Source organism: Microbacterium sp. 18062, assembly GCF_902706225.1.
Lineage (GTDB): Bacteria > Actinomycetota > Actinomycetes > Actinomycetales > Microbacteriaceae > Microbacterium.
This window is the reverse complement of record NZ_CACSKB010000002.1, coordinates 57,672-115,342: the sequence shown is the minus strand read 5'-3', so window position 1 is coordinate 115,342 and position 57,671 is coordinate 57,672. Positions and strand designations below refer to the sequence as shown.

At 70.1% G+C, this 57,671-nt stretch carries 53 protein-coding genes and 1 tRNA gene (2 of these 54 cut by a window edge); 17 read left to right on the top strand and 37 right to left on the bottom strand.

Annotation, left to right across the window (positions count from 1 at the left end):
- From GVL03_RS01630 to lnt, 5 genes are all read left to right on the top strand, one after another.
- On the top strand, positions 1-650 hold the 3' portion of the coding sequence (locus tag GVL03_RS01630) for a YafY family protein (protein WP_159498828.1). It extends 322 nt beyond the left edge of the window; 650 of the gene's 972 nt are visible here — the last part of the coding sequence; the start codon falls outside the window, past its left edge; its stop codon occupies positions 648-650.
- A gap of 66 nt (positions 651-716) precedes the next feature.
- Positions 717-980 carry a Sec-independent protein translocase subunit TatA gene (gene tatA / locus GVL03_RS01625; protein ID WP_159498825.1) on the top strand — a complete coding sequence of 88 codons (264 nt, stop codon included), beginning with the start codon at positions 717-719 and terminating at the stop codon, positions 978-980.
- Between the two features lie 69 nt (positions 981-1,049).
- On the top strand, positions 1,050-1,805 hold the full coding sequence (gene tatC / locus GVL03_RS01620) for a twin-arginine translocase subunit TatC (RefSeq protein ID WP_159498823.1): 756 nt from the start codon (positions 1,050-1,052) through the stop codon (positions 1,803-1,805).
- Entirely contained in the window at positions 1,802-4,270 is a 2,469-nt protein-coding gene (locus tag GVL03_RS01615) for an RNA helicase (protein ID WP_159498821.1), read from the top strand. Before tatC ends, GVL03_RS01615 begins: the two co-directional genes overlap by 4 nt.
- Before the next feature lie 45 nt (positions 4,271-4,315).
- Positions 4,316-5,875 (top strand): apolipoprotein N-acyltransferase, encoded by a 1,560-nt coding sequence (gene lnt / locus GVL03_RS01610; RefSeq protein WP_159498819.1) that lies wholly within the window; start codon positions 4,316-4,318, stop codon positions 5,873-5,875.
- Between the two features lie 6 nt (positions 5,876-5,881).
- Here the strand turns inward: lnt and GVL03_RS01605 are convergent, their stop codons facing one another.
- A complete protein-coding gene (locus GVL03_RS01605) occupies positions 5,882-6,259 on the bottom strand; it encodes an RNA polymerase-binding protein RbpA (protein WP_159498817.1) in 378 nt (125 codons plus the stop codon).
- Between the two features lie 98 nt (positions 6,260-6,357).
- Positions 6,358-7,140 (bottom strand): glycerophosphodiester phosphodiesterase family protein, encoded by a 783-nt coding sequence (locus GVL03_RS01600; RefSeq protein ID WP_159498815.1) that lies wholly within the window; start codon positions 7,138-7,140, stop codon positions 6,358-6,360.
- Between the two features lie 125 nt (positions 7,141-7,265).
- Between GVL03_RS01600 and GVL03_RS01595 the strand changes: the two genes are divergently transcribed.
- Positions 7,266-8,039 carry an SDR family oxidoreductase gene (locus tag GVL03_RS01595; RefSeq protein WP_159498813.1) on the top strand — a complete coding sequence of 258 codons (774 nt, stop codon included), beginning with the start codon at positions 7,266-7,268 and terminating at the stop codon, positions 8,037-8,039.
- Between the two features lie 65 nt (positions 8,040-8,104).
- On the opposite strand, the gene GVL03_RS01590 is transcribed toward GVL03_RS01595, so the two are convergent.
- The 3 genes from GVL03_RS01590 to GVL03_RS01580 form a co-directional block, all read right to left on the bottom strand.
- Positions 8,105-8,656 carry an HdeD family acid-resistance protein gene (locus tag GVL03_RS01590; RefSeq protein ID WP_159498811.1) on the bottom strand — a complete coding sequence of 184 codons (552 nt, stop codon included), beginning with the start codon at positions 8,654-8,656 and terminating at the stop codon, positions 8,105-8,107.
- A gap of 80 nt (positions 8,657-8,736) precedes the next feature.
- Complete coding sequence (locus GVL03_RS01585) at positions 8,737-9,654, bottom strand: AEC family transporter (protein ID WP_159498809.1); 918 nt, start codon at positions 9,652-9,654, stop codon at positions 8,737-8,739.
- A 66-nt stretch (positions 9,655-9,720) separates the two neighbouring features.
- Entirely contained in the window at positions 9,721-10,302 is a 582-nt protein-coding gene (locus GVL03_RS01580) for a Dps family protein (RefSeq protein WP_159498807.1), read from the bottom strand.
- 175 nt (positions 10,303-10,477) lie between these two features.
- On the opposite strand from GVL03_RS01580, the gene GVL03_RS01575 reads away from it, so the two are divergent.
- The 4 genes from GVL03_RS01575 (at position 10,478) to GVL03_RS01560 (ending at position 16,031) form a co-directional block, all read left to right on the top strand.
- Positions 10,478-12,289 carry a glycoside hydrolase family 15 protein gene (locus GVL03_RS01575; RefSeq protein ID WP_159498919.1) on the top strand — a complete coding sequence of 604 codons (1,812 nt, stop codon included), beginning with the start codon at positions 10,478-10,480 and terminating at the stop codon, positions 12,287-12,289.
- A 57-nt stretch (positions 12,290-12,346) separates the two neighbouring features.
- The gene (locus tag GVL03_RS01570; RefSeq protein WP_159498805.1) at positions 12,347-13,147 is read left to right on the top strand and encodes an SDR family NAD(P)-dependent oxidoreductase; all 801 of its coding nucleotides are present in this window, start codon (positions 12,347-12,349) and stop codon (positions 13,145-13,147) included.
- A 107-nt stretch (positions 13,148-13,254) separates the two neighbouring features.
- The gene (locus GVL03_RS01565) at positions 13,255-15,624 is read left to right on the top strand and encodes an excinuclease ABC subunit UvrA (RefSeq protein ID WP_159498803.1); all 2,370 of its coding nucleotides are present in this window, start codon (positions 13,255-13,257) and stop codon (positions 15,622-15,624) included.
- A 104-nt stretch (positions 15,625-15,728) separates the two neighbouring features.
- Positions 15,729-16,031, top strand: coding sequence for a nuclease (locus GVL03_RS01560; RefSeq protein ID WP_159498801.1), 303 nt, complete (start codon positions 15,729-15,731; stop codon positions 16,029-16,031).
- Positions 16,032-16,101: 70 nt separating this feature from the next.
- Here GVL03_RS01560 and GVL03_RS01555 read toward each other — a convergent pair whose 3' ends face one another.
- Entirely contained in the window at positions 16,102-16,503 is a 402-nt protein-coding gene (locus GVL03_RS01555) for an aldehyde dehydrogenase (protein WP_159498799.1), read from the bottom strand.
- Between the two features lie 636 nt (positions 16,504-17,139).
- Between GVL03_RS01555 and GVL03_RS01550 the strand changes: the two genes are divergently transcribed.
- Positions 17,140-17,631 (top strand): NfeD family protein, encoded by a 492-nt coding sequence (locus GVL03_RS01550; protein WP_159498797.1) that lies wholly within the window; start codon positions 17,140-17,142, stop codon positions 17,629-17,631.
- A gap of 1 nt (position 17,632) precedes the next feature.
- Positions 17,633-18,694 carry an SPFH domain-containing protein gene (locus GVL03_RS01545; RefSeq protein ID WP_159498795.1) on the top strand — a complete coding sequence of 354 codons (1,062 nt, stop codon included), beginning with the start codon at positions 17,633-17,635 and terminating at the stop codon, positions 18,692-18,694.
- A 40-nt stretch (positions 18,695-18,734) separates the two neighbouring features.
- Here the strand turns inward: GVL03_RS01545 and GVL03_RS01540 are convergent, their stop codons facing one another.
- Both GVL03_RS01540 and GVL03_RS01535 read right to left on the bottom strand, forming a co-directional pair.
- Entirely contained in the window at positions 18,735-18,896 is a 162-nt protein-coding gene (locus tag GVL03_RS01540) for a hypothetical protein (RefSeq protein WP_159498793.1), read from the bottom strand.
- 31 nt (positions 18,897-18,927) lie between these two features.
- The gene (locus GVL03_RS01535) at positions 18,928-20,145 is read right to left on the bottom strand and encodes an MFS transporter (protein ID WP_159498791.1); all 1,218 of its coding nucleotides are present in this window, start codon (positions 20,143-20,145) and stop codon (positions 18,928-18,930) included.
- Positions 20,146-20,247: 102 nt separating this feature from the next.
- Between GVL03_RS01535 and GVL03_RS01530 the strand changes: the two genes are divergently transcribed.
- Positions 20,248-20,970, top strand: a complete 723-nt coding sequence (locus GVL03_RS01530; RefSeq protein WP_159498789.1) for a carbon-nitrogen hydrolase family protein — start codon at positions 20,248-20,250, stop codon at positions 20,968-20,970.
- Positions 20,971-21,425: 455 nt separating this feature from the next.
- Here GVL03_RS01530 and GVL03_RS01525 read toward each other — a convergent pair whose 3' ends face one another.
- From GVL03_RS01525 to polA, 5 genes are all read right to left on the bottom strand, one after another.
- Positions 21,426-21,680, bottom strand: coding sequence for a DUF6458 family protein (locus GVL03_RS01525; protein ID WP_159498787.1), 255 nt, complete (start codon positions 21,678-21,680; stop codon positions 21,426-21,428).
- Between the two features lie 113 nt (positions 21,681-21,793).
- Positions 21,794-22,561, bottom strand: coding sequence for an SGNH/GDSL hydrolase family protein (locus GVL03_RS01520; RefSeq protein ID WP_200847016.1), 768 nt, complete (start codon positions 22,559-22,561; stop codon positions 21,794-21,796).
- Between the two features lie 41 nt (positions 22,562-22,602).
- Positions 22,603-23,640: an LLM class flavin-dependent oxidoreductase gene (locus tag GVL03_RS01515; protein ID WP_159498785.1), complete on the bottom strand. Its 1,038-nt coding sequence runs from the start codon at positions 23,638-23,640 to the stop codon at positions 22,603-22,605.
- A gap of 131 nt (positions 23,641-23,771) precedes the next feature.
- Positions 23,772-25,469: a DUF885 domain-containing protein gene (locus GVL03_RS01510; RefSeq protein WP_159498783.1), complete on the bottom strand. Its 1,698-nt coding sequence runs from the start codon at positions 25,467-25,469 to the stop codon at positions 23,772-23,774.
- A 104-nt stretch (positions 25,470-25,573) separates the two neighbouring features.
- Positions 25,574-28,213 (bottom strand): DNA polymerase I, encoded by a 2,640-nt coding sequence (gene polA / locus GVL03_RS01505; RefSeq protein WP_159498781.1) that lies wholly within the window; start codon positions 28,211-28,213, stop codon positions 25,574-25,576.
- Positions 28,214-28,276: 63 nt separating this feature from the next.
- On the opposite strand from polA, the gene GVL03_RS01500 reads away from it, so the two are divergent.
- Positions 28,277-28,705, top strand: a complete 429-nt coding sequence (locus GVL03_RS01500; RefSeq protein WP_159498779.1) for a hotdog fold thioesterase — start codon at positions 28,277-28,279, stop codon at positions 28,703-28,705.
- Positions 28,706-28,736: 31 nt separating this feature from the next.
- On the opposite strand, the gene GVL03_RS01495 is transcribed toward GVL03_RS01500, so the two are convergent.
- Positions 28,737-29,354, bottom strand: a complete 618-nt coding sequence (locus GVL03_RS01495) for an ANTAR domain-containing response regulator (protein ID WP_159498777.1) — start codon at positions 29,352-29,354, stop codon at positions 28,737-28,739.
- Positions 29,355-29,499: 145 nt separating this feature from the next.
- On the opposite strand from GVL03_RS01495, the gene GVL03_RS01490 reads away from it, so the two are divergent.
- A tRNA-Leu gene (locus GVL03_RS01490) sits at positions 29,500-29,585 on the top strand.
- Positions 29,586-29,619: 34 nt separating this feature from the next.
- On the opposite strand, the gene GVL03_RS01485 is transcribed toward GVL03_RS01490, so the two are convergent.
- On the bottom strand, positions 29,620-30,075 hold the full coding sequence (locus GVL03_RS01485; protein WP_159498775.1) for a hypothetical protein: 456 nt from the start codon (positions 30,073-30,075) through the stop codon (positions 29,620-29,622).
- A gap of 112 nt (positions 30,076-30,187) precedes the next feature.
- Between GVL03_RS01485 and GVL03_RS01480 the strand changes: the two genes are divergently transcribed.
- Positions 30,188-30,763 (top strand): hypothetical protein, encoded by a 576-nt coding sequence (locus tag GVL03_RS01480; RefSeq protein WP_159498773.1) that lies wholly within the window; start codon positions 30,188-30,190, stop codon positions 30,761-30,763.
- Positions 30,764-30,829: 66 nt separating this feature from the next.
- Here the strand turns inward: GVL03_RS01480 and pyk are convergent, their stop codons facing one another.
- The 14 genes from pyk to rpe all read right to left on the bottom strand — a co-directional run bounded on the left by pyk (position 30,830) and on the right by rpe (position 46,404).
- A complete protein-coding gene (gene pyk / locus GVL03_RS01475; protein ID WP_159498771.1) occupies positions 30,830-32,278 on the bottom strand; it encodes a pyruvate kinase in 1,449 nt (482 codons plus the stop codon).
- 46 nt (positions 32,279-32,324) lie between these two features.
- The gene (locus GVL03_RS01470) at positions 32,325-33,791 is read right to left on the bottom strand and encodes a glutamate synthase subunit beta (protein WP_159498769.1); all 1,467 of its coding nucleotides are present in this window, start codon (positions 33,789-33,791) and stop codon (positions 32,325-32,327) included.
- Entirely contained in the window at positions 33,784-38,373 is a 4,590-nt protein-coding gene (gene gltB, locus GVL03_RS01465; protein ID WP_159498767.1) for a glutamate synthase large subunit, read from the bottom strand. Before gltB ends, GVL03_RS01470 begins: the two co-directional genes overlap by 8 nt.
- A gap of 52 nt (positions 38,374-38,425) precedes the next feature.
- On the bottom strand, positions 38,426-39,412 hold the full coding sequence (lgt, locus tag GVL03_RS01460; RefSeq protein ID WP_159498765.1) for a prolipoprotein diacylglyceryl transferase: 987 nt from the start codon (positions 39,410-39,412) through the stop codon (positions 38,426-38,428).
- 69 nt (positions 39,413-39,481) lie between these two features.
- Complete coding sequence (gene trpA, locus GVL03_RS01455; protein ID WP_159498763.1) at positions 39,482-40,270, bottom strand: tryptophan synthase subunit alpha; 789 nt, start codon at positions 40,268-40,270, stop codon at positions 39,482-39,484.
- Positions 40,267-41,538, bottom strand: a complete 1,272-nt coding sequence (gene trpB, locus GVL03_RS01450) for a tryptophan synthase subunit beta (protein WP_159498761.1) — start codon at positions 41,536-41,538, stop codon at positions 40,267-40,269. The genes trpA and trpB overlap by 4 nt, the downstream gene beginning before the upstream one ends.
- Positions 41,538-42,311, bottom strand: a complete 774-nt coding sequence (trpC, locus tag GVL03_RS01445; protein WP_159498914.1) for an indole-3-glycerol phosphate synthase TrpC — start codon at positions 42,309-42,311, stop codon at positions 41,538-41,540. Before trpC ends, trpB begins: the two co-directional genes overlap by 1 nt.
- A 35-nt stretch (positions 42,312-42,346) precedes the next feature.
- Positions 42,347-42,580, bottom strand: coding sequence for a DUF6704 family protein (locus GVL03_RS01440; RefSeq protein WP_159498759.1), 234 nt, complete (start codon positions 42,578-42,580; stop codon positions 42,347-42,349).
- 48 nt (positions 42,581-42,628) lie between these two features.
- On the bottom strand, positions 42,629-43,237 hold the full coding sequence (locus GVL03_RS01435; RefSeq protein ID WP_235037971.1) for a Trp biosynthesis-associated membrane protein: 609 nt from the start codon (positions 43,235-43,237) through the stop codon (positions 42,629-42,631).
- Positions 43,234-43,590: a phosphoribosyl-AMP cyclohydrolase gene (hisI, locus tag GVL03_RS01430; protein ID WP_159498757.1), complete on the bottom strand. Its 357-nt coding sequence runs from the start codon at positions 43,588-43,590 to the stop codon at positions 43,234-43,236. Before hisI ends, GVL03_RS01435 begins: the two co-directional genes overlap by 4 nt.
- The gene (hisF, locus tag GVL03_RS01425) at positions 43,587-44,384 is read right to left on the bottom strand and encodes an imidazole glycerol phosphate synthase subunit HisF (protein WP_159498755.1); all 798 of its coding nucleotides are present in this window, start codon (positions 44,382-44,384) and stop codon (positions 43,587-43,589) included. Before hisF ends, hisI begins: the two co-directional genes overlap by 4 nt.
- On the bottom strand, positions 44,384-45,226 hold the full coding sequence (gene hisG, locus GVL03_RS01420) for an ATP phosphoribosyltransferase (RefSeq protein ID WP_159498753.1): 843 nt from the start codon (positions 45,224-45,226) through the stop codon (positions 44,384-44,386). Before hisG ends, hisF begins: the two co-directional genes overlap by 1 nt.
- Before the next feature lie 46 nt (positions 45,227-45,272).
- Complete coding sequence (locus GVL03_RS01415) at positions 45,273-45,536, bottom strand: phosphoribosyl-ATP diphosphatase (RefSeq protein ID WP_159498751.1); 264 nt, start codon at positions 45,534-45,536, stop codon at positions 45,273-45,275.
- Between the two features lie 205 nt (positions 45,537-45,741).
- The gene (gene rpe / locus GVL03_RS01410) at positions 45,742-46,404 is read right to left on the bottom strand and encodes a ribulose-phosphate 3-epimerase (RefSeq protein ID WP_306770302.1); all 663 of its coding nucleotides are present in this window, start codon (positions 46,402-46,404) and stop codon (positions 45,742-45,744) included.
- A 32-nt stretch (positions 46,405-46,436) separates the two neighbouring features.
- Between rpe and glsA the strand changes: the two genes are divergently transcribed.
- Positions 46,437-47,612: a glutaminase A gene (glsA, locus tag GVL03_RS01405; RefSeq protein ID WP_159498749.1), complete on the top strand. Its 1,176-nt coding sequence runs from the start codon at positions 46,437-46,439 to the stop codon at positions 47,610-47,612.
- 19 nt (positions 47,613-47,631) lie between these two features.
- Here glsA and GVL03_RS01400 read toward each other — a convergent pair whose 3' ends face one another.
- The 8 genes from GVL03_RS01400 to carB form a co-directional block, all read right to left on the bottom strand.
- Complete coding sequence (locus GVL03_RS01400) at positions 47,632-49,002, bottom strand: RsmB/NOP family class I SAM-dependent RNA methyltransferase (RefSeq protein ID WP_159498747.1); 1,371 nt, start codon at positions 49,000-49,002, stop codon at positions 47,632-47,634.
- Positions 48,999-49,919: a methionyl-tRNA formyltransferase gene (gene fmt, locus GVL03_RS01395; RefSeq protein WP_159498745.1), complete on the bottom strand. Its 921-nt coding sequence runs from the start codon at positions 49,917-49,919 to the stop codon at positions 48,999-49,001. Before fmt ends, GVL03_RS01400 begins: the two co-directional genes overlap by 4 nt.
- An 8-nt stretch (positions 49,920-49,927) precedes the next feature.
- A complete protein-coding gene (locus GVL03_RS01390) occupies positions 49,928-51,931 on the bottom strand; it encodes a primosomal protein N' (RefSeq protein ID WP_200847015.1) in 2,004 nt (667 codons plus the stop codon).
- A 1-nt stretch (position 51,932) separates the two neighbouring features.
- Complete coding sequence (metK, locus tag GVL03_RS01385; protein WP_159498743.1) at positions 51,933-53,126, bottom strand: methionine adenosyltransferase; 1,194 nt, start codon at positions 53,124-53,126, stop codon at positions 51,933-51,935.
- 86 nt (positions 53,127-53,212) lie between these two features.
- Positions 53,213-53,467 (bottom strand): DNA-directed RNA polymerase subunit omega, encoded by a 255-nt coding sequence (gene rpoZ, locus GVL03_RS01380; RefSeq protein WP_159498741.1) that lies wholly within the window; start codon positions 53,465-53,467, stop codon positions 53,213-53,215.
- 264 nt (positions 53,468-53,731) lie between these two features.
- Complete coding sequence (gmk, locus tag GVL03_RS01375) at positions 53,732-54,628, bottom strand: guanylate kinase (protein ID WP_159498739.1); 897 nt, start codon at positions 54,626-54,628, stop codon at positions 53,732-53,734.
- The gene (pyrF, locus tag GVL03_RS01370; protein WP_159498737.1) at positions 54,621-55,475 is read right to left on the bottom strand and encodes an orotidine-5'-phosphate decarboxylase; all 855 of its coding nucleotides are present in this window, start codon (positions 55,473-55,475) and stop codon (positions 54,621-54,623) included. The genes gmk and pyrF overlap by 8 nt, the downstream gene beginning before the upstream one ends.
- Positions 55,472-57,671, bottom strand: the 3' portion of a protein-coding gene (gene carB, locus GVL03_RS01365) for a carbamoyl-phosphate synthase large subunit (RefSeq protein WP_159498735.1). Its footprint extends 1,100 nt past the window's final position; the window shows 2,200 of its 3,300 coding nt (coding positions 1,101-3,300); its start codon lies beyond the right edge, outside the window; it ends in the stop codon at positions 55,472-55,474. Before carB ends, pyrF begins: the two co-directional genes overlap by 4 nt.

The window sequence follows — 57,671 nt, the reverse complement described above, 5'->3', positions numbered from 1 at the left end:
TCGCGGGACTCCAGCTGACCGGCTCGCTCCCCGGCCTCGCGGAGAGCGACATCGTCGCGGGCCTGCTCGCGAAGCTCGCGCGCGGCGCCGGTGCCGTGCCGGCGGACGTGATCGTCGCGCCGGCGCCGGTCGACACGGTGCGCGACACCGTCGATCAGGCCCTTCGATCCGGCGTCGCGGTGTCGTTCACCTACAAGGCTCCGGATGCGGCGGCCACGACCCGTACGGTCGACCCGGTGAAGGTGCACATCGCCGACGCGCAGTGGTACCTGCAGGGCTGGTGCCACCTGCGCGAGGGGATGCGCACGTTCCACCTCGACCGGGTGAGCGATCTGGTGCTCACCGACATCCCGATCGAGCACGCCGGGGAGCCGCTGCCCGATCTGTTCGAGTCGGGTGCGTTCGACGTGGTGGCCCGCATCCGCTTCCCGGCCGCCGTCGCGCCCCTGCTCGGCGACTACCTCGATCACGCCGACATCGAGGTCGCCGACGGCTGGTGCGTGGCGACGATGCGGATCGCCGACGAGCAGAGCCTGCGACGGCTCGCCGCCCGTCGTGGGGGAGAGGTCGAGATCCTCGAACCGGCGGCGGCCCGGCGCGCCGCCGCCGAGTGGGCCGACGCCGGGCTCGCGCAGTACCGCGGCGACTGAGCGTCGCAAGGCCCGCGCGGAGGTCGAGGGGTTACACTGGATCCACGCCCGCGGAAGGAAAGCGACATGCTCCAAGGACTCACCGGATGGCACTTCCTGATCATCCTCCTGGTCATCCTGCTCCTGTTCGGCGCCGCGAAGCTCCCCGCCCTGGCGCGCAGCCTCGGGCAGTCCGCCCGGGTCTTCAAGGGTGAGATGAAGGAGATGAAGAAGGAGGACGAGGCGCAGAACCCGCCCGCCCAGGCCTCTTCTCCCGCAGACCCGCAGTTCGGTTCGACGGTCTCGAGCGACTCGTCGCGGCCGAACGGAACCGATTCTCCGCAGCGCTGACCGTCCGTGGTGGCGGAAAGACCTCCTCGCGTCGATCGTCGGGGGTCGTCGCGGCGCGGCGACGGGAGGATGACGCTCGGGCAGCACCTGATCGAGTTGCGCAAGCGGCTCATGATCGCCGCGCTAGCGCTGGTGGTGGGGATGATCATCGCCTTCGTCGTCACCGAGCAGGTCATCGCGCTGTTGTCCATCCCGATCGAGATCATCGCCCAGTCGCGGGGGACCGAGTTCGCCAAGCTGAACTTCACGTCGATCACGGCGGGCTTCGATCTCCGGCTGCGGATCTCGTTCGCGATCGGCATCATCATCTCCGCGCCGGTGTGGATGTGGCAGATCTGGGCGTTCCTGATGCCAGGGCTCACCCGCAAGGAGACGCGCTACACGATCGGGTTCATGGCCGCCGCCATCCCGCTCTTCTTCGGCGGCGCGGTCGTCGGGTGGCTGATCATGCCGCACATCATCGAGCTGATGGCGCAGTTCGTCCCCGAGCAGGGGGCGCTGTTCTTCGACTCGCAGTATTACTACGACTTCATCTTCAAGCTTCTGCTGGTCGTGGGCATCTCGTTCGTGCTCCCCGTCTTCCTCGTGGCCCTCAACTTCGCCGGGGTCGTCTCCGGGATGGCGATCCTGAAGGGGTGGCGGGTGGCCGTGCTGGTCGCGGTCATCTTCGCGGCGCTGGCGACGCCCGCCGCCGACATCTTCTCGATGCTCATGCTCGCGGGCATCCTCATCGTGCTGTATCTCGCCGCGGCGGGGATATCCCTGCTCGTCGACCGGCGCCGACGCCGGCGCGAGGACGCGTTGCTCGCGGAGTCCGGCGCGTGAACGACCCTAGCCCCGCCGAACGCTACGCGCGGGCGTCCAGGGCGCAGCACCATCCGCAGGCGCAGGCGTTCGCCGCCCTGCAGCGCTTCTCGCTGGATCCGTTCCAGACCGAGGGCTGCGAGGCGCTCGAGGAGGGCCGGAGCGTGCTCGTGGCCGCGCCCACGGGTGCGGGCAAGACGATCGTGGGCGAGTTCGCCATCCATCTGGCGATGAGCACCGCGCGCGACAAGGCGTTCTACACGACGCCGATGAAGGCGCTGTCGAACCAGAAGTTCCGTGAGCTCGTCGACGTCTACGGCGCCGAGAACGTGGGGCTGCTCACGGGCGACACCAACATCAACGGCTCCGCGCGCATCGTGGTCATGACCACCGAGGTGCTGCGCAACATGCTGTACGCGTCGTCGCCCGCGCTGCGCGACCTGCGGTTCGTCGTGATGGACGAGGTGCACTACCTCGCCGACCGCTTCCGCGGGGCGGTGTGGGAGGAGGTCATCATCCACCTGCCACCGGCGGTGCGGCTGGTGTCGCTGTCGGCGACCGTCTCCAACGCGGAGGAGTTCGGCGACTGGCTCGACACGGTGCGCGGCGACACCGACATCATCGTGTCCGAGACGCGACCGGTGCCGCTCGAGCAGCACGTGCTCGTGCGCGGTGACCTCCTGCCCCTGTTCGACGACAGGGCGGGGGTGGCGACCGCGCAGGTCAACCAGGAGCTCATGCGGATCCGTTCCGCGACCGGCACGACGTATGCGCAGAACCGGCAGTCGATGCAGCACCGTCGTGCCGACGGTCAGCATCGCCATCCGCACAAGGGCGGCGCCCGCCTCGTGCGCTCGTCGAACGCCCGTCGCATCGAGCGGATCGACCGTCCCGAGGTCGTCGAGCTGCTCGCCCGGGCGACGCTCCTGCCGGCGATCTTCTTCATCTTCAGCCGCGTCGGGTGCGACTCGGCCGTGCAGCAGGTGCGCCGCTCCGGTGTGCGGCTGACGACGACCGAGGAACGGCGGGAGATCCGAGAGCTCGTCGAGGAGCGCACCCGCGCCCTCGCCGAGGAGGACCTCGCCGTGCTGGGCTTCTGGGAGTGGCGCGAGAACCTCGAGCGAGGAGTCGCAGCGCATCATGCGGGCCTCCTCCCGGCGTTCAAGGAGATCGTCGAGGAGCTCTTCCAGCGCAAGCTCGTGAAGGTCGTGTTCGCGACCGAGACCCTCGCGCTCGGCATCAACATGCCCGCGCGCACCGTGGTGCTCGAGAAGCTCGAGAAGTTCAACGGCGAGGCCAGGGTGGCCATCACCTCGGGGGAGTACACGCAGATCACCGGGCGCGCCGGGCGCCGCGGCATCGACGTCGAGGGCCACGCCGTCGTGCAGTGGACCGAGGGAATGGACCCGCAGGCGGTCGCCGCCCTCGCCTCCCGGCGCACCTATCCGCTGAACTCGAGCTTCCGGCCGACCTACAACATGGCGGTCAACCTGATCGACCAGTTCGGGCGCGCCCGGGCGCGCGAGATCCTGGAGTCGTCCTTCGCCCAGTTCCAGGCCGACCGCGCGGTCGTGGGCCTCGCCCGCGAGGTGCGCGCCGCCGAGGAGTCCCTCGCCGGCTATGCGGACGCGGAGAGGTGCGACCGCGGAGATTTCGCCGAGTATGCGGACACCCGTGCCGCGCTCGGCGACCTCGAGCGGCTGAACCGCAAGGACGCGACCGCGTCCCGGGCGACCCGGGACGCCCGCCAGCGCGAGCTCCAGTCGCTGCGACGGCGGATGCAGCGCCACCCCTGCCACTCCTGCCCGGAGCGCGAGCAGCACGCGCGATGGGCGGAGCGTCGCCGCAAGCTGCAGCGCCAGGTCGATCGGATGCGATCGCAGATCGATGCGCGGACGGGAACCGTGGCGCGCGTGTTCGATCGCGTCGTGGAGGTGCTCGCGGCGCTCGACTACGTGCGGCAGGACAACGGAGCGACGGTGCTCACGGATGCCGGACGCACGATGCGGCGGATCTACGGCGAACGGGATCTGCTCGTCGCCGAGTCGGTGCGCGCTGGGATCTGGGACCGCCTCGACGCCCCGTCGCTCGCGGCCCTCGTCTGCGCCCTCGTCTACGAACCCCGACGTGACGAGGCGGGAACGGGCGAGCGAGGGCTCCCGCGGGGCGCGTTCCGGACGGCCCTGAGCGAGACCGAGACGCTCTGGCAGCGCCTGGACGATCTGGAACGCGATCACCGGCTGCCGGGCTCGGAGCCCCCGGCCAGCGGTCTGTCGCAGGCGATGCACTCGTGGGCGCGGGGCGCGCTGCTGGACCGGGTCCTGAACGAGGCGGACATGGCGGCGGGCGATTTCGTGCGGTGGGCCAAGCAGACGATCGACCTGCTCGATCAGCTCTCCCTCGTCGCGGGCTCGCCTCTCGCCTCGACGGCGCGGACCGCGCTCGACTCGGTGCGCCGGGGGATCGTCGCCTACACGGCGGTCTGAGCCGAGTGGCGTCCGGCCGGCGTACCCCGTCCTAGGCTTGATCCCGTGACCCGCCCGCGCCCGCTGCTGCCTCTGTGGGCCGCCGCTCCCACCGCCGTGGCCGCGGGACTTCTGCTGACCCTCGCCTTTCCCGCCGTCAGCTGGTGGCCGATGGTCTTCGTCGCGGTGCCGCTGACGCTCCTGACACTCATCGGACGGCGCGCGGGCGGCGCGCTCCTGGTCGGAACACTGTTCGGCGCGGCCTTCTTCCTTGTGAACGTCTCCTTCACGGCTCGGTATCTCGGCCCTGTGCCCTGGCTCGCGCTCTCGATGCTGGAGGCGGCGCTGACCGGTGTCGGCGCCATCCTCATCACCTGGGCGTACCGGTGGCTGCCGCGCGTCGCGGCGGGGACGTGGGCGCGGCTCATCCTGCTGCCGGTCCTGGTCGCCGGACTCTGGACCCTTCGAGAGCAGTTCCTCGGCTCCTGGCCCTACGGCGGCTTCCCCTGGGCGCGCATCGGGGTCACCCAGGCGGCCGGTCCGCTCGCGCCGGTGGCCTCGTGGGTGGGGATGTCCGGGCTGTCGTTCCTCGTCGTGCTGCTGTGCGCCCTGGCGATCGAGTACGTGCGGAGCCGCCGGTTCCATGATCTGCGCACGGCGCTTCCGATGGCGATCGTCGCGGCGGTGCTCCTCGTGACCCCGCAGTTCCCCACCGACGAGGCGGGCAGCATCCGCGTCGGATCCGTGCAGGGGAACGGGCCCGCCGGATACTTCGACCAGCGGCAGCGCGGAGATGTGCTCCAGGCTCAGATCGAGGCGTCCGCGTCACTGCTCGACGAGGATCTGGACGTGCTGCTGTGGCCCGAGGGCAGTGTGGACGCGGACCCGGCGACGGACGCCGCGACGGCGGCCGTGCTGGATGCGGTCGCCCTGCGCTTCGACGCGCCGTTGCTGGCGAACGTTCCCGGCTCCGCGCGCGGCGACGAGTATTTCAACATGTCGATGCTCTGGCGCGCCGGGGAGGGCGCCGTTCAGACCTACGACAAGCTCCATCCCGTTCCCTTCGGCGAGTACGTGCCCGACCGTTGGTTCTACGAGTCGCTGGCGCCCGACCTGATCGGGCTCATCCAGCGCGAGTACACACCGGGGTCATCGGCGCCGGTCTTCGACGTCGACGGCGTTGCGGTGGGCCTCGCGATCTGTTTCGACGTCATCTACGACGACGTGATCTGGGCGGCCTCCGACGGCGGCGCGGAGGTCTTCATGTTCCAGACCAACAACGCCGACTTCCGGGGCACCGACGAGAACCTGCAACAGCTCGCCTTCGCCCGGATGCGCGCCATCGAGACCGGGCGCGCGGTGGTGAACATCTCGACCGTGGGCACGAGCCAGGTCATCGCCCCCGACGGTGCGGTCATCGAGGGGCTCTCCGCCGACGAGGCGGGGGCCATGCTGACCGACGTCCCGCTGCGGACCGGACTCACCGCCGCCGTCGTGCTGGGGCCTTGGGTGCACGGCGTCCTCGGCTGGGGGAGCCTGCTCGGGCTCGCGCTCACCGGAGCGCTGGCCCTCCTCCGCCGACGCGAAACAGCGCCGCCCCACGAGGGGAACGACGCCGCGCGGTGACCGGGCTCAGGCGGTCTTCTTGGTGATGTCCTCCCCGGCGCCGCGGCGCGAGCGGATGAAGGCGAGCCGTTCCTCCAGAAGCTCTTCGAGCTCCGGGATGGTGCGACGCTCGAGCAGCATGTCCCACGGGGTGCGGGCGGCCTTCTGATCACCGTGGTCGACCGTGACGATCGAGTCGCCGATGCGGAGAACGGCCTCGCCGCCGCATGCTCGGCACTCCCAGGTCTGGGGCGCCTCGGCGTCGGCCGCGAACGTCAGCGTGCTCTCTTTGCCGCAGACGCTGCAGACGTAGATGTGCTGTGTGCGCTCATGGAAAACGACGCCCTCTTCGCTCTGTAGGCTCTGGGCGCCGAGTCGGATGCCGCGGAGACTGCGGTCTGCCATTGTGTGGTCCTCTCGTCGCGTGTGCTTCCCGGTATAACGCCTCGAGTTGGGAGGATCATCCGAAGCGGGGGAGCGCACTCGCAACTCACAGCCTATGCTCAGGACGGCCCCTGTCCGAACGTGCTCAGCGCGAGGTCCGCACGGTCGGTCACGATCCCGTCGACACCCGCTGCGACGAGGCGACGCATGTCGGCAGGGTCGTTGACGGTCCAGACGTGCACCTCGACACCGGCACGGTGCGCAGCCTCGATCAGCCGTGGCGACACGACGCGCAGAGCACCCCGGCGCTCGGGCACCTGCAGGGCGTCGAGCCCCGCCAATGCCCGCCCGGCCGCCTTCTGCGATCGGGTCGTGACGGCGGCGAGGACGCGGACGATCCGGCTGCTGCCAGCGGACGTCGCCGGCAGCAGATCCGGCCGCACCGCCGCGGCGGCGCCGAGCGCCGCGGCGCGACGCGCGTCGGAGAAGCTCGTGATCAGCACGCGTTCGGCGTGCGCGGCAACGACCGCCCCCGCGGGCGCCGCGGCCTCGTCGGCTTTGACGTCGATGTTGAACCGGACGTGCGGGAAGGCGTCGAGCGCCTGCTCGAGCGTGATGAGCCCGCCGCGCGCGGCCATGAGCTCCTCGAGCTCCTGCGCCCGCACCTCGCTGAGGCGCCGCGGGTCGCCGATCACCCGGGAGAGGTCGGCGTCGTGGAAGAGCACGACGATCCCGTCCTGGGTCAGATGGCAGTCGGACTCCACGTAGACCGCGCCGGCGGCATGAGCGGCGGCCACGGCGGCGAACGAGTTCTCGACGACGTCCGTCGTGTCGGGCGGGACGAACCCGCGGTGCGCGAGCACGAGGGGACGGTCGGTGCCGGCGAAGTAGGGGTGGGTCACGGCTTCCTCCTCGCGACACCGTACCGGGCGGGAGCGGGCACGCCCGGTTGGTAGGGTCGAAGGCGCCGGCGTGTTCTTCCGAGCCGGCGCGCGCCCGTAGCGCTCGTTCGAATCCTGGAGTCTCCGTGCCCGATCACCTCACCCCCCTCGCCCCCGGCTCACTGGCAGGGAAGACCGCGCTGGTCACCGGATCGTCCCGCGGCATCGGCGCCGACACGGTGCGCTACTTCGCGCAGGCCGGCGCGAACGTCGTGATCAACTTCCGCAACAAGGCCCCGCGGGCCGAGAAGCTCGCCGCCGAGCTGCGCGAACTCGGCGTGCAGACGCTCGTCGTCGGAGCGGACCTCACTGATCCCGACTCCGTCCGCGCGCTGTTCGCGGAGGTAGAACGGGTCTTCGGCTCGCTCGACGTGCTCGTGCTCAACGCCTCGGGCGGCATGGAGAGCGGGATGGCCGAGGACTACGCGCTCCGCCTCAACCGCGATGCGCAGGTGAACGTGCTCGAGAGCGCGCTCCCGCTCCTCGGCGACGACGCCCGGGTCGTCTTCGTCACGAGCCATCAGGCCCACTTCATCCGCACGACTCCGACCATGCCCGAGTACGAGCCCGTGGCCCGTTCCAAGCGCGCGGGCGAGGACGCGCTGCGCGAGCGCATCCCCGCGCTCTCCGAGCGCGGGGTCGAGTTGGTCGTGGTCTCGGGCGACATGATCGAGGGGACGATCACGGCGACTCTCCTCGAGCGGGCGAACCCGGGTGCGATCGCGTCGCGTCGCGAGGACGCCGGCAAGCTCTACAACGTCGCGGAGTTCGCGGCCGAGGTGGCGCGGGCCGCGGTCGATCCCCTCCCGGTCGACAACACGCGACTGGTCGGCGACACCGCATCGTTCGCCGCCGAGTAGGGCGCCCGCGCCGCACGTACGAACGCCCGGAGCCGAACGGATCCGGGCGTTCGTGTCGCGGTCGGTCAGACGCCCTTGCCGAAGGTGAAGGCGCGGACGATCTGGATGATGCCGAGCACGACGAGCGAGGCGCCGACGAAGATCCAGAGGATGGCCACGTACAGCGGCGAGAACAGCAGCACGACGCCGGCGATGAGGCTGATGATCGCGAAGAAGATCGTCCATCCCTTGGAGCCGGCTCCGCTCAGGGTCGTCAGCGCGACGACACCTTCGACGATCCAGGTGATTCCGATGAAGACGCCGACGAAGATCGCGAGGAACACCGTCGTGTCGCCGAGGTTGGCGAGGGCGATCACGCCCGCGGCGACGAAGACGAGCCCGAGCACGATGTGACCGATGCGGGCCCACCCGCCGAGGGTCTTGGAGAAGACCCCGAGACCTGCGTACACGAGACCCGAGGCGATCGCATAGACGGCGATGATCGCGGTTCCCGCTGCGGCGGTCTTCGCCGGCCACACCAGGATGAGGATGCCGACGATGAGCGCGATGGCCCCGCCGATGCCGAGAGCGGTGCGGATACCGGTGACGGCACCCTTTTCGATGGAGACGTCGGACATGCGTCGTCCTCTCTGTGAGAAGCCTGGGAGCTTTTCAGGTCACTTTAGCGCGGGGGGCTCGTCGAGGCCGACAGCACGCGTCATCCGGCGAGAAGGACGATGCCGAGCAGGATGGGCACGCACCCCACCGTGGTGAGGAGGATCGTGTCGCGGCTGACCGTCTCGCCCATGCCGTACCGTTGGGCGTAGTTGAAGACGTTCTGTGCGGTCGGCAGCGCGGCGAGCACCACGACGACGACCGTCTCGGCGGGCGACATGCCGAACAGGGTGGCGACGCCCCACGCGATCGCGGGCATCGCCAGGAGCTTCAAGAGGGTCGCGCTCACGACCTCGCCCCGATGCCCCGCCGCGCCGAGGACCCGTTGCCCGTGCAGCGAGATGCCGTAGGAGATGAGGAGCACCGGCACGCAGGCGTTCGCGATGAGGAGCGCCGGCTCGAGGACGATGGCGGGCAGCTCGACCCCGCTGACCGACACGAGCGTTCCCAGCACGGAGCCGATCACGATCGGGTTCGTCGTCGTCCGGGCGAGGATCCGTCCGAAGGATCGGTCGCCCGTGGTCGTCGAGTCGAGGATGGCGAGGGTGACCGGGGTGAAGACGAGCAGCTGGAGCAGGATGACCGGCGCGGGGAAGGCGGCACTGCCCAGCAGATAGAGCGACAGCGGGATGCCGATGTTGTTGGAGTTGACCTGACCGGCGGAGAGCGCGCTGATGACGGTGTCGGGCAGAGACCGCCGCCACACGAACCGGGCGAGGACGGCCTGGACCGTCATCACGAGGACCGCGGCGATCGCCGACACCGGCAGCAGCGCCGAGAACAGCGACGTCACGTCCGCCTCCGCGAGCACGACGAACAGCAGGAAGGGGGAGAGGACGTAGAACGTCAGGCGGCTCAGCACGTGGCGGGAGTGAGGACCGAGCAGGTCGATGCGGCCGAGGACGTAGCCGACCACGATCGCGAGACCCACCACGACGAACCCGGTCAGCACATCCAGCACGCGACCAGCGTACGGCGTGACGAGGCGCCGTCCCCGCGCGGGCACGGCGCCTCGTCACGCGGAGGGTCAGCGTTTACGCGGCACGCGGTTCTCCGCGCTGACCATCCAGGACAGCTGCTCGAGGCGCTCGAGCACGGCGTGCAGGATGTCGGCGCTCGTGGGGTCCTCCTCGTCCACGGCGTCGTGCACATCGCGGCACGTCGACGTCACGGCATCGAGACGCTCGGTCATGAGGTCCACGACCTCGGTCGTCGCGATCTCGCCCTGCGGGAACTCCGGCAGCGTCGTCGTCTCCGCGACGGTGTCGCTCCGGCCGTCCGGAAGCGCGTGCAGCGCCCGCATCCGCTCGGCGATCGTGTCGCCGAACTCGCGCGCCGCTTCGATGATCTCGTCGAGCTGCAGATGGGTGTCGCGGAAGTTCGTTCCGACGACGTTCCAGTGCGCCTGCTTGCCCTGGAGGGAGAGCTCGATGAGGTCGACGAGGACCTTCTGCAGGTTCTCACCCAGCTCCTTGGAGGCGGTGAAGCCGCGCTCCGCGTTCTGCTCGCCCGTCAGCTCGGCGCCGCTGCCGCCGCGCGCGGGACGGCGTCGGTTCCGCGTGGTCGCGGGGGCGGACTTGGACGCGGCGGGTGTGGTCTTCGTAGCCATCCAGATACTCCTTCATTCGGGGCGTGATCCACGGTAGGCACCGGGCAGGCGGCGCGGGCACCGCTTGCCGCGACGGGTGCGAGGTGCTAGCCGGGACGGATCTTCTACACGCCGATGCCGAGCTGCACAAGGGGCCGGGGGAGAGGACGGTCCGGTGCCTAGCGTTGTGGACGTGATGGCCGACCCTAACTCCGCCCCCGAGATGCCGGGCGAGCCGCTCGAGTCCTACGCGGCCATCGGCGACGGGCGCACGATCGCCCTGGTGGGCCTTCGTGGCCAGATCGATTGGATGCCGGTTCCGGACATCGGGGCGGAGCCGGTGTTCGCGCGACTGCTGGACGACGCCCGCGGCGGCTGCATCGAGCTCGAGCCGACGTCCCCGTACTCGGTGCGTCGACGCTACCTGCCCGGGACGAACGTGCTCGAGACGACGTTCACCACAGAGGCCGGTGGTGTCGCGAAGGTGACCGATGCGCTCGTGGTCGGGATCGCCGGGCGCCTGCCCTGGTGCGAGCTCGCTCGGCGGATCGAGGGAGTCCACGGGACGGTCGACTTCGCGTGGGGCGTGCGCCCGGGAACCATGCTCGGGACGGCGTCCCCGTGGATGGAGGCTACCGAGCGCGGCGCCATCATCCGCTGCGGCGCGGCGACGGTCGCCGTCGTGGGGGAGGGGCACGCCCCCGAGGAGCCCGACGGGACTGCGGAGATCGTGCAGTTGCGCGGACGGGTCTCGACGCGCGAGGGATCGCGCAGTCTTCTCGTCGTCGTGGCGACGCACGACGAGCCGCTGAGGCTTCCGGACCCCGCCAACGTCGACGTCGGAATCGATCGGACGATCGAGAACTGGCGGATCTGGTCGCGCGAGTTCTCTTACGAAGGGCCGTGGGCGGATGCGGTGCAACGGAGCGCGCTGGCGCTGAAACTCCTCGTCTACGCGCCGTCCGGCGCGATCGTCGCCGCCGGCACCACGTCGCTGCCGGAAACGGGCCGCGGAGGGAAGAACTGGGACTACCGCTTCGCCTGGGTGCGCGACCTCGCCTACACGGTGCACAGCTTGGTGCGGTTCGGGCTGCGGGAGGAGACGCACGCCGCGCTGTCGTGGCTGAGCCGGGCGATCCGTGCGAACGGTCCCGACCCTCATGTCTTCTACGGTCTCGACGGGACTCCCACCGATCGTGTCGAGGAGCGCGAGGCACCCGGCTGGCGGGGGATCGGCCCCGTGGTGGTCGGCAACCCCGCGCAGGGGCAGCTGCAACTCGGCGTCTATGGCGACGTCTTCGCCGTGTGCCGGAGCTACGTCGAGGCGGGCAACATCCTCGATCAGGGAACGGCGCGCCTCCTCGCGCAGCTCGCGGACCGCGTGTGCGACCTCTGGCGGCGCCCGGACGCCGGCATGTGGGAGCTCCCGGAGCAACGGCACTATGTCTCGTCGAAGATGGGATGCTGGCAGGCGCTGGAGGACGCCGTGTACCTGTGCGAGCGCGGACAGATCCCCGGAGGGGGCGAACGCTGGGCGACCGAGCGCGAGCGCGTCCGGGCCTGGGTCGATGCGCACGGATGGAACGACGACATCGGCGCATACGTCATGGCGCCCGGCAGCCCGGACCTCGATGCCTCGGTCCTGCTCCACGCCATGAGCGGCTTCGATCGCGGCGACCGCATGTCCCGCACGATCGACGCGCTCGGCGAGCGGTTCGGGGCCGGTGACCTGCTCTACCGGTATTCCGGCGCCGCGCAGGAGGAGCACACGTTCCTCGCCTGCGCGTTCTGGCGTGCCTCGGCCCTCGCGTGCGTCGGGCGGCACGGCGAGGCCGTCGCGACGATGGACAGATTGATGGGGACCGCGAACGACGTGGGGATCCTGCCCGAGATGATCGACGCGTCCGACGGGGCGTTCTGGGGGAACCTGCCCCAGGCGCTCAGCCACCTCGCCCTCGTGGGCGCCGCGCTCACGATAGCGGAGCTGGCACCGGAGGTCCGGTCATGACGGCCGAGGGCTTCCGCGTCGGCCGGACCGTCGAAGGATGAGAGAGAAGGAGCAGAGATGGACCTGGGCATCACCGGGAAGACCGCGCTGATCACCGGGGGAGACTCCGGCATCGGATGGCACACCGCGAGGCTGCTGCTGGCGGAGGGCGCGACCGTCGTGCTGTCCGACCGCGATCAGAAGGAGCTCGACCGCGCGGCGGCGAAGCTCGAGGCGCCGAGCGGATCGCTCCACGCCTTCGCCGCCGACATCACGAGCCAGGATTCACTCGCTGCCCTTCACGATCAGGTGCAGGACGCCGTCGGCGACATCGACATCCTGGTGCAGGCCGCGGGCGTCACCGGCACCCAGGGGCTCTTCCACGAGATCTCCGACGAGGGATGGGTGAAGACGCTCGAGACGGACCTCATCGGGCCGGTGCGTCTGGTGCGGCAGTTCCTGCCGTCGCTGCGGAAGGGCGGCTGGGGCCGCCTGGTGTTCCTCGCGTCCGAGGACGCCGTGCAGCCCTATGACGACGAGTTGCCGTACTGCGCCGCGAAGGCAGGGATCCTGGCGCTCTCCAAGGGCCTGTCGCGCTCCTACGCGCGCGAGGGGCTGCTGGTGAACGCGGTCTCGCCGGCGTTCATCCACACGCCCATGACGGACGCCATGATGAGCAAGCGCGCCGAGGAGCTCGGCGTCACGACCACGCAGGCGATCGCCTCGTTCCTCGATGAGGAGCGTCCCTACATGGAGCTGAAGCGCCGGGGCGAGCCTGACGAGGTGGCGGCCGTGGTGGCCTTCCTCTGCTCGGACCTCGCGTCGTTCGTCAACGGCTCGAACTATCGCGTCGACTCCGGATCCGTGGCGGCGATCTGACCGGCCCGCCGAGGAACGACGGACGTACGGCCGATGTCGCCGGTCTGCCGTACGATCTCCCCGACGTTCCGGTCCGGGGCAGTGGCACGGCGTCGGGAGAGGACCCCATGTTGAGCCCATCCGCCGAATCACACGCCGCCGACGCACACGACGTCATCCGGGTGCGCGGAGCCCGCGAGAACAACCTGCGCGACGTCAGCGTCGAGATCCCGAAGCGCCGGCTCACCGTCTTCACCGGCGTGTCCGGGTCGGGCAAGAGCTCGTTGGTCTTCGGCACGATCGCGGCGGAGTCGCAGCGCATGATCAACGAGACATACAGCGCCTTCGTGCAGGGCTTCATGCCGAGCCTCGGCCGTCCCGACGTCGACGTGCTCGAGGGCCTGACGACCGCGATCATCGTCGACCAGGAGCGCATGGGTGCCAACGCCCGCTCGACGGTCGGCACGGCGACCGACGTCAATGCGATGCTCCGTATCCTCTTCAGCCGGCTCGGCGAGCCGCACCTCGGATCACCCCAGGCGTTCTCATTCAACGTCGCCTCGGCGCAGGGAGCCGGAGCGATCACGGTGGACCGCGGCGAGAGCAAGAAGGTGAAAGCGTCGTTCAGCGTGATCGGCGGCATGTGTCCGCGGTGCGAGGGCATGGGGAGCGTGACCGACATCGATCTCGCACAGCTGTACGACGCCGGCAAGTCCCTCACGGGCGGGGCGATCACGGTTCCCGGGTACACGGCGGACGGCTGGGCCGTACGGATCTACTCCGAGTCGGGGTACGTCGACCCCGAGAAGGCGATCCGCGACTACACCGAGACCGAGCTGCAGGACTTCCTGTACCGCGAACCGACGAAGCTGAAGCTCGCCGGCATGAACATGACGTACGAAGGCCTGGTGCCGCGCGTGCAGAAGTCGTTCCTCTCCAAGGATCGCGAGGCGATGCAGCCGCATATCCGTGCGTTCGTCGACAGGGCGGTGACGTATACGACCTGCCCCGACTGCGCCGGCACGCGCCTCAACGAGGGTGCGCGCTCGTCACGGATCCGCGGCGTCAGCATCGCGGATGCCTGCGCCCTGCAGATCAGTGATCTCGCGGCGTGGGTACGTGACCTCGACGAGCCGTCCGCCGCGCCGCTTCTGGAGAAGCTGCAAGAGACACTCGATTCCTTCGTCCAGATCGGCCTCGGCTACCTCTCGCTCGATCGCCCCGCCGGAACGCTCTCTGGGGGAGAGGCACAGCGCACGAAGATGATCCGACATCTCGGGTCGTCACTGACCGACGTCACCTACGTCTTCGACGAACCCACCGTAGGCCTTCATCCGCACGACATCGAGCGCATGAACGCGCTGCTCCTGCAACTGCGCGACAAGGGCAACACGGTGCTGGTCGTGGAGCACAAGCCGGAGACGATCGCTATCGCCGACCACATCGTGGACCTCGGCCCGGGCGCAGGGACCAACGGCGGCTCGATCTGCTTCGAAGGAACGCTCGACGGGCTTCGGGCCAGCGGCACACTGACCGGCCGTCATCTCGGCGACCGCACGGCGCTGAAGCCTCGGGTACGCGCGCTCAAGGGGGTTCTGGAGGTGCGCGGAGCGACCGCGAACAACCTGCGGGACGTCGACGTCGACATTCCGCTCGGCGTGCTGACGGTGATCACGGGGGTCGCCGGTTCGGGCAAGAGCTCGTTGGTGCACGGCTCGATACCCGCCGACGCCGAGGTCGTGTCGGTCGATCAGACCGCCATCCGCGGGTCACGACGAAGCAACCCGGCGACCTACACGGGGCTGCTCGAGCCCATCCGCAGGGCGTTCGCCAAGGCGAATGGCGTGAAACCGGCGTTGTTCAGCGCGAACTCCGAGGGGGCCTGCCCCGCGTGCAATGGCGCGGGTGTCATCTACACCGATCTCGGCATCATCGCGGGCGTCGCCGCGACGTGCGAGGTGTGCGAGGGGCGGCGTTTCGATGCATCGGTGCTCGAGTACCGCTTGGCGGGCCGCGACATCAGCGAGGTGCTCGCGATGCCCGTCTCGGATGCCGCGGAGTTCTTCGCCGCGGGCGAGGCCGCGCTCCCCACGGCGCACGCCATCCTGGCCCGGCTGGTGGACGTCGGTCTCGGATACCTGACGATCGGTCAGCCGTTGACGACGCTGTCCGGGGGAGAGCGTCAGAGGCTCAAGCTGGCGACGCACATGGGGGACAGGGGCGGGATCTACGTGCTCGACGAGCCGACGACGGGACTGCATCTCGCGGATGTCGAGCAGCTGCTCGTACTGCTGGACCGCCTCGTCGACTCCGGCAAGTCGGTGATCGTGATCGAGCACCATCAGGCGGTGATGGCGCACGCCGACTGGATCATCGACGTCGGCCCGGGAGCCGGCCATGACGGCGGCCGGATCGTGTTCCAGGGCACCCCGGCCGAACTCGTCGCGAGCGGAAGCACGCTGACCGCTCGCCATCTGGCCCGCTATACCGCGGGCTGAGACCTCCTGTTGCAGAGTGTGACGCCGTCCTGTGGCATCCGTCTCCAACGACCTAGCCTGGACCGGATGCCGCAGACGCGGCCTGACCCGAGGCGAGGTGACCCATGGACGACGCACGTGTTCCCCTGAAGGTCGGGTTCGCCATGTGCGCCGAGACGTGCTCGGGTGCCGGGCACGGGCTGCACCCTATCCAGACGGCCGTGGCATCGAGCGCGCCCGGCAGCTGGATCGACGGGTTGGCGCAAGCCGACGGCCATTCGGTGACGTTCCAGGATCTGGACGGCACGGCGCGCACATTCTGGCACCACGGCGAGATCGACCTCGTCGCGGGGGAGCCGGTCGCCTTCCACCCCGTGGCAGGTGTGCTCTCGGTTCGCGGCGCACTGCTCAACATCCGCGAACTCTGAGACGTCGCGCGGGGCGCGAAGACGACCGCGTCGGCGGGGTTCGGCTCTGCGGAGCTGGCGCGGGCTTCGATCAGGCCATGCGGCTCATCATGGACGTGCAGGCGGCCATCATGTTCTCACATGCCATCATGCAGACGCGGCAGCACTCGTGCATGTCTGCGTGCTCGGCACACGCGTCCATGCAGCCCTGGCACATGGCGACGCTCGCCTCGAGCATCGCCTTCATGACCATCGCATCGTGACCCATCGGCCGCATCATCATGCGCATCATGGTGGTCGCCACATCCGCCATGTTCATGCACGTCGACGAGCAGCGGGCCATGTCGGCGCCCGTGTCGGCGTCTGCGCACATCGTCGCTGCCGTCGCCGCAGCGTTGCACGCCTCGACGCACTCCTGCATGGACATCATGTCCATGCCCATCGTCGACTCGGGCATGGCGCCCATCATGGTGCTCATCGTCATCGTCTCCATGAGATTTCTCCTTCGGTCGGCGCCTCGGTCCGAGGCGTGCGTCACGGCCAGGCTAGCGATTGTTACGCCGTGTGACGAGAGCGACCTTCCGTGTCATCGGTAATCGACAGCTCACACCTATGTCACGTCTGAGTCGATCGAGTCGGGCGTATCGCTGTCGGAGCCGCGCGAGCGCTCGAGAGCCTGACCACCGGAACACGCGGTCCATCTCCGAAGCGGTCCGCGCCGTGAGCATGTGCTCTCAGTGCCTCTCAAGAGAGGCCGATAATGCGCATTATGTCACCTTGGACCCACGCTGCCCCGACCCCGACGCCGATAGTCTGAAACGCGACAGGGATCTACGCCTCCGAGTCGGATTGGTGGCAGCATCCCGCCGCCGCTGCGACAAACATCCGCGCGCTTGCTGAGGCAGGGGTGCTCATCGGAATCGTCAGTGATAGTCGTTTCGTCATCCGTCCGGCTTTCCCAGCGCTCGGCGTGTGCGACGTGATCACGGCATAGTCGCTCTCCTTCGATCGACCTCTCTCCGGGTGCAGCATGCCGCACCAAGGCGAGCTCCCGGAGTCGTGCTGTCAATCCGGCTGCGCGCGGGAGGCCCGGTGTTAGGGTTCGGTAAAGCCGGATGGAGGCGAGACGATGTTCCCCGATCTCGCGCAGTACCTGTGGATCGCGTGGCTCGTGATCGCGCTCGTCTTCTTCATCATCGAGCTGCTGACCCTCGAGTTCACCTTCCTCATGCTGGCGGCGGGCGCTCTCGTCGGCGGACTCGGCGTCAATCTGCTCGGCGGTCCCTGGTGGCTGCAGGTGGGCATCGCGGCGGTCCTCTCCGGACTCCTGCTGTTCACCATCCGCCCCCTTCTTCTCCGGCTCCTGCACCGACGTGACAAACCCGTCGCGACCAACGTCGATGCGCTCTACGGCATGGGCGGCCGCGTGGTCGCGCCGTTCGTGCAGGGCCAGGGATCGGTGCGGATCGACAACGGCGAGACCTGGACCGCCAGACTCGCCGAGGGAGCCGAGGACGCGTCGATCGCCGTCGGCGCGCGGGTCGCCGTGGTCGCGGTGCACGGAGCCACCATCGAGGTCTCCCCCGCCCACACGTCAGAGAGGACACCGGACGATGGTTGACATGGGACAGTTCGTCGGACAGATATTCATCATCGTCCTGCTGGTGGTGCTGGCCGCGTTCGTGGTGATCGTGATCGCCAGATCGGTCCGCATCATCCCGCAGGCATACTCCGGCATCGTGGAACGGCTCGGTCGCTACCAGCGCACGCTGAGCCCCGGTCTCAACCTGCTCGTTCCGTTCGTCGACCGGCTGCGACCCCTGGTCGACATGCGCGAGCAGGTCGTGTCGTTCCCCCCGCAGCCCGTCATCACGGAGGATAACCTGGTCGTCTCGATCGACACGGTCGTGTACTTCCAGGTGAACGACGCGCGCGCGGCGACGTACGAGATCGCCAACTACCTCAGCGCGGTCGAGCAGCTGACGACGACCACGCTCCGCAACGTCGTCGGCGGTCTGAACCTCGAAGAGGCGCTGACGAGCCGTGACGAGATCAACGGTCAGCTGCGCGTCGTGCTCGACGAGGCCACGGGAAAGTGGGGCCTGCGCGTCTCCCGGGTCGAGCTCAAGGCCATCGACCCGCCCCACTCCATCCAGGACTCGATGGAGAAGCAGATGCGCGCGGAACGTGACCGACGCGCCGCGATCCTGACGGCCGAAGGTTCGAAGCAGTCGCAGATCCTGGAGGCGGAAGGCCGCCGCCAGGCGGAGATCCTGCGTGCCGAGGGCGACAAGCAGGCGGCCGTCCTGCGTGCGCAGGGCGAGTCCGAGGCGATTCAGATGGTCTTCCACGCCATCCACGCCGGCGAACCCGACGACAAGCTCCTCGCCTACCAGTACCTGCAGACTCTGCCGAAGATCGCCGAGAGCTCGTCGAGCAAGCTCTGGATCATCCCGAGCGAACTCACCGAGGCGCTGCACGGTATCGGCGCCGCCTTCGGTGGCCGCGCAGAGAGAACGGATGCCGCTTCGAAGGCGGGGCGCCGTGGAACACCGCTCACCGGTTCTGTCAGCGAGGCGGCGAGTGCCGCCGTCGCGGCCGCGCGCGAGGCCGCTTCGACGGCCGACGACATCGCGGCCGAGGCCAGCTCGCGCGCATCGGATGCAGGCAGCGCAGGCGCATAGAGGTGCGTGGCGCGAGGAGACGGCACGCAAACCCGCAGGGTCATGCGAGCGTGCCTGGCGAACGCAGCATCGGCGCCAGGGCCTCGATGATCTGTCGAGCGGCCGCGCGGGTTCGAGCGGGCGTTGTTCCCGCCTCGAACTCGCCGATCTCCACGCCGACGAGACCTGCTCCCGCGAGTCGCGCCAGCTCTCCGCTACGCACCGTCGATCACCGCCGTCTCGCCCCCGCCCGCTTACGCCGGCCCGGACTCCAGGTTACGCAGCGATCGTGCGAACAGGCCGAGCGCGAGCGCGACGATCCACAGTCCCACCAGCGCGATGGCCGCCACGCGTACACCGGCGTACTCGGTGAGCACTGCGGCGGTCATGATGCCGGCGGCCGGAGCGACGGTCATGATCGCGTTCTGCGTGCCCATGATCTGTCCGCGCATCTGCTCGGGAATACGCTCGATCATCAGCACGCCGATCAAACTGCTGAACAGACCGCTGGACAGGCCCACGACGAACCCGCCGGCGAAGACCATCCACACGGACGACAGCGCGGCGATGAGACCGAAGCCGAGCGTGCTGCCGATGAGCCCGGCGAGGAGCCAGATGCGTCGCCGGACCCGAGCGCCGGCGACCGCGTAGGCCGTGCCGCCGACGAGCATGCCGGCAGCGAGCGCTGTGAGGACGAAGCCGAGCATTCCGGGCTGCTCGACGAGCGTGAAGTAGACGGGAAGGATGAGCCCTTGCAGCGAGGCGAGCACGAGCACCGATACGACGCTCAGTGCCGTCGTCACGAGGAGGAACCTGCTGCGGAACAGCACCCGCCATCCGTCGCGGAGCAGCGCCCACCCGCTCCCGGTCGCCGTCGCCGTCGCGCCGGCCGAGGTCACGAGGGCACCCACGCGATGCGGAATGAGCAGCGTCAGCAGAGCGGCGGCCAGTGAGGTCGCCGCCGTGATCCACAGCACGGTCGAGCCATCGAAGAGCACCATGAGCGTCCCGGCCGCGGCGGGGCCGAGTAGCAGCGCGACTGCGCCCAGGGCCTCGCGGATTCCCATCAGGCGCTCCGAGGAGACCCCGCTGTGGCGCACGATGGCAGGAAGGAGGGCGTCCCTCGCGGTCATGCCCGGCACGTCGCCCAGCGAGCCGATGATGCCGAACAGGATGAACCAGCCCAGGCTCAGGCCCGAGAGCATGTCGATCAACGGCAGCGCCGCGACCGCTCCCGCCGATACGAGATCGGTCACGACCGACGACGTGCGGCGATTGATCCGATCAATGACGACCCCCATCAGCAGTCCCGCCAGTACAGCGGGGATCGCGGTCGCCGAGGCGACCGTTCCGGCGCCGAGCACACTGCCGGTGACCTGCAGCACGATCAGAGGCAGCGCCACTCCCGCGATCGAGTTGCCGAGCAGGGACAACAGGTAGGACGCCAGATACCAGACGGGGATGAACCTCATACGTCCAGTCAGAACTATGACGCAGGGGCGGGGTCAAGCGCGTCACTCGTCGACGGTGCGTGATCACTGGCTGCTGCGCTCGAACTCGGGCAGACTGAGGTCGTGGGGGACGAGACGTTCACGGTAGCCGCCGCACAGCCACAAGTCGACGCCGGCGCGCTGCACCTCAATGCCGAGCGACATGCGCGCGCGATCCGGGAGGCGAACGCCCGACTGGTGGTGTTCCCCGAGCTATCCCTTACCGGATACGAACTCGGCGCACCGGCCGTCGCGCTCGATGACCCGCGCCTGGCGCTGATCCTGACCGCGTGTCGTGAGACGCAGAGCGTCGCTCTCGTCGGAGCGCCGGTCGATGAAGACGGTCGTCTGCACATCGCCATGCTGCGCTTCGACACCGCGGGCGTACGCGTCGTGTACCGGAAGACATGGCTGCACGCAGACGAAAGCGATCGATTCACTCCGGGCCCGGGTGCCGAGACCACGACCGTTGACGGCTGGACGATCGGCCTCGCGATCTGCCGCGACACGGGAGCCAGCCAGCACACGGCGCAGCTGGCACTGCTGGGCGTCGACCTGTATGCGGCGGGCGTCGTCGATCTCGCCACTGATCTCGTCGAGTGCCAGTCCCGCGCGTTCGTCATCAGCCGCGCACTTCGCGCGCCGGTGGTCATCGCGAGCTTCGCGGGGCCGACTGCTCCCTCGTTCACCCGCACCGCGGGTCACTCGGCGGTCTACGATGCCTCGGGCACCCCGCTCGTCGAGGCGGATGACGTGCCGGGTCGCATCGTGGCCGCCCGCCTCAGCAGGGTCACGCAGGTGCCGTGACCCGAGAGTCTTCACCATCCGATCCCCGAGCGAGGCGCGAAGCGACGAGGCGAAGGGGCGGGCGTTTCGTCTCGCTACGCTCGCTCGGCGGCCGGGCTTTCGCCACCCCACGGAGCGCCCTCCCCGGCGTAGTGAGCAGCAGGCCCGTTCATAAGTCATGACACCCGTAGCGGATGCTGTGACCAGGTCCCGGATTCCCGCGGTCGCGGCCGGACAGCCCTGCCGGACGTCATGAGTGGTGAACAGGTTCCGGACGGGACGAGCCCGCGGACGGACTTGCCCCACCCCACGGAACACCCACCGAGACGCAGAGAAGCTGAAGCGAAACTCTCCCCGGAGTGGGGAGATTTTGCTTCCTTCGTTGGTCGTCAGCGACCCCGGCCGCTGACCCGAGAGTCCTCACGCTTCGTCTCGCTGCGCTCGCTCAGCGACCGGGCTGTCCGGCGGGATGCGGCTCAGACGGCGTCGTCGGACCGTGTCGTGCGGCGGGTGACCTGCTCGCCCGCGGCGGGGTCGACGGCCGTCCGCGTGACAGTGTCGGTCTGGCGACGGCGGATCAGCAGGACGATCCCGAGCAGGAAGATGAGAAAACCCGCTCCCATCAGGATGTAGCCGACCATGTCGAGGTTCACCCAGTCGAGCTGGATGTCGAGGGCGAAGGCGAGGATGGCGCCGATGACGAAGAGGGCGATGCCCGCGCCGATGCTCACAATGGTCTCCCGGCAGTTGGTGGACGGTGTCCCGACAGCCTGCCCGACCCGCGACCGCATCCCGAGGGGGTTGACACCCGGCACACGGCCGTGGATCACGGACCCCGCCGCGCTCACGCCGTGGGTGCGACTGCCACCCAATCCCCGAACTTCGGGAGACGTCCGTCGCCCGACGACGTTCCGGTGAGCCGGCGTCGCACCCACGGACCGACGTGCGTCCGGTAATAGGCGACGCCCCGTAGACGCGTGGTGACGTCCCTCTCCGGCAGCGACCACCACTCCCCCGGCGGAGTGTGCCCCAGAGCGGTCAGCACGCGCGCCGCGACCCGATGGTGCCCCCGCTCGTTCATGTGAAGACGGTCCTCGGACCAATAGGGCGCCCGGGACAGCTCGGCATCGGGCCAGTTGAGGGCTCGCACCACATCGTCGCGCGCCTCGACGCGCCCGACCACGGCCGCGGACAGTTCGTCGCCGCGGCGCTGGATGAGCCGGCTCATCGGCAGGTGCGCGGACGGATTCGCGCCCGACAGCAGGATCAGCCGGACGCCCTCCTCGTCGCAGCGCCGCAGCACTCGAGAGAAGGCATCGGCGACGTGCACGATCGTCGTACGCGGACGCAGCATGTCGTTGCCGCCGCCGTTGAACGAGAGGTGCGTGGGGCGCAGCGCCAGCGCAGGTTCGAGCTGTTGCTCCACGATCGGCCAGATGAGCTTTCCGCGGACGGCGAGGTTGGCATACTCGATCGGTTGCCCGGCCGCATCCGCCCACCCCTGAGCGACGAGATCGGCCCAGCCGCGAACCGTGCCGTCGGGCAGCTCGTCGCCGACGCCCTCGGTGAAGGAGTCACCGATCGCGACGTATCGGATGGAGGATGCGGGCATCTCCCCAGCCTATGACCGCCGCGCCGGATGCGTCGCCGCGGTCAGTCGGACGCGAGCATGTCGCGCACGAGCGGCACGACCTTCGTACCGTAGAGCTCGATGGAGTGCAGCATCCGCTCGTGCGAAAGCGGGCCGTTCGAGAACTTGAGGTCGAAGCGGTCGAGGCGCAGCATCCGTACGGTGTCCGCGATCTTGCGTGCGACGGTCTCTGGCGAACCCGCGTACATCGCGCCGCCGGGTCCCACGTCGTGCTGGAACTGCAGGCGGCTGTAGGGCGGCCAGCCCCGCTCGCGACCGATCACGTTCCGGTTGATCTCGACGGCGGGATACGCCTCGTCCCAGGCCTGCTGATCCGTGTCCGCGATGTGGCCGGGCGAGTGCACGCCGACCGGCCGCCGCTCGTGCCCCGCGGCATCCAGCGAACGCTCGAAGAGGTCCACATAGGGACGGAAACCCGACGCGGGTCCCCCGATGATGGCAAGCATCAAGCCGTATCCGTACCGAGCGGTGCGCACCACGGACTCGGGCGAGCCGCCCACGCCGACCCAGGCGCGGAGCCCCTGCTGCGTCTTCGGGAAGACGTCGGCATTGCTGAGCGAGGCTCGGGTCGTGCCCGACCACGTCACGGGCTTCTCGGCCATCAACCGGCTGAACAGATCGAGCCGCTCCTCGAACAGCACCTCGTAGTCCTTGAGCTCGAAACCGAACAGCGGGAACGACTCGGTGAACGAGCCGCGGCCGAGGATGACCTCGGCGCGTCCGTTCGAGACCGCGTCCAGCGTGGCGAAGCGCTCGTACACGCGCACCGGGTCGTCGGAGGAGAGCACCGTGACGGCAGTTCCGAGATGGATGCGGCTCGTCCTGGCCGCGGCGGCAGCGAGCACGATCTCCGGGCTCGACACCGCGAACTCGCGGCGGTGATGCTCCCCTACGCCGAAGAACGCGAGGCCCACCTCGTCCGCGAGCACCGCCTGATCGACGACGTTCCGGATGGTCTGGGCGTCGCTCAGCAGCTCGGCGTCAGCATCCGCCGTGACATCCCCGAATGTATCGAGCCCGAATTCCACCGCAGCGCTCACGTCCGCCTCACTTTCGATTCAGGTGAATGGAACTGGAAGGCGCGGCGCAGTATTCCCGGTCGGGCGACGCCAGCGCCGCGACCCTTCGTCTCGTCGCGGCGCTCCTCGCTCGGGGACCGACGAGGCGGGCATCAGGGCCGCAGTGAGGCACGGAGGGTGTCGAGCCCGACCCCGCCGATGCCGAGAGCGCGCTTGTGGAAGTCCTTGATCGAGAAGTCGCTCCCCTGGACCGCTCTGTCGTCCTCGCGGATCTGCTCCCAGATGCGCTGCCCCACCTTGTACGACGGCGCCTGTCCCGGCCAGCCGAGGTAGCGGTTGACCTCGAACTGGATGAACGCGTCGGGCATGTTGACGTTGCGTCGCATGAACGCCAGCGCGTAGTCATGGTCCCACGGCACCTCGCCGCTCGCACCGAGCGCGGACGAGGCGCCGAGCCGGGGCTTCTGCAGGTGGACGCCGATGTCGAGCACGACGCGAGCGGCTCGCATCCGCTGGCCGTCGAGCATGCCCAGCCGGTCGGCCGGGTCGTCGAGGTAGCCGAGCTGCTCCATCAGCCGCTCGGCGTACAACGCCCATCCCTCAGCGTGGCCCGACGTCCCGGCGAGCAGGCGTCGCCAGGAGTTGAGCTGGGCCCGGTTGTACACGGCCTGCGCGATCTGCAGATGGTGGCCGGGCACGCCCTCGTGGTAGACGGTCGTCAGTTCGCGCCACGTGTCGAAGGAGTCCACGCCCTCGGGCACCGACCACCACATGCGGCCTGGACGGGAGAAGTCGTCGGTCGGGCCCGTGTAGTAGATGCCCCCCTCCTGGGTGGGCGCGATCATGCACTCGAGACGGCGGATCGGCTCGGGGATGTCGAAGTGGGTGCGGCCGAGCTCGGCGACGGCACGGTCGCTCGTGACCTGCATCCACTCCTGCAGGGCCTCGGCGCCGTGGAGCTTGCGCGTGTCGTCCGCTTCGAGGAACGCGACGGCCTCTTCGACTCCGGCGCCGGGGAGGATCTCGTTCGCGATGGACTCCTGCTCGGCCACCATCCGCGCCAACTCCTCGACGCCCCACTCATACGTCTCGTCGAGGTCGATGGTGGCCCCGAGGAACCGTCGCGAATGCAGGGCGTAGAGCTCGCGGCCGACCGCGTCGGCCTCGGTCGCGACGGGGGCGAGCTCCGCCGTGAGGAAGCGGGCGAGCTCATCGTAGGCGACGCGCGCCGCCCCCGACTGGTCAGCGAGCTCGCGGGCGAGCGACGCGGGCAGCTGTCCCTCGGCAGGCGTCGCCTCCGCCGCGAACGTCGCGAAGAAGCCGTTCTCGGACGTGTACCGGTCGATCTGCGAGACGACCTCGACCACCTGGCGCCGCGCGGGGGTCACACCCTTGTCGACACCTGCGCGGAGCGTCTCGATGTACCCGCCGATGGCGGCGGGCACCGCTCCCAGACGGGCGGCGATAACCGACCAGTCCTCGACGGAGTCGGCGGGCATCAGATCGAACACCGAGCGGATGTCCTGGGCCGGCGAGGCGATGACATTCAGATCGCGCAGCGAGGCATCCGCCTCGTGCAGCTCGAGGTCGAGCCGCAGCTCGCGGGCGAGATCCGCCTTCGTCACCTCGTCGACGACGTCGACGGGGATCGCCCCCTCCAGCCGGCCGAGCGCCGTGCGCGCCGCCTCCGCGTAGCGCTCGGACCCCTCCGGCGAGTAGTCGCCGAAGCGGGAGTTGTGCTCGAATCGGCCGATGTACGTCGCCAACGTGGGGGCGAGCTCGGACACGGTGTCGACCCAGTCGTCCGCGATCTCGTCGATCGGGGTGGGCGTGCGTTCGGCATGTGTCATGCGTTCGAGCCTACGCACGCCCCTGGACGCCACCAACCCGACTCAGCGGCCCGCACCGCTGACCATCCCGGACGATGCGGACGTCCCATCCAGGGGCTCGCGCATCAGTGACCGGCCGCGTTCCACTCGTCGCCGTGACCGATCTGCACGTCGAGCGGCACGGTGAGCTCCGCCGCGTCGCCCATCCGCTCGCGCACGATGCGTTCCGCCGCATCCCACTCCCCCGGCGCCACCTCGACGACGAGCTCGTCGTGGATCTGCAGCAGTACGCGCGAGGCGAGCTCCTGCGCGCGGAACTGCTCGTGGATGCGGAACAGCGCGATCTTCATGATGTCGGCGGCGCTTCCCTGGATCGGCGCGTTGAGCGCGGCGCGCTCGGCGTTCTCGCGCAGCACCCGGTTCGGGCTCGCGAGGTCGGGGAAGGGACGGCGACGTCCGAAGATCGTCTCGGTGAACCCGTCGATCCGCGCCTGCTCCACCGAGGAGCGCAGGTAGTCGCGGACCGCGCCGAAGCGGGCGAAGTACTCGCCCATCAGCTGCTTCGCCTCGGACTGGTCGATGCGCAGCTGCTTCGAGAGCCCGAAGGCGGACAGCCCGTAGACCAGGCCGTACGACATCGCCTTGACCTTGGTGCGCATCGCGGGCGTGACGTCGTCGGGCTCGACGCCGAAGACCCGCGCGCCGACGAACCGATGGAGGTCCTCCCCCGATCTGAATGCCTCGACCAGACCCGGATCCTCGGACAGATGCGCCATGATCCGCATCTCGATCTGCGAGTAGTCGGCGGTGAGCAGCGTCTCGTATCCCTCGCCCACCTCGAACGCCGACCGGATGCGGCGGCTCTCCTCGGTGCGGATCGGGATGTTCTGCAGGTTCGGGTCGGTGCTCGACAGACGTCCGGTCTGTGATCCGGTCTGCAGGTAGGTCGTGTGGATGCGCCCGTCGTCGCCGATTGCCGCATCGAGCGACTCGATGATCTGGCGCAGCTTCGTCGCCTCTCGGTGCTGCAGCAGCAGATCGAGGAACGGATGCGGGTTGGACTCCTGGAGGTCGGCGAGCACCGCCGCATCCGTCGAATAGCCCGTCTTCGTCTTTCGCGTCTTCGGAAGCAGGAGGTCCTCGAACAGGACCTCCTGCAGCTGCTTCGGGGAGCCGAGGTTGACCTCGCGTCCGATCGCGGCGAAGGCCTCCTGCGCGATGCGGTCGGCACGTTCAGCGAGCTCGGCGGAGAACCCGGAGAGCTTCGCGTGCGAGACGGCGATCCCCGCGAGCTCCATATCGGCCAGCGCCTGCAGGGTGGGCAGCTCGATGTCGGAGAGCACCTCCGCGACGCGTCCCGTGACCTCGTCGCGCAGCGCCGCGCCCACCCGAAGGGTGAACCAGGCGAGCTGGCCGGGCGTCGCCCCCTCGGTCTCGGGCACCAGCTGGGCGGGATCGGCCTCGGGGAGCTTCTCCCCCAGATACCGGTCGACCAGATCGGCGAGCGTCTTGTCGGGGAAGCTGGGGCGGATCAGCCAGCCTGCCAGCAAGGTGTCGAACGCGAGACCCTCGAGGCGGACCCCCGCGCGGCGGAGCGCCTTCAGCTGCCCCTTCGCGTCGTGCAGCACCTTCGGCGCGTCGGAGGTCAGCCAGGGGGTGAGCGCGGCCGCAGCGGCCTCGGACCAGGACGCCTCGACCGCCGCGGTGCGAGACGCGATTCCGACCCGTCCGGGGAGGCCGCTCTCGATCGTGAGGGTGAGAGCCAGATCGCCCTCGGCATCGGCCACCCAGGCGGCGAGGGCAGCAGGGTCTGCCTCGACCGGCGTCGGGGCCGTGGTCGTGGGCAGGTCGACGCTCGTGCCCTCGGAGGCATCCGTTCCCGTCGCCTCGAACACGCGTGGCAGGAGGGTGCGGAACTCGAGCCGCGCGAAGATGTCGCGGACCGCCTGGGTGTCGATCGGCTGCCGAATGAGATCGGCGGGCGTCACCGGAAGCTCGACGTCGCGCAGTAGACGGTTCAGCGCCCGGTTGCGCCGAACGTCGTCGATGTGGTCGCGCAGGTTGCCTCCGACGACGCCCTTTATCTCGTCGGCGCGCGCCAGCAGCTCGTCGAGGGAGCCGTACTGGGTCAGCCATTTGACCGCGGTCTTCTCCCCCACCTTCGGCACCCCGGGGAGGTTGTCGCTCGTCTCGCCCACGAGCGCGGCGATCTCGGGGTACTGCGCCGGGGGCACGCCGTAGCGCTCCTGCACGGACTCCGGGGTGTAGCGCTTGAGCTGCGAGACGCCCTGAACACTCGGGTACAGCAGGGTGACCTCGTCGGTCACGAGCTGGATGGAGTCGCGGTCGCCCGAGCAGACCAGCACGTCGAAGCCCGACTCGACACCCTGCGCGGCGAGGGTCGCGAGGATGTCGTCGGCCTCGATGTCCTCCTTCGTGAGCACGGCGATCCGCATCGCGCGCAGGCAGTCCTGGAGGAGCGGGATCTGGCCGGAGAACTCGGGCGGGGTCTCGCTGCGCGTCGCCTTGTACTCCGGGTACTCACGGGTTCGGAAGGACACCCTCGAGGTGTCGAACGCGACGGCCACGTGCGTCGGGCGCTCGGCCTTCAGCAGGTTCACGAACATCGACAGGAACCCGTAGATGCCGTTGGTGTGCTGGCCGTCCTTGGTCGTGAAGTTGTCGACCGGGAGCGCGTAGAAGGCGCGGAAGGCGAGCGAATGGCCGTCGACGACCAGGAGGGTAGGCTTTGCGGAGTCCGTCACCCTGTCAGCCTAATCAGCCCCGCGGACATGAAAACCCAGGCGATGAAGCGAGGACCTGCCGCGATGACCGACACGACCCCTCCCCTCGACGGGATCGCCTGGGCGATGCAGCGCGGGAACGGCGCACTGGCCGACAAGATGGGATTCCGGTGGGTGGAGCTCACGATCGAGCGGGCCGTCGCGACGATGCCGGTCGAGGGCAACACGCAGCCGGTCGGTCTCTTCCACGGCGGCGGGTACGTGGTGCTCGGCGAGTCGCTCGGGTCGATGTCGGCGAACCTCTACGCCGGGCCCGGCCGGCTCGCCGTCGGCGTCGACATCAACGCTACGCACACCCGATCGGCCACGTCGGGACTCGTCACCGGCGTGTGCACCCCGATCCACCTCGGACGCAGCATGACGGTGCACGAGATCGTCCTGTCGGACGACCAGGGCCGTCGTTGCTCGACCGTCCGCATCACGAACATGATCAAGAACCTCCCCGCACGCTGAGACGCGTGCAAGGAAGCGCGTGGCTCAGCCGCTACTTCTTGGCGGAGAGCTGCTCGATGATGGCCTTCGCGACGTCCTGCATCGTGAGACGGCGATCCATCGACGCCTTCTGGATCCAGCGGAACGCCTCGGGCTCGCTGAGGCCCATCTTCTCGTTCAGCAGGCCCTTCGCGCGGTCGACGAGCTTGCGCGTCTCGAAGCGCTCCACCATATCAGCGACCTCTGCCTCGAGCGTGATGATCTGCTCGTAGCGGGCGAGTGCGATCTCGATGGCCGGCAGCAGGTCGTTCGGGGTGAAGGGCTTCACGACGTAGGCGAGAGCGCCCGCCTCGCTGGCGCGCTCGACGAGCTCCTTCTGGCTGAACGCCGTCAGCAGCACGACGGGGGCGATGTGGTTCTTGCTGAGCTTCTCGGCGGCGCTGATGCCGTCGAGCTGCGGCATCTTGACGTCCATGATCACCAGGTCCGGACGCAGGTCGGTCGCGAGCTGCACAGCGGTCTCGCCGTCGCCCGCCTCGCCGACGACGTCGAATCCGTTGTCGCGGAGGATCTCGACGATGTCGAGACGGATGAGCGACTCGTCCTCGGCCACCACCACGCGGCGGGGAGCGGTGGACGACGTATTGGCGGATGCTTCTTGCTCGGTCACCTTTGAATCTTACGGTACGCGCGATCCTCTCCTGTATTGATGCCGCCTCGGATTACTGCCGGGGTGGGAGGCAAGAGGGATCGGCGCGGAGCCCATCGGATGGTGCGCCTGGTGCGGTAGTGTCGTCCGGTGTGAGCCGGCGATTGCCGGTGTGGCGGAATGGCAGACGCGACCGACTCAAACTCGGTTGCCCGAAAGGGCGTGTGGGTTCGACTCCCACCACCGGCACCAGCTGTAGGCGCTCGGATCGGGATCGGCATCGGCGCTACTCGAAGACCGTGGTCAGCACGAGCACGCCGGCATCCTGGTCTATCGCGACAGTCGACCGGTACTCGCCCGTCGAGAACGTGCTGTCGAGCTTCGAAGAACGTAGATAGGGACCCGCAGGAAGGTCTTCCGCGATGAGCTCATGAACCTCGGGCGCGTCTCCCGGCTCGAGATCTGATCCGGCCACGAGGCGTTCCAGATGGTCGTCGTCCAAGGTCACCACAGCATCGATCCAGTACAGCGACGGGCCCGGCGCCTCCCTGATCCCGAGAGTGCCCGCCACCCAATCGATGCTCGACGCGCCCGCCAGGACCGGGAAGCGCGACACCACCGTCTCGAGATCGGTGCGCAGGTCGCCGCTCACGTTCTTGGTGCTCGAGGTCTCTGCCGAGCACCCCGCGGCGCAGAGCACGGCGAGCAGCGCCACCACGACACCCGTCAGTGCGCGCCTCATTCTCCCTCTTCCGCTCGTTGACCCACGCTATCAACAGCATCGGAGATCAACAGATGATTCGCGGCCGTTCCCGTAGGCTGGTGGTCTTTACGCTTCATCCCCAGGAGTGACCGTGCATATCCGTTCAGCTGCCATCCTGCTCGTCCTTCCCGTGCTCGCCCTCGTCGGCTGCACCGCTTCTGCGAACCTCACCGTCGACGCCGGAAAGATCTCCGAGCAGGCCACCGAGGCGCTTCACCAGTCCAACCCGGAGCTCGAGATCGTCGAGATCGACTGCGGTGACGGGAACGTCGACCTCGTAGAGGGAGAGATCGTCGATTGCGTCGCCACTGACACGACCAGCGGTGCGGAACTGGGAGCGAAGGTCACGCTCTCGGACGTCGAGGGGACCTCTTACCACCTGAGCGTCAAGATCGACGATGCACCCACGAACTCGCCGACGGCGACCTCGGCCCCCGAGGGCCTCACGGTGCCGAGCACGACCCTGGCGGAGCTCGCAGCCGGCGCCCTGGCCGAGCAGCTAGGCTTCACCCCGACGATCACCTGCTCTCCCGCGGACGTGCCTCTCGTGGTGGACGAGCAGATCCGCTGCATGACGACGGCCGAGGACGGCGCTGCGGCGACGACCCTCATCACCATCACCGAAGTGAACGGGACCGACTACAAGATCAACGCCGAGATCCAGTAGCCGGCGCCACCGGCACGAAAGAGGGGCTCCCGGTGGGAGCCCCTCTTCACGTTCGTTCTCCGGGGATTACTCCCCCGACCGGTAGATCGGCGCGAGGCCGTTGACGGCGTCGCCGATCTTGTGGATGCGGATGTCGTTGGTCGAGCCGATGATGCCGGGAGGGGACCCGGAGATCACGACGACCTTGTCGCCTTCTTTCGCGAGTCCCTTCGAGAGGAAGAACTCGTCGACCTGGATGAACATGCGGTCCGTGTGCGGGACATGCTCGACGAGCGCCGATCGCACACCCCAGGTGAGCGCCATCCGCCGCCGGATCGCCGGCTCGGGCGTGAACGCCATCATGGGAATGTTCGGGCGCAGGCGCGACATCCGGCGCGCCGTGTCGCCGGACTCGGTGAAGATGCACAGCCACTTCGCCTCGACGAACTCGGCGACCTCGTTCGCGGCGAGCGTGATGGCGCCGCCCTGCGTGCGGGGCTTGGTGGTCAGCGGCGCGATGCGCTCGAGACCGTGCTCCTCCGTCGAGGCGACGATCCGTGCCATCGTCTCCACGACGATCACCGGATAGTCGCCCACGCTGGTCTCGCCGGACAGCATGACCGCGTCGGCGCCGTCGAGCACGGCGTTGGCGACATCGCTCGTCTCGGCGCGCGTGGGCACCGGGTTCGAGATCATGGACTCGAGCATCTGCGTCGCCACGATGACGGGCTTCGCCATCCGTCGGCAGAGCTCGACCGCGCGCTTCTGCACGATCGGCACCGCCTCCAGCGGAAGCTCGACGCCGAGGTCGCCGCGGGCGACCATGATGCCGTCGAACGCGTCGATGATCCCCTCGAGGTTGTCGACCGCCTGCGGCTTCTCGATCTTGGCGATGACGGGGATTCGGCGCCCCTCCTCGGCCATGATCTCGTGGACGCGCGTCACGTCGCTCGCGTCGCGCACGAACGACAGCGCGATCACGTCGGCGCCGGCACGCAGACCCCAGCGGAGGTCGGACTCGTCCTTCTCCGACAGGGCGGGCACGTTGACCGCGACGCCCGGCAGGTTGATGCCCTTGTTGTTCGAGACGGGGCCTGCGACGATCACCTTCGTCGTGACGACGGTGCCGTCGGTCTCCACGACCTCGACGCGCACCTTGCCGTCGTCGATCAGGAGGAAGTCACCGGGACCCACATCCTGCGGAAGCCCCTTGAAGGTCGTGGAGACGATCTCCTTCGTGCCGACGATGTCCTCCACGGTGATCTTGAAGATGTCGCCCACCGCGAGGTCGTGCGGTCCGTCGGCGAACTTGCCGAGTCGGATCTTCGGGCCCTGAAGGTCGACGAGGACGGCGACAGCGCGTCCCGCGTCATCGGCGGCCCGACGCACGTTCGCGAAGTTCGCGTCGTGCACCGAGTAGTCCCCGTGGGACAGGTTGAGGCGGGCGACGTCCACACCTGCGTCGATGATCGCGCGGACCATCTCGTAGGAGGAAGTTGCCGGGCCGAGGGTGGCGACGATCTTCGCGCGTCTCATCCGTGTATCGTGCTCCGATGTGTAGTGGTGGGGTGCCTTCGCCAGCCTACGCGGGCTGGAGACCGATGGCGACATCGCTGGGCTGAACCGGTGACGGCAGCGCCGTGTCGCCCATGAGGTAGCGGTCGACGGATGCGGCCGCGGCACGTCCCTCGGCGATGGCCCAGACGATCAGGGACTGGCCGCGACCGGCGTCGCCGGCGACGAACACGCCGGGAGCGGTGCTCTGGTAGTCGTCGTCGCGCTCGACGCTTCCCCGGCCGGTGAACTGCGCGCCCAGCTGCGACTCGAGCTCCGTGCGCTCCGGGCCCGTGAAGCCCATGGCGATCAGCACGAGGTCCGCGGGGATCTCACGCTCGGACCCGCTCTTGGGGACGCGGCGACCGTCGACGTACTCGGTCTCCGCCACGCGCAGCGCGCGCACCTCGCCGACCTCGTTCGCGAGGAACTCGACGGTCGAGGCGAGGAAGACCCGTTCGCCCCCCTCTTCGTGCGCGGAGGAGACCTCGAAGAGGGTGGGCGTGGTCGGCCATGGCTGCGCATCGGTACGGGCGGCCGGCGGCTGTTTGCCGATCGCGAGGTTCGTGACGCTGAGCGCGCCCTGGCGGTGCGCGGTGCCGATGCAGTCGGCGCCGGTGTCGCCGCCGCCGATCACGACGACGTGCTTGCCCTCGGCGCTGATCTGGTTGTGCACCTGGTCGCCGGCCACGGCGTGGTTCGACTCGACCAGGTACTCCATCGCGAAGTGCACGCCCGCGTGGTCGCGGCCGGGGATGGCGAGGTCGCGCGGCACCGTCGAGCCGGTGGCGACCACGATCGCGTCGTAGCGCGTGCGCAGCTCCGACCACGTGATGTCGCGACCGATCTCGACGCCGGCGCGGAAACGCGTGCCCTCGTCCTGCATCTGCCGCAGACGCGTCTCGAGGTGCTTCTTCTCCATCTTGAAGTCCGGGATGCCGTACCGGAGCAGACCGCCGATGCGGTCGTCGCGCTCGAACACCGCGACCGTGTGGCCGGCACGGGTGAGCTGCTGCGCGGCGGCGAGGCCCGCGGGGCCGGAGCCCACGACGGCCACCGTCTTGCCGGTCAGACGCTCCGGCGGCTCGGGCTCGACCCAGCCGTGCGCGAACGCCTCGTCGATGATCGAGACCTCGACCTGCTTGATGGTGACGGCGGGCTGGTTGATCCCCAGCACGCACGCGCTCTCGCAGGGCGCCGGGCAGAGACGCCCGGTGAACTCCGGGAAGTTGTTCGTCGCGTGCAGGCGCTCGATCGCCGCGCGGCCCTCACCGCGCCAGGTGAGGTCGTTCCACTCCGGGATCAGGTTGCCGAGCGGGCATCCCTTGTGACAGAACGGCACGCCGCAGTCCATGCAGCGACCGGCCTGGCGGCGGAGCACGGCGGAGTCGCCCGGCTCGTAGACCTCTTTCCAGTCCAGGATGCGTACCGGCACCGGGCGGCGAGGCGGAAGCTCGCGCTCGGTGACCTTCAGAAAGCCCTTCGGGTCAGCCACCCGTCACCTCCATGATGCGGCCCCACACGACGTCGCCATCCGGGTCCAGGCCCTCGGCCAACGCCTCCTCGCGGGTCTGCAGAACCGCCGCGTAGTCGCGCGGGACGACCCGCACGAAGTTCGTCACTTCCTCCTCGAAGTCCTCGAGGAGCGTCGCCGCCAGCGTCGAGTCCGTCTCTGCGAGGTGACGCTGCAGCAGGTCGCGGAGGATCTCCGCATCCCCCGACCCGAGCGGGCCGAGTTCGAGCTCTCCGCTGGAGAGCGAGTCCCGGTTCATGAGGTTCTCGTCGAGGCGGTAGATGTAGGCGGTGCCTCCCGACATCCCGGCGCCCAGGTTGCGCCCGGTCGGCCCCAGGATCACGGCGAGTCCGCCGGTCATGTACTCGAGCGCGTGGTCGCCCACGCCCTCGACGACCGCCGTCGCACCGGAGTTGCGCACGAGGAAGCGCTCGCCCACCGTACCGCGGAGGAACATCGTCCCCTGGGTCGCGCCGTAGCCGATGACGTTGCCCGCGATCACGTTCTGAGAGGCGTCGAAGGCGGCGTCTCGCGACGGGCGGACGACGATCTGACCACCGGACAGGCCCTTGCCGACGTAGTCGTTCGAGTCGCCCTCGAGTCGCAGGGTGATGCCGGCCGGCATGAACGCACCGAACGACTGGCCTGCGGATCCGGTGAGCTCGACCACGATCGAGTCCGACGGCAGGCCGTTCTGACCGTGCGCCTTGGTGACGTGATGACCGAGCATCGTGCCGACGGCGCGCTCCGTGTTGCGGATGGGGAGCGTGATCTCGATGTGCCCTCCGTGAGCGATGACGTCCTGCGCGCGCTCGATGAGCGGCACGTCGAAGTGCTCCTCGAGCTCGTGCAGCTGTCCGCGTCGGTTGCGCCGCGGCTCGTCCTCGGCGAACACGGGTCCTTCGAGCACCGGCGCGAGGTCGAGTCCGCTCGCCTTCCAGTGCTCCACCGCGCCGTTCACATCGAGCAGCTCGACGTGGCCGATCGCCTCGTCGAGCGAACGGAAACCGAGCTCCGAGAGGTACTCGCGCACCTCCTCGGCGATGAACTCCATGAAGTTGACGACGAACTCGGGCTTTCCGGTGAACCGTGACCGCAGCACGGGGTTCTGCGTCGCGACGCCGACGGGACAGGTGTCGAGATGGCAGACACGCATCATGACGCAACCCGAGACGACGAGCGGCGCGGTCGCGAAGCCGAACTCCTCGGCGCCCAGCAGCGCGCCGATGACGACGTCGCGGCCCGTCTTGAGCTGGCCGTCGACCTGCACGACCACGCGGTCGCGCATGCCGTTGAGCATGAGCGTCTGCTGTGTCTCGGCCAGCCCCAGCTCCCACGGGGTCCCCGCGTGCTTCAACGAGTTCAGCGGGCTCGCGCCCGTGCCGCCGTCGTGCCCGGAGACGAGGATGACGTCGGCCAGGGCCTTGGCGGTCCCCGCCGCGACGGCGCCGATGCCGGACTGGCTCACGAGCTTCACGTGCACCCGGGCGGCGGGGTTCGCACGCTTCAGGTCGAAGATGAGCTGCTTGAGGTCCTCGATCGAGTAGATGTCGTGGTGCGGCGGCGGCGAGATGAGCCCGACGCCGGGCGTGCCGCCACGGGTGCGGGCGACCCACGGGTACACCTTCTGCGGGGGAAGCTGGCCGCCCTCGCCGGGCTTCGCGCCCTGCGCGAGCTTGATCTGGATGTCCTCGGCCTTGGTGAGGTAGAGGCTCGTCACGCCGAAGCGGCCGGAGGCGACCTGCTTGATCGCGCTGCGGCGGGCGGGGTCCAGGAGACGGTCGACGTCCTCGCCGCCCTCGCCCGTGTTGGACTTGCCGCCGATCCGGTTCATGGCGATCGCCAGCGTCTCGTGCGCCTCCTTGGAGATCGAGCCGTAGCTCATCGCCCCGGTCGAGAAGCGCTTCACGATCGACGAGACCGGCTCGACCTCGTCGATCGGCACGGGCGGACGCACCCCGGTGCGCAGGCCGAAGAGGCCGCGCAGGGTCTTCAGCTCGTGCGCCTGGTCGTCGACCAGCTTCGTGTACTCGCGGAAGATGTCGTACCGGCGTTCGCGCGTCGCGTGCTGAAGGCGGAAGACCGTGTCGGGGTTGAACAGGTGCGGCGCCCCGTCGCGGCGCCACTGGTACTCGCCGCCGGTCCACAGCCGCTCATGGGCGCGGGCGGCGGAGTCCTCGGGGTACGCGAAGGCGTGGCGCGCCGCGTTCTCGGTCGCGACGACGTCGAGTCCGATGCCGCCGAGCTTCGACTCGGTTCCGGTGAAGTAGGCGTCGATGAACGCCTGGGAGAGCCCGACCGCCTCGAACACCTGTGCCCCGGCGTACGACGACACGGTCGAGATGCCCATCTTCGACATGATCTTGAGCACGCCCTTGCCGAGCGCCTTGATGAGGTTCGCGACGGCCTTCTGGGGCGAGACTCCGGTGATGAAGCCGGCGCGCACGAGGTACTCGACGGTCTCCATCGCGAGATACGGGTTGACCGCGGAGGCGCCGTAGCCGATCAGCGTGGCGACGTGGTGCACCTCGCGGACGTCGCCGGCCTCGACCACCAGTCCCACCTTCATCCGCGTCTCCTTGCGGATGAGATGGTGGTGGACGGCCGCCACCATCAGGAGGGAAGGGATAGGTGCGAGGTCGGTGTTGGAGTCGCGGTCGCTGAGCACGATGAACTCGGCGCCGTCCTCGATGGCACGGTCGACCTCGGCGCACATCTGCGCAAGGCGCTTCTCCATGCCCTTCGCGCCCGCCGCGACACGGTAGAGACCGCGGATCGTGACGGAGGTGCGACCGGGCAGCGCGGTGTCGATGTGCTGGATCTTGGCGAGCTCGTCGTTGTCGATCACCGGGAAGTCCAGGGTGACGGTGCGCGCGTGCTCCGGTCCCCAGCTCAGCAGGTTCGGCTCGGGGCCGAGCCCCAGCGAGAGCGACGTGACGACCTCTTCGCGGATGGAGTCGAGCGGCGGGTTGGTCACCTGCGCGAACTGCTGGGTGAAGTAGTCGAACAGCAGGCGCGGACGATCGCTGAGCACCGCGACCGGGGTGTCGCTGCCCATCGCCCCGAGCGGCTCGGCGCCGTTCTGCCCCATCGGGGTCAGCAGGATGCGCACCTCCTCCTCCGTGTAGCCGAAGGTGCGTTGGCGGCGGGTGATCGACGCGATCGGGTGCACGATGTGCTCGCGCTCGGGAAGCTCCGACAGCCGCACCCGACCCGCGTCGAGCCACTCCTGCCACGGCTGCAGGCCGGCGAGCTGGGACTTGATCTCGTGGTCCTCGATGATGCGTTGCTGCGCCGTGTCGACGAGGAACATGCGTCCGGGACGCAGCCGACCGCGACGCTTGATGCGCTCGGGCTCGAAGTCCAGCACGCCGGTCTCGCTGCCGATGACCACCAGGCCGTCGGTCGTCTCCGTCCACCGGCCCGGGCGCAGCCCGTTGCGGTCGAGCGTCGCACCTACGACGGTGCCGTCGGTGAAGATGAGCGCGGCCGGGCCGTCCCACGGCTCCATCTGCATGGAGTGGTACTCGTAGAACGCGCGCAGCTTCGGGTCCATGTCGGGCTGCTTCTCGTACGCTTCGGGAACCATCATCATGATGGCGTGCGGCAGGCTCCGGCCGGTCAGCGTCAGCAGCTCCAGCACCTCGTCGAACGAGGCCGAGTCGCTCGCGCCCCCGGTGCAGATCGGCAGCAGCGGACGGATGTCGCCCAGCAGCTCGGACTCGAGCTGCGACTGCCGCGCCCGCATCCAGTTGCGGTTGCCGTTGACGGTGTTGATCTCGCCGTTGTGGGCGAGCATGCGCAGCGGCTGGGCGAGCGGCCACGACGGGAACGTGTTGGTCGAGTACCGGGAGTGCACCACGGCGAGCTCGGACGCGAAGCGCTCGTCCTGCAGATCGGGGTAGAACGGTTCGAGCTGCAGCGTCGTGACCATGCCCTTGTAACCGAGCGTGCGGCAGGACAACGACACGAAGTACGCGCCGGCCTCCCGGCGCGCGCGCTTGCGCAGCCGGTACACGCGGCGGTCGAGCGCGACCCCGGACAGGGCCGGGGCGTCGCCGACCGCAGGCCGCGAGACGAACAGCTGCTCGAACGCGGGACGGGCCTTCCGAGCGAGCTTGCCGAGGTTCTCGTCCTCGGTCGGCACGTCGCGCCAGCCGAGCACGACGAGGTTCTCGCTCGCCGCGATCTGTTCGATCGCGGCCTTCTGCGCGGCGCGCTCCTGCTCGTCGCGCGGCAGGAAGGCGAGCCCCGCGGCGTACTCCCCCACCGGCGGCAGCTCGAAGCCGACGACCGCGCGCAGGAACGCGTCGGGCATCTGCGTGAGGATGCCGGCGCCGTCGCCGGTACCGGCATCCGACCCGATCGCACCGCGGTGCTCGAGGTTGCGCAGGGCCGTCAGCGCGAGGTCGATGATGTCATGGCCGGCCTCGCCGCGCAGGGTCGCGACCATGGCCAGGCCGCAGGCGTCCTTCTCGAACGCAGGGTTGTACATCCCCTGTGCGACGGGGAACTCACCGAAGCCCTGTGCTGCTGCGGTGTCGTGACGGGGGCTCGAAGCCATACCAACCGTCCTCATGTCGATGCTCGTGCTGGGACGACGTCGGCCCGGGATGTTATTTGTCGGCGGCAGAGCTTGTGGCCGTGCGCTCAGTGCTGACCTCTGCTACGGGCGGTTCGCTCACGTCAACGAAGTCGTCGGTGTTCTGCGATTGTACAGCCGACTCGCCCGCCCATTCGCGACCCGGACGGTACGGCGAGGGCTCGTATCCGGGATGGCGCCGCTTCTGCACGAGGAGGATCGCCAGCCCCAGCAGCACGCCGAGGATCGCGGTCCAGACGTTGGTGCGAAGGCCCAGGATGATCTCGCTCGGGTCGATGCGGATGGATTCCCAGAGGATACGGCCCGCGCTGTACCAGACGAGGTACAGGCCGAAGAGCCGCCCCCACTGCAGGGCGAACCGCTTGCCGGCCCAGAGGATGACTGCGGCCCCCAGCAGGTTCCAGATCACCTCGTAGAGGAAAGTCGGCTGGAAAAGGGTGCCCTCTGGCAGTCCGACCGGGATCGCGGAGTTGTCCGGATCGATCTCGAGACCCCACCAGGCGGTCGTGGGCAGGCCGAACAGCTCCTGGTTGAAGTAGTTGCCGAACCGGCCTATCGCCTGGGCGATGATCAACCCGGGTGCGAGCGCGTCCGCGAAGCTCCAGAACCGGATCCCCGTCCAGCGGCACCCGATCAGCGCGCCGACGGCGCCGCCGATGAGAGCGCCGTAGATCGCGATGCCGCCCTCCCAGATGAAGAACACGGCCCAGATGCTCTTGTCCTCCCCGAAGTAGAAGCCGGGGTGGCTGAGAACGTGGTAGATCCGTGCTCCGATGATCGCCAGCGGAACCGCGAACAGCGCGATGTCGATCACCACCCACGGCTCCGCTCCCCGCCGCGTCAGGCGCCGGTTCGTGAGCAGGACCGCGACGATGATCCCCGCGACGATGCAGAGCATGTAGTAGCGGATCTGCAGCGGGCCGATCTCGAGGAAGGGCGAAGGCGGGCTCGGGATGCTGGCGAGCACACCGGTCAGCGCGCTCGAGGAGGCGAACGTCATGAGCACGAGTCTAGAGGTGCGGGACGGGCCTCCGATGCGCCGGAGCGGCGGCCGGGCGCGCCGCGAGGGTCAGCGGCGGCGGGTTCCGTCGGCGAGAGCGCGCGCCGTGCGGGCGAGCCCGTCGAGTCCTCCGTCGCGCAGCGCCCGGACCAGCGCCGTGCCGACGATCGCCCCGTCCGCGTACTCCACGACTCCGGCGACCTGATCTGCCGTCGAGATGCCGATTCCGACGCACGCATGCTCGACGCCGTGCTCGCGGAGGCGCCCGACGAGCGTGCGTGCGGCCGCGTCCAGCTCCGCCCGCTCCCCCGTGATGCCCATCGTCGAGACCGTGTACACGAAGCCGGTCGAGCTTCGGGCGATGAGCTCCAGCCGCGCGTCGGTCGACGTCGGAGCGGCGAGGAACACCCGGTCCAGGCCTGTGCGCTCGCTCGCCGCGATCCAGTCGGCGGCGGCGTCGGGCGTGATGTCGGGCGTGATCAGACCGGCGCCCCCCGCGGCGGCCAGGTCGTCGGCGTAACGGTCGACCCCGTACTGGAGCACCGGGTTCCAGTACGTCATCACGAGCACGGGGATCCCGACGCGGCTCGTGATCTCCCGCACCGCGGGGAAGACGTCCCGCAGGCGGAAGCCTCCGGCCAGAGCCGCCTGCGTCGCCTCCTGGATGAGGGGCCCGTCCATCACCGGATCGGAGTACGGGGGGCCGAGCTCCAGGACGTCCGCTCCGTTCTCGGCGAGCGTCACGGCCGCCTCGATGCTGGTGCGGAGGTCGGGATACCCGAGCGGCAGATAGCCGACGAACGCCCCACGCCCCTCGGCCCGGGCGGCGTCGATGGCCGCAGCGACACGCGAGCTCACAGTTCCGTCCCCTCGCCCGTGGCGTCGTCCGACGGTGGCGGGACCTCGACGGGCGACCCCTCGCCCGCCTCCTCCGCGTCGTACAGCTCGAAGTACCGCGCCGCTGTGTCCATGTCCTTGTCGCCGCGTCCGGAGAGGCTGATCGCGATCACGGCGTCCGGTCCCAGCTCGCGGCCGACCCGGATGGCGCCGGCCAGCGCGTGCGCGGACTCCACGGCCGGGATGATCCCCTCCGTGCGCGACAGCAGGCGCAACGCCTGCATGGCCTCGTCATCGGTCGCGGGGATGTACTGGGCGCGGCCGATCGAGGCGAGCCACGCGTGCTCCGGGCCGACGCCGGGATAGTCGAGCCCCGCGGAGATGGAGTGGGACTCGATCGTCTGTCCGTCCTCGTCCTGCAGCACGTAGGTCTTCGCGCCGTGCAGGATGCCGGGACGGCCTCGTTCGATCGACGCGGCGTGACGAGGCGTGTCGACGCCGTCTCCGGCCGCCTCGACGCCGTACAGCGCGACGCCCTCGTCGTCGAGGAAGGCATCGAACATGCCGATGGCGTTCGAGCCGCCGCCGACGCACGCGAAGACCGCGTCGGGGAGCCGACCGATCTCGTCGAGCAGCTGCGCGCGCGCCTCTTCGCCGATGATCTTCTGGAAGTCCCGCACGAGAGCCGGGAACGGATGCGGGCCCGCCGCCGTGCCGAAGATGTAGTTGGTCGTCTCGACGCTCGCCACCCAGTCGCGGTACGCCTCGTTGATGGCGTCCTTCAGAGTGCGCGAGCCGGTCGTGACCGGGATCACCTCGGCGCCCAGCAGCCGCATCCGCGCGACGTTCAGCGCCTGGCGCTCGGTGTCGACCTCGCCCATGTAGATCGTGCACTCGAAACCGAACAGCGCCGCCGCCGTCGCGGTCGCGACGCCGTGCTGGCCGGCACCGGTCTCGGCGATCACGCGGGTCTTGCCGAGACGTTTCGTCAGCAGTGCTTGACCGATCACGTTGTTGATCTTGTGCGAGCCGGTGTGGTTGAGGTCCTCGCGCTTGAGGAAGACGCGGCCGCCACCGGCGTGCTCGGCGAAGCGCGGAACCTCGGTGAGCGCCGATGGACGGCCCGCGTACGAACGCAGAAGCCCCTCGAACTCGGCCTGGAACGCCGGATCGGCGATGGACGTCTCGTAGACCTCGGTGAGCTCGTCGATCGCGGCGATCAGCGACTCGGGCATGTAGCGCCCGCCGAAGTCGCCGTAGAAGGGGCCGTTGGCCTCGCGCAGACTCATCAGGAGGCCTCCAGGAAGGATCGGAGCGTCGTGACGGGGTCGCCGGTGACGAGCGCCTCGCCGATCAGCACGACGTCCGCGCCCGCGTCGCGGTAGTGGCGGACGTCGTCGGGATGCAGCACGGCGGACTCCGCGATCTTCACCGCGTCGGCCGGGAACCGGTCGGACAGCCGGCCGAACAAGTCGCGGTCGAGCTCGAAAGTCGACAGGTCGCGGGCGTTCACGCCGATGAGCCGGGCGCCGATGTCGCACGCGCGCGCGAGCTCGTCGGCCGAGTGCGTCTCGACGAGCGGGGTCATGCCGAGCTCGCGCACGAGTCCGTGCAGCTCGACCAGCAGCGGCTGCTCGAGCGCGGCCACGATCAGCAGCACGAGGTCGGCGCCCGCCGCCCGCGCCTCGAGCACCTGGTACGGCGTGGCGATGAAGTCCTTGCGCAGCACCGGCAGCGACACCGCGGCGCGGACGGCTTCGAGGTCGGCCAGGCTCCCCTTGAACCGGCGGCCCTCGGTGAGCACGGAGATCGCGCTCGCGCCTCCCTGCTCGTAGAGCGAGGCCTGCAGCGCCGGATCGGGGATCGCCGCGAGATGACCGCGGGAGGGACTCGCGCGCTTGACCTCGGCGATGATCTTCACCCGGTCGGACGGCGCGAGCGCGGCGAGGGCGTCACGCGGCGGTGTCTGCGCCAGCGCGGCGTGCTCGACCGCGTCGAGAGGATGCTCGATCGAGCGGGCCCGTGCATCCTGCACCGCGCCGGCCGTGAGGTCGGCGAGCATGTTCGGTCTCGCCGGCGCCCGCTCGGCCCGAGTGCTCAATGATGCTCTTTCGCGACGTACTTCGGGCCGTTCGCGCCCCATCCGGCGCGCGAGAGCACCCAGCCGACGATCAGCCCGACCACGAGCAGCACCACGGAGGCCCACACGAGTGCGGGGATGTCGAGGAAGAAGAAGAGCGTGCCGAGCGAGACCGCCACGAGCATGATGATGACGGCCGTCCACGCCGCCGGGGAGTGTCCGTGGCCGGGGTCGCCGATGGGGTTGCTCATGAGTCTCCTTGATGTGCGGGCGGGCATCGGGGTGCCCTGGGACAGAGTCTAGCGGGGGGTGTCCGGTGTCGTCGGATCGTCGCCGCGGCTCAGGTCGTCCCACGAGTCGATCGCGTCGAGCGGTCCTTCCTGGGCGCGCCGCTCGGCACGCTGCGCGGCGGCCTCGTACTTCCGACCGCCCGAGGGCCATCGTGCTCCGGTCGCCAGGACGAAGAGTCCGGCGAGGGCCAGCACGACACCGACGATCGCGGTGACGGCGGGCCATGGCGTCATGCTCGTCGATGAGACCATCTCGCTCACGACGCCGTCGCCGGCGATGCCGGTGACCTCGGTGACGCTCGGTCCGATCGCGGATGCCGGCGGCCCCACCACGACCGGGACGCTGAGGGTTACGAGCGCGGCGGAGATGAGCACGGTGAGCGCGCCGAAGACCAGGCGGAGCGCCCGGCCGACGATGGACAGGGCGGCTCCCAGGGCGAGGACCGCCAGACTCAACGGTGCGAGCACCGGCACGGCGGTGGCGCCGGTGATCGCGACATCCGAGGACGCCGCATCGACGAGCACGACGTGCACCCAGGTCTGGGTGGACGAGACCACGCCGAGGGCACCGAGGGCGAGCGTCGCGAGGACGCCGATCGTGCGGGCGCGGCGGATCACGCCTCGCCCCGCACCGGCGCCAGGTCGTCCGCGTCGAAGCAGGTGCGCGTGCCCGTGTGGCACGCGACACCCACCTGATCGACGCTCACCAGCACGGCGTCGCCGTCGCAGTCGAGCCGTGCGCCCTTCACGAGCTGGTGATGGCCGGAGGTGTCGCCCTTGCGCCAGTACTCCTGCCGCGACCGCGACCAGAAGGTCACGCGACCGCTCGTCAGAGTGCGACGCAGCGCCTCCGCATCCATCCAGCCGAGCATCAGCACCTCGTGGGTGTCGTACTGCTGGACGATGGCGGCGACCAGGCCGTCGCCGCCGAAAGCGACGCGAGAGATCCGTTCCTCCACCGATTCGCTCATCTCGTCGCGCTCCGCTCGCCCGCCGCATCGCCTGCGCGCACCTCGATCCCGTCCGCGACGAGCGCCGCCTTGACGTCGCCGATCGTGAGCTGTGCGGAGTGGAAGACGGATGCGGCGAGCACCGCGTCGGCGCCGGCGTGGATCGCGGGTGCGAAGTCGGCGGCGCGGCCGGCGCCTCCGGAGGCGATGACCGGCACGCTCGAGAGCTCGCGCATGAGTCCGACGAGCTCGAGGTCGAAGCCGTCCTTCGTGCCGTCGGCGTCGATGGAGTTCACCAGGAGCTCCCCCGCTCCGCGCTCGATGGCCTCGCGCGCCCAGTCGAGCGCGTCGAGGGTGGTCTGCGTCCGCCCGCCGTGCGTGGTCACGACGAAGCCGGAGGGAGTCGCATCGGCACGCTTCACGTCGAGCGAGAGCACGAGCACCTGGGCGCCGAACCGGTCGGCGATCTCGTCGATCAGGGCGGGGCGCGCGATGGCGGCCGAGTTCACGCCGACCTTGTCGGCGCCGACGGCGAGCAGCCGCGCCACGTCGTCGTCGGAGCGCACCCCTCCCCCGACCGTCAGCGGGATGAAGACCTCTTCGGCCGTGCGGCGGACGACGTCGTAGGTCGTGGACCGTTCGTCCACGGTCGCGGTCACGTCGAGGAAGGTGATCTCGTCGGCGCCCTGGGCGAAGTAGAGCCGGGCGAGCTCGACCGGATCCCCCATGTCACGGAGGTTCTCGAAGTTCACGCCCTTCACGACCCGTCCCGCGGCGACGTCCAGGCACGGGATGACCCGGCAGACGAGGCCCATCAGAGCCTCGCGGCGTGGATCTCGGTCACGAGGATCGCGCGTGCCCCGATCGCGTAGAGACCGTCCATGACCTGGTTGACGTTCTTGCGGGGGCTCATCACGCGCACGGCGACCCAGGCGGGGTCGCGCAGCGGCGAGATGGTGGGCGACTCGATGCCCGGGGCGACGGCGATGGCGTCGTCGAGCAGCTCGACGGGCAGGTCGTAGTCGATCAGCACGTACCGACGGGCCACGAGCACGCCCCGCAGGCGCCGGAGCAGGGTCTCGACCCCCTCGGGCTCGTCGGCGCCGGTGATCAGCACCGCCTCCGACTCCAGCAGCACGGGGCCGAAGATCTCGAGGCCGGCCTGACGCAGCGTCGTTCCGGTCGAGACGACGTCGGCGACCGCGTCGGCGACCCCGAGCTCCACAGCGGACTCGACCGCGCCGTCGAGCGGCACGAGGTCGACGGCGACGCCGTGCTCGTCGAGATAGGCGTCCACGAGGCCCGGATAGGCGGTCGCGACCCGGTGGCCGTCGAGGTCCTTCAGGTCGAGGAAGCGGCCCGGGGGGCCCGCGAAGCGGAAGGTCGAGCCGCCGAAGCCGAGGGACTCGATCTCGCGGGCACCCGGCATCCGGGCGTCCAGCAGCAGGTCGCGGCCGGTGATCCCGACATCGAGCGCTCCGGATCCCACGTACGTCGCGATGTCCTTCGGGCGCAGGTAGAAGAACTCGACGTCTCCCACCGGGTCGATGACGTGGAGGTCCTTCGGATCACGGCGGCCGGTGTACCCGGCCTCGGTGAGCATGGCGTGGGCGGTCTCGGCCAGCGAACCCTTGTTCGGCACGGCGATTCTCAGCATGGGGGAAGACTCTTTCGGGTGACGTGCGGACGGAGGAGCGTTCCGGTCACAGATGTCGGTAGACGTCCTGCAGCGACAGGCCCTTCGCGAGCATGAGCACCTGCAGGTGGTAGAGCAGCTGGGAGATCTCCCCGGCCGTCTCGTCGGTCGACTCGTACTCGGCGGCCATCCAGACCTCTGCCGCCTCTTCGACGATCTTCTTGCCGATCGTGTGCACGCCGGCGTCGAGCTCTGCCACCGTCCCGGAACCGGCCGGCCGCGTGAGCGCCTTCTCGCTGAGCTCCGCGAACAGATCGTCGAACGTCTTCACGGTTCCAGGGTATCGAACCGGCGGGAGGGTCGGGACCGCATCGGCTCGTGCATCCGCATCCTCGCGCCGTGCGGGTCAGCTTCTCGGAGATCCCGCGGGGCGCTCCGTGGGATGACGGAAGCCCGGTCGCTGCCCTTCGTCTCGTCGCTTCGCTCCTCGCTCAGGGACCGCGAGCGCAGCGAGACGAAGCGTCAGGGCTTTCGGGTCAGTGCGGGTGGGAGGCCGTCGCGCGCAGGCCCGCGATGGCCCGCTCCGGGTCGTCGGCGCCGAACACCGCTGATCCTGCGACGAAGGTGTCCGCCCCGGCCTCGGCCGCCTGGGCGATCGTCGAGGCGCCGATCCCGCCGTCGACCTGCAGCCAGACCTGCGCGCCGCGGCGGCGCACCTGCTCGGCCAGGGCGCGGAGCTTCGGCATCGTCTCGGGCATGAACGACTGGCCGCCGAAACCGGGTTCGACCGTCATCACGAGGATCTGGTCGAACTCGGGCAGCAGGTCGAACAGTCCCTCGACCGAGGTCCCCGGCTTCACCGCCACGCCCGCACGGGCGCCGATCGCGCGCAGCCGCCGGGCGAGGGAGACGGCGTCGGCCGCTGCCTCCAGATGGAACGTGACGGATGCGGCGCCGAGCTCCGCGTACTCCGGCGCCCATCGATCGGGGTCATCGATCATGAGGTGCACATCGAGCGGGATGGGGCTGGTCTCCTGGATCCGCCCGACCATCTGCGGGCCGAACGTGAGGTTCGGCACGAAATGGTTGTCCATGACGTCGACGTGCACGAAGTCGGCCGATGCGATGCGCGCGAGCTCGGACTGCATGTTCACGAAATCGGCGGCCAGGATCGACGGGTTGATGCGGGGATCGGTCACGTGCCCATTATCCCGGCCGATATGTTCGAGGCGTGGATCCGATCACGCAGCTGCTGTCCCAGGTGCTGGAGAACGTGCGCTCGAACGACGACGGTGAGACCGCCCAGTACATCCCCGAGCTCGCCGGCGCGGACCCGCGGGCGCTTGCGATGGCGGTCGTCGGGCCGCGCGGGCGGGTCACCTCCGTCGGCGACGACGAGCGGACCTTCACCATCCAGTCGATCTCGAAGCCGTTCGTCCTGGCACTGGCGCTGACTGAGCTCGGCCGAGATCGGGTTCTCCGGCACGTGGGCGTCGAGCCGAGCGGCGAGCCGTTCAACGCGATCAGCCTCGAGCGCGGCACGGGACGGCCCGCGAACCCGCTGGTCAACGCCGGGGCGATCGCCACGACCGGACTCGTCTCCGCCGACGCCCCCGCCGGCCGCGACGAGACGATCGTCGCGGGTCTGTCCCGGTTCGCCGGACGCCCGCTGACCGTGGACGAGACCGTGTACGCGTCGGAGTCGGCCACCGGTCACCGCAATCGGGCGTTGGCCCACCTGCTCCGCTCCCACGGCATCATCGAGGGCGATGTCGACGGGGTCGTGGAGTCCTACTTCCGCCAGTGCTCGCTGCAGGTCACCGTGCGCGACCTGGCCGTGATGGCGGGTGTCCTCGCCTTCTCCGGTCAGCATCCGCTCACCGGGGAGCAGGTCGTTCCCGAGGCGGTCGCCCGCGACGTGGTATCGATCATGGCGAGCTGCGGCATGTACGACTTCTCCGGCGAGTGGCTCATGCGGGTCGGGCTGCCGGCGAAGAGCGGCGTCTCGGGAGGGCTGGCGGCGGTCGCGCCGTCGCAGTTCGGCGTCGCGACCTTCAGCCCGCGTCTCGACCGCTACGGCAACAGCGTGCGCGGCGTGCAGATCCTCGAGCGCCTCTCCGACGAGTTCGGGATGCACGTGTTCGAACGGCACGAGAGCATCACCCGGCCGGGCGTCGGGGTTACCCGCACCCCGGAGCTGATCACGGTGCGGCTCGACGGCGAGCTGAGCTTCAGCGGCGCGGAGCGCATCCTCACGATGCTCCGCGAGATCGTCGCCGACGCCGCCACCCAGGAGGCTGTCGTGATCGACGTCGCCGAGCTCGCCCACGCGCATCCGTCCGCGCTCGTCGCCCTCCGCGGCGAGCTCGCCTCGCTCGGCGCCCGGGTGAGCGTGGTCGGGGGGTGACGCGAGAAGCGCTGCGGCGTCAGCGGCGGCGCAGCAGCGACAGGAACATCGCGTCGGTGCCGTGCCGGTGGGGCCACAGCTGAGCGCGACCCGAGCCGTTCTCGGGCACCGGCAGATCGAGCGGCGTGCGCGACACGCTCTGAAGCGCCACTCGCGCGTCGAGCTCCTCGATGCCCTCGCCCCACTCCTGCTGGACCTCGGCGACGACGCCGGTCGTCTCGGCCAGGTGCGGCGAGCACGTCACGTACGCCACGATGCCGCCGGGCCGCAGCGCTCCGATCGCCGCGGACAGCAGCTCGCCCTGCAGAGCCGTCAGACCCGCGACATCCGCCGGGGACTTGCGCCACCGGGCCTCGGGGCGGCGGCGGAGCGCTCCGAGCCCCGTGCACGGCGCGTCGACCAGGATGCGGTCGTAGCCGGACGGGGATGCAGCGGCGCGCTCCCGGCCGTCGAGCTCGCTGACCGGCACGTCCGCCGGAACGCCCCGCAGCGCCGACCGCACGAGTCCGGCGCGTGCGGGCGAGATCTCGTTCGCCTCGAGGAGCGCGCCGTGGGCGAGTGCCTCGGCGGCCAGGAGCGCCGTCTTGCCGCCCGGCCCGGCGCAGAGGTCCAGCCAGCGCTCGTCGGGGCGTACGGGGACCGCGCGGGCGAGCGCGAGGGCCACGAGCTGAGAGCCCTCGTCCTGCACGCGGATGCGGCCGCCCGATTCCGTGATGACCCGCTGGGGGTCGCCGCCCGCCGAGAGCGCACCGACCGGCGAGTAGGGCGTCGGGGACAGATCCGCCGGTCGGCTCGCGAGCCCGGGGAGGACCGCCAGAACGACCCGCGGTGAGACGTTGTCGGCGCGCAGCAGCGCGTCGAGCTCGTCGGTGCGCCCCTCGGCAGTGAGAGCACGGCGGAACGCGCGAAGGATCCACACCGGGTGCGACGTCGCGAGGCTCAGCCGCTCGTCGTCGGACCGTGCGGTCCTCTCGATGCGGGTGAACCAATCCCCAGGCGTGTCGCGGGAGATGCGGCGTAGCACCGCGTTGGCGAAGCCGGTGGGCCCCGCACCCGCCGTGGCGCGCACGAGGGCGACCGTCTCGTGCACCGCGGCGTGCGAGGCGATCCGGGTCGAGAGCAGCTGATGCGTGCCGAGCCGCAGGGCGTCGAGCACGTCCGCGTCGATCGAGTCCGTGCCCCGGCCGGCCGCCACGGCGATGATCGCGTCGTAGGTGCCCTGCCGTCGGAGCGTTCCGTAGGCCAGCTCGGTGGCGAGCGCCGCGTCCTGCGGACCGAGCCCGGCCCGCTCGATCTCGATCGGCAGCAGCAGATTGGCGTAGGCCTCGTCGGCGTGGACGGCGCGGATCGTCTCGTAGGCGACCCGCCGCGGTCCGCGTGCCGGGCTCATGATCCCGCCACTGGGTCGGTCGCCCGCAGACCTCGGAACCAGTCGCCCGCGACCATCGCGCCCTTGCCTGCGGGCTGCACGGTTCGGAGCACGAGCGGGTCCGTCCCGGTGCCGACGAGAACGGTGGCGCCGTCGCCGTGCAGGTGGCCGGGTTTCAGGGCCGGTGCGGCGTCCGCACGATGGATGTCGAGCACCTTGACGCGTGCGCCGGAGACGGTGGTGAAGGCGCCGGGCTCCGGGGTCGTCCCCCGCCAGCGCGCGAGGACCTCGTCGGCGGACGCCGCCCAGTCGAGACGGCCGTCCTCGGCGGTGAGCTTCGCCGCGTACGACGGTTCGCCGGTCTGTGCGACGCGGCGGGCGGTGCCGTCGGCGATCGAGTCGACGACCCGCAGCAGCAGATCGGCGCCGAGCCGGGCGAGGTCGTCCAGCACGCGTGCGGCGGTCGCCAGGGGCGGGACGCGGTAGCGCAGCTCGTCGTAGACGTCGCCGGCGTCGAGGGCGCCGACGAGCCGGAACACGCTCGCTCCGGTCTCGGCGTCGCCGGCGATCAGGGCGCGCTGCACAGGAGCGGCGCCGCGCCACGCCGGGAGCAACGAGAAGTGCAGGTTGATCCAGCCGTGCCGCGGCGTGGACAGAAGCGGCTCGCGGACGAGCCCGCCGTACGCCACGATGACGCCGAGGTCCGGCTGCAGCGCGGCGATCCCGTCGGTGGCCTCCGCGTCGAGGCGGTCCGTCTTCCGCACCGGGAGCCCGCGTTCCTGCGCCGCACGCGCGACCGCGGACGGGGTGAGCATGCGCTTGCGGCCGAGCGGCGCGTCGGTGCGGGTGACGACCTCGACCACGTCATGGGCGGAGGCGGCGAGCACCTCCAGCGACGGGACCGCCGCATCGGGCGTCCCCGCGAAGACGAGACGCATGATGCTCCTCACAGATCGGGGTCGGGCACATCGACCCGCACTCTGAGTGTATTCCGCGGTGCGCCCGGCCCCCGGCCCCGGCGGCCCTGCACCGCGTCGGCGATCACGGCCGCCCGGAGGGTCTGCGCGACGGCCTTGCCCGAACCGTAGTCGAACCGCACCAGCGCGCGCGCGCGCGGCGGATCCTCGCCCGGCACGGCGACCGGCCCCACGACCGCGTCGGCGGTGAGCTCGTGCACGTCCCGGGCGAGGGAGGCGAGCGCCGTGTCGACCGAGGGCCGGGCGCCCTCCACGACCGCCACCCGCACCGCCGGGGGCATCTTCAGAGGTGCGCGCTCGGCGAGCTCGGTTCGCGCGTATGCGGCCTGGGTCCAGGTGGCGAGCGCCCGCGCGACCTGTCCCGCGACGCCGGTCAGCAGCACCGGGGACCCGGGCGCGGCGAGGGCCGCGGCGTTCGACCACCAGCGCAGGCACGACTCGGCGATCCGCAGGTCCTCGGCGAGCAGCATCCGGTCCCCGTCAAGCAGCAGCACCGCCCGGTAGCCGCCGTCGGCCATCGGCTCGGCGCCGCGGGTCGCGACGACGAGGGCGGGCCGGGCGTCGACCCGGGTGAGCGGATGGTCCCCGTCGGCGAGGATCACGCGGGTGTTCGGGAACGCGCGGCCGAGCTCGTCGGCCGTCCGCTCGCTGCCCGACGAGGCGAGGCGCATCTCGGTGCCCGCGCAGTTCGCGCAGGCCCATCCCGCGATCCCTCGTCCGCACCATCCGCACTCGGGCGGCCGTCCCTGGGATCGCACGCGCAGGGGCCCGGTGCAGTGCACGCACCGGGCGGGATGGCGGCACGCGGAGCAGACCACGACCGGCGCGTACCCGGGCCGGGCGACCTGCACCAGCACCGGCCCGCTCGTGAGCGCCTCGCGGACGGCCGTGAAGGCGGACGACGGGATGCGGGCCTGCGCGGGCGCGTCGGAGGTCGCGGTGAGCACGACCCTCGGCGTCGAGCGTCGAGCCGCCGAGACCTCGTGCACCCACCCGATCCCGACGAGCCGCTCGACATCGGTCGTCCGCGTGTGCCCGAGCAGCAGCAGCGCCGAGCCCTCGGCCTCCTGGCGCACGAGCGCGGCGTCGCGGGCGTGGACGCCGGGGCTCAGGGGCTCCGCGAGCAGCGGGTCGCCGTCGTCCCAGATGACGACGAGGCCGGTGTGCGCCGCGGGGGCGTACACCGCGGAACGGTTGCCCACCACGATGCAGGGGGCGGGGGCGAGCGTGCGGAGGTAGGCGGCGTAGCGGGACGGCCCCGGCTGTCGGGCATCGACCGGGATCACGGCGTCGGCCGGGACCCGACCCTCGAGCGCGGTGAGCACCTGGTCCTGGTCGCGGTGATCAGGCACGACGATCACGGCGCTCCGCCCCGCGGCGAGGGTCACGGTCGCCGCCGCCGCCACGAGCACCGCCCACGCACCCACGGTGTGCTCGGTCGAGATCACGACGGGTCTGGGCGGCGCGTCGACGGCGAGACGCTCGCCGGTGGCGATACCGGCGCGCAGACCTGGGAACGCGCCCAGCACGTTCTCGGCCACCCGGACGGCATCCGCGGCGACCGCGGGCGGCGACGGCGGATCGGCCTGCAGCCATGCCTTCTCGGCCCGAACCATGCGTTTCGGCACGGCGAGACGCAGCACGTCGGATGCGGATCCCGCCGCGCGATCGGCCACCCGCCGCGCGAGGGCGTACAGCTCGCCGGGCAGCACCGCGACGGGCGAGACGACGGAGTCGAGCTCCGACAGCGGTCGGTCGATCGGCTCGGCGACGCCGCGCTCGACGATGTAGCCCTCGATCAGACGGCCGGCACTGCGCAGCGGCGCCTTGACGCGGACGCCGGGGCGGGCGTCCGTGTCAAGATGCGGCGGGACCGCGTAGTCGAACAGCCGGTCGAGCTGCGGCAGCGGGCTGTCCAGCAGCACGCGGGCGATCGGACGGGAGGGAGCCGCCGGCTCCGCCGCGTCGGACACGTCAGAGCCCGGCGGCGACCCGCAGCTCCTCGACGCGGTCGAGGCGCTCCCAGGTGAAGTCGGGCAGCTCTCGGCCGAAGTGCCCGTACGCCGCCGTCGCGGCGTAGATGGGCCGGAGCAGGTCGAGCTGGTCGATGATCGCCTTCGGACGCAGGTCGAACACGTCGAGGATCGCGCGGGTGATCCGCTCGTCGCTCACGTGTCCGGTGCCGAAGCTCTCGACGTACAGACCCACGGGCTTCGCCTTGCCGATCGCGTAGGCGATCTGCACCTCCAGCCGGTCGGCGAGACCCGCGGCGACCGCGTTCTTCGCGACCCAGCGCATGGCGTACGCGGCCGAGCGGTCGACTTTCGACGGGTCTTTGCCGCTGAACGCTCCCCCGCCGTGACGCGAGGCGCCGCCGTAGGTGTCGATGATGATCTTGCGGCCCGTCAGACCGGCGTCGCCCTTGGGGCCGCCGATGACGAAGGGACCCGCCGGGTTGATGTAGTACTGCACGTCGGGCAGGTCGAGACCGGTCGTGGCGAGCACCGGGTCGATCACGACGGCGCGGACGCGCTCGCGCAGCTCGTCCTGGCTGATGTCGGGGTGGTGCTGGGTGGACAGGACGACCGACTCGACCGACTTCGGCACGTGCCCGTCGTACCCGAGGGTGATCTGGGTCTTGCCGTCGGGCCGGAGGAAGGGCAGCTCGCCCGAGCGGCGGGCGTCGGCGAGGCGCTCCGCCACCCGGTGCGCGGTCCAGGCCGCCATCGGCATCAGCTGGGGCGTCTCGGTGGTGGCGAACCCGAACATGATCCCCTGGTCCCCGGCGCCCTGCTCGTCGCGGGGGTCGATCGATCGCCCCTCGCGCTGCTCGAAGGCCTGGTTGACGCCCGCGGCGATGTCGGAGGACTGTGCACCGATCGACACGCTGACGCCGCACGAGTCGCCGTCGAAGCCGGTCTCGCTCGACGTGTAGCCGATGCGGTTGACGACGCTCCGCACGATCGCGGGGATCTCGACGTAGGCGCTGGTCGAGACCTCGCCGGCGACGTGCACGAGCCCGGTCGTGACCAGCGTCTCGACCGCGACGCGCCCGGTCGGGTCGTCGGAGATGATCGCGTCGAGGATGCTGTCCGAGATCTGGTCGCAGATCTTGTCGGGGTGCCCCTCGGTGACGGATTCGGACGTGAACAGCCGCAGCTCGCTCATCGGTGCTCCCAGGTACGGCGGACGATGCCGCCCATCATGCACGCGGCCCCGGACACCAGGTCACGGGGCTGCGCAACAGAAAGAAATTACTCGGCGTGCCGCAGGCGCAGCTTGTCCTCGTTGATCTCGTGGAGGGCGATCGTGAGGGGCTTGTCCTCGATCGTCGAGTCGACCAGAGGACCGACGTTGTCGAAGAGGTTCCCCTCGTGCAGGTCCGAGTAGTAGTCGTTGATCTGGCGCGCACGCTTCGATGCGTAGATCACGAGCTGGTATTTGGAGTCGACCTTCTCCAGAAGGCTGTCGATGGGCGGGTCGATGATGCCCTGGTTACGAGTGGCCATGGGTGAACCTCCGGTTCTTCGGCGAAAGTCTGTGTGCCCGGCAGTGCCGAGACGCCCCTCGAGTCTACCCGGTCGTCGTGGGGTGCCGGATGGAGAACCGCCGAGGGCCTCGGACCCGCGAGACTGCAGCGGAGCGCCGAGACAGCGGGGTAACCCCACGGTCTCGGCGCCCACGTGCAGTCTCGCGGTCCTGAGACGAGCCGGAGAGCGCGCGCGAGCGACCCGCCGGATCCGTCCGCGCACCGCGGCCCGTCAACCGGCCCGTCAACCGGCCAGAGCCACCACCTGAGCCGCCGCATCGGCGACGTCCGCGTTCACGACGCGGTAGTCGAACTCGTTCTGCGAGGCCAGCTCGACGCGCGCGGTGCGCAGGCGCCGGGCGCGCTCCTCCTCGTCCTCGGTGCCGCGGCCGACGAGCCGGTGCACCAGCTCGTCCCAGCTGGGCGGCAGGAGGAACACGAGCATCGCGTCGGGCGCGGCCTCGCGCACCTGACGGGCCCCCTGCAGGTCGATCTCGAGCAGCACGCTGCGCCCCTCGGCCAGCGCCCGCTCGATCGGCTCACGCGGGGTGCCGTATCGGTACCGGTTGTGCACCGTGGCGTGCTCGAGCAGCTCTCCTCGGGCGACGAGCTCGTCGAACCCGGCGTCGTCGACGAAGTAGTAGTGCTGCCCCTCGACCTCTCCGGGGCGCGGCGGGCGCGTCGTCGCCGACACCGACAGCAGGATCTCCGGATGGTGCTCCTGGATGTGCGCGGCCACCGTGCCCTTGCCCACCGCGGTCGGCCCCGCAAGCACGATCAGACGGCTCCGCGCGTCGCGGGGTCCGGCCTCGGGGAACCGCCCGTCGAGCCAGACGTCGAGCGCGTGGCGCTGACGCGCGCCGAGTCCGCCCAGGCGCTTGACGGGCGAGATTCCGAGCTCGGCCAGGATCCGCTCGCGCTTGCTCTCGCCGATCGCCGGCAGCGAGGTGAGGAAGTCCGTGATGCGCATCGTTCCGGCCGGCGAGAGGGCCTCGGCATCCGCGCGGCGCAGCATCTCCTGTGGAGAGACCACCCGGGTGGCGAGATCGCGCTTGAGGGCTGCGCGGGCACGCCGGGCGGCGACGGCCTTGCGTGACGCGGCGACACGATCGACATCGGGCGGCGTCTGCTTGTCACCCACGGAGACTCCCCTCGTAGCGGGCGGCGCGTTCGTCGACCCGCGCCGCGATGCCCGCGGGCCCGGCCGACAGGATGCTGCGGCTCTCATTCGCGACGACGTTCGCGGCGCCGTAGCCGAACAGCGTCCGCAGATCCGCGGGGTCGGCGCCCTGCGCCCCGAAGCCGGGGGCGAGGACGGGGGTTCCCGCGAGCACGATGTCGGTCAACCCGAAGGCCGCGCGGTCGACCGTCGCCCCGACGACGACCCCGAGCGATCCGAGCGAGCCGGGCAGGCCGATGTTGAGCGATCCGACGTCCCGAGCGACCCGCTCCGCGACCCGCTGTCCCTCATCCGCCGACCCGTCGTCGACGAGGGCGCGCTGCACGGTCGCGGCCTCGGGGTTGCTGGTCGCTGCGAGCACGAACGCCCCCTTGCCGAGCCGCAGAGCGGTGCGCAGCGACTCGATGAGCGAGTCGGGCCCGAGGTACGGGCTCAGGGTCACGGCGTCGGCCTCGAGCGGCGATCCCGGGCTCAGCCATGCGGACGTGTAGCCGGCCATGGTCGAGCCGATGTCGCCGCGCTTCCCGTCGGCGATGACGAGCAGGCCGGCGGCGCGAGCGGCGGCCTGCACATCCTCGAGCGCGGCGATCCCGCGCGACCCGTACTGCTCGAAGAACGCCACCTGGGGCTTGACGACGCCCACCCGCCCGGCGGCCGCGTCGACCACCCGGAGGCCGAGCTCGCGCGCGCCCGCCGCCGAGGGCGTCAGCCCCCATGCGGTAAGCAGACTCTCGTGCGGGTCGATTCCCACGCAGAGAGCGCCGTAGGTGTCGAGGGCAGTACGCAGACGCTGCCCGAAGGTGATCATGCGCGCGCCGCCCGATCGGCCGCGTACTCCTGAAGACTCCGCACCCGGAACCCCTCGCGCAGCACCGGCAGCGCGCTGACGGCCGCACCGAGCACGGCCATCGTCGTGAACAGGGCCTTGTCGCCGGCCACCGCCGCAGCGCGGATCTCGTAGCCGTCGGCGCGGGCGGAGCCGCCGCTCGGCGTGTTCACGATCATGTCGATGCGTCCAGCGTTGATCAGGTCCACGATGTTCTGCTCGCCGCTCGCGCTCCCCTGCGCCTGGGTGGCCGAGTACTTGTTGACGACCTGCACCCGGATGCCGTTGCGCGCGAGGATCTCGGCGGTCCCCTCGGTCGCGACGAGCTCGTAGCCCAGCTCCTGCAAGCGGTGTGCGGGCAGGATCACGGCGCGCTTGTCGGCGTCGGCGACCGAGATGAACACGGTTCCGCTGAGCGGCATGCCCCCGTACGCGGCGTCCTGGCTCTTCGCGAACGCGGTCGGGAAGTCGCGGTCGATGCCCATGACCTCACCGGTCGAGCGCATCTCCGGGCCGAGCACCGAGTCGACGGTCTGACCGTCCTTGGTGCGGAACCGCTTGAACGGGAGCACGGCCTCCTTGACGGCCACCGGCGCGTCCAGCGGCACGCGCGAGCCGTCCTGGACGGGCAGCAGGCCCTCGGTCTTCAGCTCGGCGATCGTGCTGCCGACCATGATGCGGCTCGCGGCCTTCGCGAGCGGGATGCCGAGCGCCTTGGAGACGAACGGCACCGTGCGGCTCGCGCGCGGATTCGCCTCGATCACGTACAGCACGCCCGCGCTGATCGCGAACTGCACGTTGAGCAGACCCACGACGCCGACCCCGCGGGCGATCGCGTGGGTGGCCTCGCGCACGCGATCGATGTCGGTGCGTCCGAGGCTGATCGGCGGCAGGGTGCAGCTCGAGTCGCCCGAGTGGATGCCGGCCTCCTCGAGGTGCTCCATCACGCCGCCGATGTAGAGCTCGTGGCCGTCGAACAGAGCGTCGACGTCGAGCTCGATCGCGTCGTCGAGGAAGCGGTCCACCAGCAACGGCAGGCCGGGGCCGATGATCGCCTGGTCGGCGACCCGCACGAAGTAGTCGCGCAGGCTCGCGGTGTCGTAGACGATCTCCATGCCCCGCCCGCCGAGCACGAAGCTCGGGCGCACGAGCACCGGGTAGCCGATCTCCTCGGCGATCGTCACGGCGCCGTCGACGTCGATCGCGGTGCCGCTGCGCGGCGCGACGAGGCCGGCCTCGTCGAGGAGCCGCGCGAACAGCTCGCGCTCCTCGGCCAGGTCGATCGCCTCGGGGCTCGTGCCGAGGATCCGGTAGCCGGCGTCCTCGATGCCTTTGGCGAGCCCCAGCGGGGTCTGGCCGCCGAGCTGGCAGATGACCCCGAGGATCTCGCCGGACCGGCTCTCGGCGTGCAGCACCTCGAGGACGTCCTCCAGGGTCAGCGGCTCGAAGTACAGCCGGTCGCTGGTGTCGTAGTCGGTCGAGACCGTCTCGGGGTTGCAGTTGACCATGACCGTCTCGTACCCGGCGTCGGAGAGCGCGAACGACGCGTGCACGCAGGAGTAGTCGAACTCCACGCCCTGACCGATGCGGTTGGGGCCGGAGCCGATGATGACGACCTTGGTGCGCTCGGAGGGCGCGACCTCGGTCTCCTGGTCGTAGCTCGAGTAGTGGTAGGGCGTCAGCGCCGGGAACTCGCCCGCGCACGTGTCGACCGTCTTGTAGACCGGGCGGACGCCGAGCCCGTGCCGGACGCCCCGCACCTCGGTCTCGGAGTCTCCCCGCAGCTCGGCGATCTGCGCGTCGCTGAAGCCATGCTCCTTCGCGACCGTGAGCGTGTCCGCATCCAGCTCGCCCGCTGAGCGGATGAACTCCGCCACCTCGTTGATGAGCACGATCTGGTCGATGAACCAGGGGTCGATCGCGGTCGCGTCGAACGCCTGCTGCGCCGTCGCCCCCTTGCGCAGCGCCTGCTGCAGCACGACGATGCGGCCGTCGGTGGGGGTTCTCGCGATCTCGAGCAGCTCGTCGGCCGAGCGCGGCTCGTCGCCCCAGTGGAAGCTCGACCCGCGCTTCTCGAGCGAGCGCAGCGCCTTCTGCAGCGCGGTCGCGTAGTTGCGGCCGATGGCCATCGCCTCGCCGACTGACTTCATGGTCGTGGTGAGGGTCGTGTCGGCGGCC

Coding starts and splice junctions, on each gene's coding strand:
- tatA (WP_159498825.1), top strand. CDS start 717: ATGCTCCAAGGACTCACCGGATGGCACTTCCTGATCATCCTCCTGGTC.
- tatC (WP_159498823.1), top strand. CDS start 1,050: ATGACGCTCGGGCAGCACCTGATCGAGTTGCGCAAGCGGCTCATGATC.
- GVL03_RS01605 (WP_159498817.1), bottom strand. CDS start 6,259: ATGGCAGACCGCAGTCTCCGCGGCATCCGACTCGGCGCCCAGAGCCTA.
- GVL03_RS01590 (WP_159498811.1), bottom strand. CDS start 8,656: ATGTCCGACGTCTCCATCGAAAAGGGTGCCGTCACCGGTATCCGCACC.
- GVL03_RS01580 (WP_159498807.1), bottom strand. CDS start 10,302: ATGGCTACGAAGACCACACCCGCCGCGTCCAAGTCCGCCCCCGCGACC.
- GVL03_RS01575 (WP_159498919.1), top strand. CDS start 10,478: ATGGCCGACCCTAACTCCGCCCCCGAGATGCCGGGCGAGCCGCTCGAG.
- GVL03_RS01570 (WP_159498805.1), top strand. CDS start 12,347: ATGGACCTGGGCATCACCGGGAAGACCGCGCTGATCACCGGGGGAGAC.
- GVL03_RS01565 (WP_159498803.1), top strand. CDS start 13,255: ATGTTGAGCCCATCCGCCGAATCACACGCCGCCGACGCACACGACGTC.
- GVL03_RS01560 (WP_159498801.1), top strand. CDS start 15,729: ATGGACGACGCACGTGTTCCCCTGAAGGTCGGGTTCGCCATGTGCGCC.
- GVL03_RS01555 (WP_159498799.1), bottom strand. CDS start 16,503: ATGGAGACGATGACGATGAGCACCATGATGGGCGCCATGCCCGAGTCG.
- GVL03_RS01550 (WP_159498797.1), top strand. CDS start 17,140: ATGTTCCCCGATCTCGCGCAGTACCTGTGGATCGCGTGGCTCGTGATC.
- GVL03_RS01545 (WP_159498795.1), top strand. CDS start 17,633: ATGGGACAGTTCGTCGGACAGATATTCATCATCGTCCTGCTGGTGGTG.
- GVL03_RS01535 (WP_159498791.1), bottom strand. CDS start 20,145: ATGAGGTTCATCCCCGTCTGGTATCTGGCGTCCTACCTGTTGTCCCTG.
- GVL03_RS01520 (WP_200847016.1), bottom strand. CDS start 22,561: ATGCCCGCATCCTCCATCCGATACGTCGCGATCGGTGACTCCTTCACC.
- GVL03_RS01510 (WP_159498783.1), bottom strand. CDS start 25,469: ATGACACATGCCGAACGCACGCCCACCCCGATCGACGAGATCGCGGAC.
- GVL03_RS01500 (WP_159498779.1), top strand. CDS start 28,277: ATGACCGACACGACCCCTCCCCTCGACGGGATCGCCTGGGCGATGCAG.
- GVL03_RS01485 (WP_159498775.1), bottom strand. CDS start 30,075: ATGAGGCGCGCACTGACGGGTGTCGTGGTGGCGCTGCTCGCCGTGCTC.
- pyk (WP_159498771.1), bottom strand. CDS start 32,278: ATGAGACGCGCGAAGATCGTCGCCACCCTCGGCCCGGCAACTTCCTCC.
- gltB (WP_159498767.1), bottom strand. CDS start 38,373: ATGGCTTCGAGCCCCCGTCACGACACCGCAGCAGCACAGGGCTTCGGT.
- lgt (WP_159498765.1), bottom strand. CDS start 39,412: ATGACGTTCGCCTCCTCGAGCGCGCTGACCGGTGTGCTCGCCAGCATC.
- trpB (WP_159498761.1), bottom strand. CDS start 41,538: ATGAGTCTGCGCGAGGCCAACGGCCCCTTCTACGGCGACTTCGGCGGG.
- trpC (WP_159498914.1), bottom strand. CDS start 42,311: ATGCTCGCCGACCTCACGGCCGGCGCGGTGCAGGATGCACGGGCCCGC.
- GVL03_RS01440 (WP_159498759.1), bottom strand. CDS start 42,580: ATGAGCAACCCCATCGGCGACCCCGGCCACGGACACTCCCCGGCGGCG.
- hisI (WP_159498757.1), bottom strand. CDS start 43,590: ATGAGCGAATCGGTGGAGGAACGGATCTCTCGCGTCGCTTTCGGCGGC.
- hisF (WP_159498755.1), bottom strand. CDS start 44,384: ATGGGCCTCGTCTGCCGGGTCATCCCGTGCCTGGACGTCGCCGCGGGA.
- hisG (WP_159498753.1), bottom strand. CDS start 45,226: ATGCTGAGAATCGCCGTGCCGAACAAGGGTTCGCTGGCCGAGACCGCC.
- GVL03_RS01400 (WP_159498747.1), bottom strand. CDS start 49,002: ATGAGCCCGGCACGCGGACCGCGGCGGGTCGCCTACGAGACGATCCGC.
- fmt (WP_159498745.1), bottom strand. CDS start 49,919: ATGCGTCTCGTCTTCGCGGGGACGCCCGATGCGGCGGTCCCGTCGCTG.
- metK (WP_159498743.1), bottom strand. CDS start 53,126: ATGAGCGAGCTGCGGCTGTTCACGTCCGAATCCGTCACCGAGGGGCAC.
- rpoZ (WP_159498741.1), bottom strand. CDS start 53,467: ATGGCCACTCGTAACCAGGGCATCATCGACCCGCCCATCGACAGCCTT.
- pyrF (WP_159498737.1), bottom strand. CDS start 55,475: ATGATCACCTTCGGGCAGCGTCTGCGTACTGCCCTCGACACCTACGGC.